The 55,769-nt window shown below is 67.6% G+C and carries 52 protein-coding genes and 1 pseudogene (1 of these 53 only partly in view); 31 read left to right on the top strand and 22 right to left on the bottom strand.

Going from position 1 to position 55,769, the window contains the following annotated elements; all coding sequences use genetic code 11:
• Position 1: 1 nt before the first annotated feature.
• Complete coding sequence (locus tag CFB39_RS27195; protein ID WP_089432910.1) at positions 2-721, top strand: autoinducer binding domain-containing protein; 720 nt, start codon at positions 2-4, stop codon at positions 719-721.
• Between the two features lie 46 nt (positions 722-767).
• On the opposite strand, the gene CFB39_RS27190 is transcribed toward CFB39_RS27195, so the two are convergent.
• From CFB39_RS27190 to CFB39_RS27165, 5 genes are all read right to left on the bottom strand, one after another.
• Positions 768-1,475 (bottom strand): MgtC/SapB family protein, encoded by a 708-nt coding sequence (locus CFB39_RS27190; protein ID WP_089475152.1) that lies wholly within the window; start codon positions 1,473-1,475, stop codon positions 768-770.
• A 305-nt stretch (positions 1,476-1,780) separates the two neighbouring features.
• Positions 1,781-3,325 (bottom strand): TolC family protein, encoded by a 1,545-nt coding sequence (locus tag CFB39_RS27180; protein WP_089475151.1) that lies wholly within the window; start codon positions 3,323-3,325, stop codon positions 1,781-1,783.
• On the bottom strand, positions 3,312-5,531 hold the full coding sequence (locus tag CFB39_RS27175) for an FUSC family protein (protein WP_179257734.1): 2,220 nt from the start codon (positions 5,529-5,531) through the stop codon (positions 3,312-3,314). The genes CFB39_RS27180 and CFB39_RS27175 overlap by 14 nt, the downstream gene beginning before the upstream one ends.
• The gene (mdtN, locus tag CFB39_RS27170) at positions 5,512-6,561 is read right to left on the bottom strand and encodes a multidrug transporter subunit MdtN (RefSeq protein WP_089475150.1); all 1,050 of its coding nucleotides are present in this window, start codon (positions 6,559-6,561) and stop codon (positions 5,512-5,514) included. Before mdtN ends, CFB39_RS27175 begins: the two co-directional genes overlap by 20 nt.
• The gene (locus tag CFB39_RS27165) at positions 6,558-6,851 is read right to left on the bottom strand and encodes a hypothetical protein (RefSeq protein WP_011354664.1); all 294 of its coding nucleotides are present in this window, start codon (positions 6,849-6,851) and stop codon (positions 6,558-6,560) included. Before CFB39_RS27165 ends, mdtN begins: the two co-directional genes overlap by 4 nt.
• A gap of 841 nt (positions 6,852-7,692) precedes the next feature.
• Here CFB39_RS27165 and CFB39_RS27160 point away from each other — a divergent pair.
• A complete protein-coding gene (locus CFB39_RS27160; protein ID WP_089475149.1) occupies positions 7,693-8,841 on the top strand; it encodes a metallophosphoesterase in 1,149 nt (382 codons plus the stop codon).
• 83 nt (positions 8,842-8,924) lie between these two features.
• On the opposite strand, the pseudogene CFB39_RS27155 reads toward CFB39_RS27160, so the two are convergent.
• Positions 8,925-9,095: pseudogene (locus tag CFB39_RS27155) on the bottom strand (nitroreductase family protein); the annotation flags it as partial.
• A gap of 105 nt (positions 9,096-9,200) precedes the next feature.
• Between CFB39_RS27155 and CFB39_RS27150 the strand changes: the two are divergent.
• The 4 genes from CFB39_RS27150 to CFB39_RS27135 all read left to right on the top strand — a co-directional run bounded on the left by CFB39_RS27150 (position 9,201) and on the right by CFB39_RS27135 (position 12,339).
• Complete coding sequence (locus CFB39_RS27150) at positions 9,201-9,806, top strand: alpha-ketoglutarate-dependent dioxygenase AlkB (RefSeq protein ID WP_256991459.1); 606 nt, start codon at positions 9,201-9,203, stop codon at positions 9,804-9,806.
• A 339-nt stretch (positions 9,807-10,145) separates the two neighbouring features.
• The gene (locus CFB39_RS27145; protein ID WP_089429068.1) at positions 10,146-10,352 is read left to right on the top strand and encodes a hypothetical protein; all 207 of its coding nucleotides are present in this window, start codon (positions 10,146-10,148) and stop codon (positions 10,350-10,352) included.
• A gap of 297 nt (positions 10,353-10,649) precedes the next feature.
• Positions 10,650-11,186 (top strand): type 6 secretion system effector deamidase TecA, encoded by a 537-nt coding sequence (gene tecA / locus CFB39_RS27140; RefSeq protein ID WP_226202780.1) that lies wholly within the window; start codon positions 10,650-10,652, stop codon positions 11,184-11,186.
• Positions 11,187-11,445: 259 nt separating this feature from the next.
• Complete coding sequence (locus tag CFB39_RS27135; RefSeq protein ID WP_089475147.1) at positions 11,446-12,339, top strand: IclR family transcriptional regulator; 894 nt, start codon at positions 11,446-11,448, stop codon at positions 12,337-12,339.
• A gap of 104 nt (positions 12,340-12,443) precedes the next feature.
• Here the strand turns inward: CFB39_RS27135 and CFB39_RS27130 are convergent, their stop codons facing one another.
• Positions 12,444-13,523, bottom strand: a complete 1,080-nt coding sequence (locus tag CFB39_RS27130; protein WP_089427168.1) for a porin — start codon at positions 13,521-13,523, stop codon at positions 12,444-12,446.
• A 444-nt stretch (positions 13,524-13,967) separates the two neighbouring features.
• Here CFB39_RS27130 and CFB39_RS27125 point away from each other — a divergent pair, with 444 nt between their 5' ends.
• From CFB39_RS27125 to CFB39_RS27055, 15 genes are all read left to right on the top strand, one after another.
• A complete protein-coding gene (locus tag CFB39_RS27125; protein ID WP_011354710.1) occupies positions 13,968-14,285 on the top strand; it encodes a non-heme iron oxygenase ferredoxin subunit in 318 nt (105 codons plus the stop codon).
• 1 nt (position 14,286) lies between these two features.
• Positions 14,287-14,598: a recombinase-like helix-turn-helix domain-containing protein gene (locus CFB39_RS27120; protein ID WP_069251900.1), complete on the top strand. Its 312-nt coding sequence runs from the start codon at positions 14,287-14,289 to the stop codon at positions 14,596-14,598.
• Between the two features lie 52 nt (positions 14,599-14,650).
• Positions 14,651-15,727, top strand: coding sequence for an aromatic ring-hydroxylating dioxygenase subunit alpha (locus CFB39_RS27115; protein ID WP_089475146.1), 1,077 nt, complete (start codon positions 14,651-14,653; stop codon positions 15,725-15,727).
• Entirely contained in the window at positions 15,720-16,490 is a 771-nt protein-coding gene (locus CFB39_RS27110; RefSeq protein WP_089475145.1) for an SDR family oxidoreductase, read from the top strand. Before CFB39_RS27115 ends, CFB39_RS27110 begins: the two co-directional genes overlap by 8 nt.
• A gap of 37 nt (positions 16,491-16,527) precedes the next feature.
• Positions 16,528-17,055 carry a cupin domain-containing protein gene (locus tag CFB39_RS27105; protein WP_039344094.1) on the top strand — a complete coding sequence of 176 codons (528 nt, stop codon included), beginning with the start codon at positions 16,528-16,530 and terminating at the stop codon, positions 17,053-17,055.
• A gap of 18 nt (positions 17,056-17,073) precedes the next feature.
• Positions 17,074-17,970 (top strand): alpha/beta fold hydrolase, encoded by an 897-nt coding sequence (locus CFB39_RS27100; protein ID WP_089475144.1) that lies wholly within the window; start codon positions 17,074-17,076, stop codon positions 17,968-17,970.
• 79 nt (positions 17,971-18,049) lie between these two features.
• Entirely contained in the window at positions 18,050-18,907 is an 858-nt protein-coding gene (locus CFB39_RS27095; protein ID WP_089427173.1) for an IclR family transcriptional regulator, read from the top strand.
• Positions 18,904-19,701, top strand: coding sequence for an SDR family oxidoreductase (locus CFB39_RS27090; RefSeq protein WP_089475143.1), 798 nt, complete (start codon positions 18,904-18,906; stop codon positions 19,699-19,701). Before CFB39_RS27095 ends, CFB39_RS27090 begins: the two co-directional genes overlap by 4 nt.
• Positions 19,694-21,361: a thiamine pyrophosphate-binding protein gene (locus CFB39_RS27085; RefSeq protein ID WP_089475142.1), complete on the top strand. Its 1,668-nt coding sequence runs from the start codon at positions 19,694-19,696 to the stop codon at positions 21,359-21,361. Before CFB39_RS27090 ends, CFB39_RS27085 begins: the two co-directional genes overlap by 8 nt.
• Positions 21,354-22,181, top strand: a complete 828-nt coding sequence (locus tag CFB39_RS27080; RefSeq protein WP_089458498.1) for an aspartate dehydrogenase — start codon at positions 21,354-21,356, stop codon at positions 22,179-22,181. The genes CFB39_RS27085 and CFB39_RS27080 overlap by 8 nt, the downstream gene beginning before the upstream one ends.
• 72 nt (positions 22,182-22,253) lie before the next feature.
• Positions 22,254-23,744 carry an aldehyde dehydrogenase gene (locus tag CFB39_RS27075; protein WP_089475141.1) on the top strand — a complete coding sequence of 497 codons (1,491 nt, stop codon included), beginning with the start codon at positions 22,254-22,256 and terminating at the stop codon, positions 23,742-23,744.
• Positions 23,745-23,762: 18 nt separating this feature from the next.
• A complete protein-coding gene (locus tag CFB39_RS27070) occupies positions 23,763-24,725 on the top strand; it encodes a VOC family protein (RefSeq protein WP_089458496.1) in 963 nt (320 codons plus the stop codon).
• The gene (locus tag CFB39_RS27065; protein WP_089475140.1) at positions 24,722-25,966 is read left to right on the top strand and encodes an NAD(P)/FAD-dependent oxidoreductase; all 1,245 of its coding nucleotides are present in this window, start codon (positions 24,722-24,724) and stop codon (positions 25,964-25,966) included. The genes CFB39_RS27070 and CFB39_RS27065 overlap by 4 nt, the downstream gene beginning before the upstream one ends.
• Before the next feature lie 30 nt (positions 25,967-25,996).
• Complete coding sequence (locus CFB39_RS27060) at positions 25,997-27,397, top strand: MFS transporter (RefSeq protein WP_089475139.1); 1,401 nt, start codon at positions 25,997-25,999, stop codon at positions 27,395-27,397.
• A 179-nt stretch (positions 27,398-27,576) separates the two neighbouring features.
• Complete coding sequence (locus tag CFB39_RS27055; RefSeq protein WP_089475138.1) at positions 27,577-28,125, top strand: GNAT family N-acetyltransferase; 549 nt, start codon at positions 27,577-27,579, stop codon at positions 28,123-28,125.
• Positions 28,126-28,250: 125 nt separating this feature from the next.
• Here CFB39_RS27055 and CFB39_RS27050 read toward each other — a convergent pair whose 3' ends face one another.
• Together CFB39_RS27050 and CFB39_RS27045 are read right to left on the bottom strand one after the other, a co-directional pair.
• The gene (locus CFB39_RS27050; RefSeq protein ID WP_089475137.1) at positions 28,251-29,177 is read right to left on the bottom strand and encodes an ADP-ribosylglycohydrolase family protein; all 927 of its coding nucleotides are present in this window, start codon (positions 29,175-29,177) and stop codon (positions 28,251-28,253) included.
• A 169-nt stretch (positions 29,178-29,346) separates the two neighbouring features.
• Positions 29,347-30,249, bottom strand: coding sequence for a hypothetical protein (locus CFB39_RS27045; protein ID WP_089475136.1), 903 nt, complete (start codon positions 30,247-30,249; stop codon positions 29,347-29,349).
• 333 nt (positions 30,250-30,582) lie between these two features.
• Between CFB39_RS27045 and CFB39_RS27040 the strand changes: the two genes are divergently transcribed.
• Both CFB39_RS27040 and CFB39_RS27035 read left to right on the top strand, forming a co-directional pair.
• Positions 30,583-30,996 carry a PPC domain-containing DNA-binding protein gene (locus tag CFB39_RS27040; protein ID WP_089475135.1) on the top strand — a complete coding sequence of 138 codons (414 nt, stop codon included), beginning with the start codon at positions 30,583-30,585 and terminating at the stop codon, positions 30,994-30,996.
• Positions 30,997-31,072: 76 nt separating this feature from the next.
• Positions 31,073-31,582: a DUF4274 domain-containing protein gene (locus CFB39_RS27035; RefSeq protein WP_089475134.1), complete on the top strand. Its 510-nt coding sequence runs from the start codon at positions 31,073-31,075 to the stop codon at positions 31,580-31,582.
• Positions 31,583-31,701: 119 nt separating this feature from the next.
• On the opposite strand, the gene acnB is transcribed toward CFB39_RS27035, so the two are convergent.
• Complete coding sequence (acnB, locus tag CFB39_RS27030; protein ID WP_089427183.1) at positions 31,702-34,287, bottom strand: bifunctional aconitate hydratase 2/2-methylisocitrate dehydratase; 2,586 nt, start codon at positions 34,285-34,287, stop codon at positions 31,702-31,704.
• A 591-nt stretch (positions 34,288-34,878) separates the two neighbouring features.
• On the opposite strand from acnB, the gene CFB39_RS27025 reads away from it, so the two are divergent.
• Positions 34,879-35,634, top strand: a complete 756-nt coding sequence (locus CFB39_RS27025) for a BPL-N domain-containing protein (protein WP_089475683.1) — start codon at positions 34,879-34,881, stop codon at positions 35,632-35,634.
• Between the two features lie 9 nt (positions 35,635-35,643).
• On the opposite strand, the gene CFB39_RS27020 is transcribed toward CFB39_RS27025, so the two are convergent.
• The 3 genes from CFB39_RS27020 to CFB39_RS27010 form a co-directional block, all read right to left on the bottom strand.
• On the bottom strand, positions 35,644-36,117 hold the full coding sequence (locus CFB39_RS27020) for a nuclear transport factor 2 family protein (RefSeq protein WP_089427185.1): 474 nt from the start codon (positions 36,115-36,117) through the stop codon (positions 35,644-35,646).
• A gap of 289 nt (positions 36,118-36,406) precedes the next feature.
• Positions 36,407-36,655 carry an adhesin gene (locus tag CFB39_RS27015; RefSeq protein ID WP_089427186.1) on the bottom strand — a complete coding sequence of 83 codons (249 nt, stop codon included), beginning with the start codon at positions 36,653-36,655 and terminating at the stop codon, positions 36,407-36,409.
• Positions 36,656-37,281: 626 nt separating this feature from the next.
• Positions 37,282-37,716 (bottom strand): universal stress protein, encoded by a 435-nt coding sequence (locus tag CFB39_RS27010; protein WP_089475133.1) that lies wholly within the window; start codon positions 37,714-37,716, stop codon positions 37,282-37,284.
• Between the two features lie 367 nt (positions 37,717-38,083).
• Here CFB39_RS27010 and CFB39_RS27005 point away from each other — a divergent pair, with 367 nt between their 5' ends.
• The 6 genes from CFB39_RS27005 (at position 38,084) to CFB39_RS26980 (ending at position 42,975) form a co-directional block, all read left to right on the top strand.
• Positions 38,084-39,568, top strand: coding sequence for an amidase (locus tag CFB39_RS27005; RefSeq protein WP_089475132.1), 1,485 nt, complete (start codon positions 38,084-38,086; stop codon positions 39,566-39,568).
• A gap of 280 nt (positions 39,569-39,848) precedes the next feature.
• Positions 39,849-40,535, top strand: coding sequence for a hypothetical protein (locus tag CFB39_RS27000; RefSeq protein ID WP_089432892.1), 687 nt, complete (start codon positions 39,849-39,851; stop codon positions 40,533-40,535).
• A gap of 121 nt (positions 40,536-40,656) precedes the next feature.
• Complete coding sequence (locus tag CFB39_RS26995; protein WP_089475131.1) at positions 40,657-41,487, top strand: arylamine N-acetyltransferase; 831 nt, start codon at positions 40,657-40,659, stop codon at positions 41,485-41,487.
• A gap of 91 nt (positions 41,488-41,578) precedes the next feature.
• The gene (locus CFB39_RS26990; RefSeq protein WP_089475130.1) at positions 41,579-41,755 is read left to right on the top strand and encodes a ribbon-helix-helix domain-containing protein; all 177 of its coding nucleotides are present in this window, start codon (positions 41,579-41,581) and stop codon (positions 41,753-41,755) included.
• Between the two features lies 1 nt (position 41,756).
• A complete protein-coding gene (locus tag CFB39_RS26985) occupies positions 41,757-42,107 on the top strand; it encodes a glyoxalase/bleomycin resistance/extradiol dioxygenase family protein (RefSeq protein ID WP_089475129.1) in 351 nt (116 codons plus the stop codon).
• Positions 42,108-42,114: 7 nt separating this feature from the next.
• Positions 42,115-42,975: a class I SAM-dependent methyltransferase gene (locus CFB39_RS26980; protein WP_089475128.1), complete on the top strand. Its 861-nt coding sequence runs from the start codon at positions 42,115-42,117 to the stop codon at positions 42,973-42,975.
• A gap of 40 nt (positions 42,976-43,015) precedes the next feature.
• Here CFB39_RS26980 and CFB39_RS26975 read toward each other — a convergent pair whose 3' ends face one another.
• The 4 genes from CFB39_RS26975 to CFB39_RS26960 form a co-directional block, all read right to left on the bottom strand.
• Entirely contained in the window at positions 43,016-47,857 is a 4,842-nt protein-coding gene (locus CFB39_RS26975; protein WP_089475127.1) for an NAD-glutamate dehydrogenase, read from the bottom strand.
• 192 nt (positions 47,858-48,049) lie between these two features.
• A complete protein-coding gene (locus tag CFB39_RS26970; RefSeq protein ID WP_039344138.1) occupies positions 48,050-48,238 on the bottom strand; it encodes a 4-oxalocrotonate tautomerase in 189 nt (62 codons plus the stop codon).
• Positions 48,239-48,290: 52 nt separating this feature from the next.
• Complete coding sequence (locus tag CFB39_RS26965) at positions 48,291-49,067, bottom strand: class II aldolase/adducin family protein (RefSeq protein ID WP_089475126.1); 777 nt, start codon at positions 49,065-49,067, stop codon at positions 48,291-48,293.
• Positions 49,042-49,935, bottom strand: coding sequence for an urea transporter (locus CFB39_RS26960; protein ID WP_089475125.1), 894 nt, complete (start codon positions 49,933-49,935; stop codon positions 49,042-49,044). Before CFB39_RS26960 ends, CFB39_RS26965 begins: the two co-directional genes overlap by 26 nt.
• Positions 49,936-50,191: 256 nt before the next feature.
• Between CFB39_RS26960 and CFB39_RS26955 the strand changes: the two genes are divergently transcribed.
• A complete protein-coding gene (locus CFB39_RS26955) occupies positions 50,192-50,758 on the top strand; it encodes a putative glycolipid-binding domain-containing protein (protein WP_089475124.1) in 567 nt (188 codons plus the stop codon).
• On the opposite strand, the gene CFB39_RS26950 is transcribed toward CFB39_RS26955, so the two are convergent.
• The 5 genes from CFB39_RS26950 to CFB39_RS26930 all read right to left on the bottom strand — a co-directional run.
• Complete coding sequence (locus tag CFB39_RS26950) at positions 50,707-51,630, bottom strand: alpha/beta fold hydrolase (RefSeq protein WP_089475123.1); 924 nt, start codon at positions 51,628-51,630, stop codon at positions 50,707-50,709. The two genes, CFB39_RS26955 and CFB39_RS26950, sit on opposite strands and share 52 nt — an antisense overlap.
• A 4-nt stretch (positions 51,631-51,634) precedes the next feature.
• The gene (locus CFB39_RS26945) at positions 51,635-52,540 is read right to left on the bottom strand and encodes a metal-dependent hydrolase (protein ID WP_089475122.1); all 906 of its coding nucleotides are present in this window, start codon (positions 52,538-52,540) and stop codon (positions 51,635-51,637) included.
• Entirely contained in the window at positions 52,537-53,469 is a 933-nt protein-coding gene (locus tag CFB39_RS26940) for an SDR family oxidoreductase (protein WP_089475121.1), read from the bottom strand. The genes CFB39_RS26945 and CFB39_RS26940 overlap by 4 nt, the downstream gene beginning before the upstream one ends.
• A 21-nt stretch (positions 53,470-53,490) precedes the next feature.
• Entirely contained in the window at positions 53,491-55,080 is a 1,590-nt protein-coding gene (locus CFB39_RS26935; RefSeq protein WP_089475120.1) for an NAD(P)/FAD-dependent oxidoreductase, read from the bottom strand.
• A gap of 246 nt (positions 55,081-55,326) precedes the next feature.
• On the bottom strand, positions 55,327-55,769 hold the 3' portion of the coding sequence (locus tag CFB39_RS26930; RefSeq protein WP_089475682.1) for a lysoplasmalogenase. The gene runs 229 nt beyond the window's last position; 443 of the gene's 672 nt are visible here — the last part of the coding sequence; its start codon lies beyond the right edge, outside the window — the gene reads right to left on this strand; the stop codon is at positions 55,327-55,329.

The raw sequence follows: 55,769 nt of genomic DNA, 5'->3' as shown, positions 1-55,769 counted from the left end.
AATGGAACTGCGCTGGCAGGATGCCTATCAACAATTCAGCGCCGCGGAAGACGAGCAGCAGCTCTTCCAGCGGATCGCCGCCTATTCCAAGCGGCTGGGATTCGAATACTGCTGTTACGGCATTCGCGTCCCGCTGCCCGTATCGAAGCCCGCGGTCGCGATCTTCGATACCTATCCGGACGGCTGGATGGCGCACTACCAGGCGCAGAACTACATCGAGATCGACTCGACGGTTCGCGACGGCGCGCTCAGCACCAACATGATCGTCTGGCCGGACGTCGACCGGATCGAACCGTGCCCGCTGTGGCAGGACGCCCGTGATTTCGGGTTGTCGGTGGGCGTCGCGCAGTCGAGCTGGGCGCCCCGCGGTGCGTTCGGCCTGCTGAGCATCGCCCGCCATGCCGACCGGCTGACGCCGGCCGAGATCAACATGCTGACGTTGCAGACCAACTGGCTCGCGAACCTGTCGCATTCGCTGATGAGCCGCTTCATGGTGCCGAAGCTGGCGCCGGCGGCGGCCGTCACGCTGACCGCGCGCGAGCGCGAGGTGCTGTGCTGGACGGCCGAGGGCAAGACCGCGTGCGAAATCGGGCAGATCCTCAGCATCTCGGAGCGGACGGTCAACTTCCACGTCAACAACATCCTCGAAAAGCTGGGCGCGACGAACAAGGTCCAGGCCGTCGTCAAGGCCATCTCGGCCGGGCTGATCGAGACGCCCTGACAGGGCGTGAAGGCGGCAGCGCAATATGCAGCTGCCGCCGGGCCGCTCACTCCATCATCGGCTCCGCTTCCTTCGCGGTCCAGCTCACGCTGGAAATGCTCTTCTCCATGCTCATCCGGCTCGCGATCTGCTCGAGCTTCTGCTGATCCTTCGGATGCAGCTTCAGTGTCGCAGTCACCTTCAGCCGGTCCGGCTGGTCGGGCACGTCCTCGCTCGTAAGGCTCTGGAACGACAGCGGCTTCGCATACATCGCGTTCGACAGCAGCGTGCGGATGTGCACTTCGTCGGAGGCCAGGCAGATCACGGTGATCTGGTATTCGCGCACGAGATCGGCGTTCGATACCGGCGTCGCGTTGATCGCCTGGCTGACGCTGCGCAACAGCGTATTGGTGACCAGCACGACGCCGGTGCCGGCGAGCGCCGGCACGTAATGACCGGAACCGGACAGCACGCCGACGGCGGCCGAGCACCACAGCGTCGCGGCGGTGTTGATGCCCTGGATCGAACCCTTGTCGCGCATGATCACACCGCCGCCGAGGAAGCCGACGCCCGACACGACGTAGGCGGCGATCTGCGTGACGCCCGCGACGCCGTTGCCGGTCAGCACGCCGAGCGTGACGAACAGGCACGCACCGCTCGCGACGAGCGTGATCGTGCGCAGGCCGGCCGTGCGCTGGCGCATCTGGCGCTCGAGGCCGATGGCGACGCCGCAGGCGAACGCGGTGAAAAGACGAAGTGCGAAATCGAAAGTCATGGTTGTCCTGCCGTGCAAGAAGCGCGTGCCGTTTCGCGTCGCTGCGGCGCAAGGCCGAAGGCGGCACGAAGATAGCCGTCATCGCGCGGTACTGTACCGCGCGAATGCGTCATTCAGTGTGAAACGGGAGGCGTGCGGCTCGCGGAACGCGAGCCGGGCAGGAGAACTGCGTCGGACAGGCGTTCAGGCGGCAAGCGGCGCACGCAACGGAGTGCTGCAACTGTCCACGATGGTTCCTGAAGGAAGAATGGGCGGCATTCTAGTGGGCGGCGAGCGCAGGCGTCAACCGCCTCGCGGCGGCTGCGCTACTGCGCCGAGCCGATCGTTCCCGTCGCGAGCGCGAGTGCGGCGGCGGCCGACAGTGCACCGGCATAGCTGTCGACCTCCGCGTTGCGGGCGGCGAGCAACTGGCTTTGCGCGATCGTCGCATCGGTGACCGAACCGACGCCGTTCCGGTACGCGGTCAGCGCCGCGTCGTAACTCGTCTGCGCGGCATCGACGAGCGCCTTCGCGGCGTCGTGCGACGCCAGGCTCGTCTGTACCGCGTTCTGCGCGGCGACCACCTGGCGGACCGCTTCCTCCTTGGTCCGCGTGAGGCGCGCGGAGGCGCTTTCCGCGTCGTTGCGCGCCTGCATCAGCACGGCCGAGCGCAGCCCGCCGTCGTACAGCGGAATCGTCACGCCGAGGAACACGCCGCCGCCGTAGCGGCTGCCGTTCAGATTGACGGTCGGCGCCTGGTCGCCGATCGCGGGCAGCGCGGAGATGGACGTGCCGCCGCTCGCGTACGACGTCGACGCGGACAGGAAAATCTTCGGCATGAACGCGGCTTCCGCGGCCTTGATCTTCGCGCGATTGGCCTTTTCGAGCGCGAACGCGCCCTGCAGGTCGGGGCGGCGCGCGATCGCATCCGACACGATCGCGTCGACCGACGAGCCGAGCGAGGGCGGCAGCGGCCGCTTCGGCAGCGCGGCGACGGTTGGCTTCGACAGCGGCGAGATGCCGAGCGCGGAGACGAGGGCGAGGTAGCCGTCGCTCTCCGTGCCGTTGGCCTGCACGAGCGCGAGGTTGGCCTGTGCGCGGTTCTGCGTCGCCTGTGCGAGTTCGACGACCGTGCCGACGCCGTGCTTGAGCCGCGCGCGGGACGCCGCGAGGATCGCGTCCGCGTTCGCGAGGCCCTGCTGGGCGCTGAGCGCGCGCGAGCGTGCGGCTTCGTAGCGGTAGTACGCGACGGTCACGTCGTGGATCACCTGCTGGTGAACGGCCGTGAACGCGACGTTCGACGCGATCGACGCCTGTTCGGCCGCTTCGACGCGCGCCGCGCGGCCGCCGAAATCGAACAGCAGCCATTGCAGCGACAGCGCCGAGATGGTGCCGTGCACGGTGGAGTTGCTCGACGAGTCGCCGAGGAACGACGACGTCGACCCGTGGTTTGCCTGGTAGCCGCCCATGGCCGTCGCGGACAGCTTCGGCAGGTAGGCCGTCTTGGCCAGGCCGACCGCGAGCGCGGCGTTGCGCGCGTCGTTCCACGCGATACGGGTCAACGGGTTCGCAGATTCGGCGAGATCGATCAGCTCGGGCAGCGTGTAAGCGTGCGCGGCATCGAGCGCGGCCGGCGGCGAGACCGACGCGAGCGCCGGCGAGGCGGGCAGCGTGTAGTCGTGCGAACCTGGCGCGGACGCGCGCGGCGGGCCAGGCACGATGTCGCCTGCGGCGGACGTTTGCGGCTGCCACGGGCGGTCGGACGCCTCCGGCGCCAGATCGATCGACGACGTCGCGCACCCGGCCAGCGCGACGGCGGTCGCGACGGCGGCGGCGGCGATCGAGGCGGCCGGCGGTTCAGGTAGGCGCATGGGGAACGGGCTCCTTCGGTGTGGCTTGACGGGCGGCATCGGCGATGTGCGCGAGCCGCGTGTCGATCAGGTTCAGCAGCGCGTCGCGCGCGGGGTCGGCGGGGGCTGCGCGCGGCGGCATGGCCGGCGGCGCGGAGGGCTCTTGATCGGGCGCGGCGTCGTCGTCGCGCGGTTCGGTCACGCGGGCGAGCTGCGCACCGATCGCCGCGTCGCCGGGCTTGCGTTCGGCGAGCAGGAACAGCGGCCCTTCGAGCGCGCCGAGCTCCGCGAGCGCGCGCCGTCGGGTGGCCAGCCACGACGCGGCCGGCCGTACCCACGACGGTTCGTAGTGGACCAGCCCGAGCTCCTGCGTGATCGCGCCGTGGCGGGCGAACGCCTCGGCCGCGAGCGCGCGCCGCTCGGCCGGCTGCGCGACCTGCACGAGGCGCCGCCACTGTTCGATCAGCGCGGTGAGCCCGGCGTCGATCTGCTTGCCGATGCTGACAGGCCAGATGCGCGTGAACACGAGATACACGACGACGTTGCCGAGCAGGATGCCGATCGTGCGATCGCGCGCGATCGTCAGGTCGAAGCCGGGGCCGGCGCCCTGGATCACGCACAGGAAAAACGCGAACGCGATCTGGAAGCCGGCATACGCGATGCGCGGCGAGCCGAATGCGACCCACGCGGCGAGCCACCCGCCGGCGAACACCAGCGCCATCAGGTGGCCGACCGACGATAGCGACGGCACGACGAAGACGAGTGCCGCCGTGCCGAGCAGCGCGCCGACGATGCAGCCGAAGATCCGCAGCGTAAGCTTCTCGACCGTCTCGGCCGTCGAGCCGAGCGACACGATGTAGCAGGTGACGACGCAGGTATGGATGCCCGACCAGTCGAGCTGTGAGTACAGCAGGTAGCAGAAGATCGCCGCGGCGGTGGTCTTCAGCGCGTAGCGGATGTGGTCGGGATTGGTGCGCGCGTCGGGCAGGAAGAAGCCGCCGCGCGGGGCGGCTGCGGGGGCGTCGGGGGCAGTTGCCGAAGCCGTCGAAGCCGTCGAAGCCGTCGAAGCCGTCGAAGCCGACGAAGCCGACGAAGCCGACGAAGCCGACGAAGCCGACGAAGCCGACGAAGCCGACGAAGCCGACGAAGCCGACGAAGCCGACGAAGCCGACGAAGCCGACGAAGCCGACGAAGCCGACGAAGCCGACGAAGCCGACGAAGCCGACGAAGCCGACGAAGCGACATCGGTCGTTGCGGCCGGTTCCGCGAAATGCGTGATCGCCGCATGGAGATCCGTCGCAGCAACTCGTGCGAGCGGCGGCAGCGTGCCGGTCGGCGGTAGCGCGAGCGTCACGTCGACCGGGTAGCCGCCCTGGTCGAGGATGTCGGCCATCTCGTCGAGCGTCGCGGCGATCGGGGCGGCGTATGCGTCGGGCAGCCGTGCATCCGGTTCGCGATCGGCCAGTGCGACGCCGACGAGCAGCGCGGTGCTCGATGCCACGGCCTGCCGCAACGCCGCGAAGTCGGCGGCGGACGACGAACCTTCGAGTTTCGACAGCTTGAGCCACGTGAGCAGCTGCTTGTCGCCTTCGTGCAGGCTGGCATTGAATGCGTCGCGCGCGGCATCGTCACCGCGCAGCCGCTGCGCGGCGAGCCGCAAGCGCTTCGCGAGTTGCGCGTGCGCGAGCTTGCGCGGCGACGGCGCGATCAACAGGTTGACGACGATCGCGACCCCGACGGGAATCGCGATCGTCAGCCAGATGTACAGCAGCGCGCGCGTTGCAGCTTCGCCGAACGGCGCGAGGCCGAGCTGGTCGAGCCCGAAGCCGACGATCATCGCGAGGATCGCGCCGACCGGGCGCAGCTTGCTGGCTGACGTCAGATAGAGGAGGCCGACCGACAGCACGGCCATGCACGCGACTCGCAGGATCGAATAGTCGATGCTGAAGATCGCGATGCCGAGCACGAGCCCGATCACGATCGTGACGATCACCAGCAGCGCGGCCGCGAGCACGACGCTCGTCACGCGGTCGGCCCGGATCATGAAGAACACGACGTACGCGGACAGCGCGGCTTCGGGCGTGCCGTAGGCGGCCGTCACGAGCGCGGTCAGCGCGCAGATCAGCGCAACCCGCACGGCAATCGACGTGCGCCCGGGAAACGGCGCGAGCAGTCGCAGGACTTCGCGCGGGCCCGGCGACCGAACCTCAGCGGCAGGCAGTGCCATGCCGGACCTCGACGATCGCGCTGGCGCCGACGCGCACGAGCTTGCCGTCGGGTTCGTCGAGCTTCACGCGCACCGGGAAGCGCTGCGCGACGTGCACCCAGTTCACCGAGTTCTGCACGATCGGCAGCGTGCGCGGCAGGTTGATGCGGGCGCTGTCGGCAATGCCTGCGCCGACGCCGACGACCTTGCCGGTCAGCGGGCGGCTGCGGTCGATCATCGAATAGACGGTTGCGCAGTCGCCGACCTCGATGCGGCTCAGCGACGTTTCGCGGAAGTTGCCGACGGCGAACCATTCGCTCGCGTCGATCAGCGTGAAGATCGACTGGTTCGGCGCAAGGGTTTCGCCGGCGAGCACGCTCAAGCCCGTGACGAGCCCATCGTGCGGCGCACGCACGACGGTGTCTTCGAGCGCATGCTGCGCGCGGGCCAGCGCGGCCTCGCGCGCATGCAGCGTCGCGATCGCGTCGGCGTCGTCGCCGATCGTCTGCGCGGACGCGCGCTGCTGTTCCTGTGCCTGCGCGAGCGACACGGCCGCGTCGCGCTGGCGGACCTTCGCCTGGTCGAACTGCTGCGCGCTGACGTAGCCCTGCGCGGCGAGCGGCGCGAGCCGGTTCACGTCGCGCGTGGCAAGGTCGTTGTTCTGGGTCGCGCGCTTGACCTGCTCGGCGGCCACGGCCGCGTTCGAGCGCTCGCCGATCAGCGAACGGCGGCGCGTGTCGAGCGATGCGCGCGCGAGTTCGAGGTCGGCCTGCGCCTGCGCAACCGTCAGCCGGTACGGCACCGGGTCGATGACGTACAGCAGGTCGCCTTTCGCGACGCGCTGGTTTTCATGTACCGCGAGCTGCACGATGCGGCCGCCGACCGGCGACGCGACGTGCACGACGTCCGCGTCGATCGACGCGTCGTCGGTGGACGGGTAGGCCGTCGTGCGGTAGTACGCGTACACGAGTGCCGCGATGCCGAGCGCGACGATCGCCAGGGCGATCACGCGGCCTTTGACGGAGGGGCGGGCGATACCGGCGGCCTTCATGCGAACGGCCCCGTGCCGGTGAGCCACACGATCACCGCGACCACGAGCCCGATCGCGGTGCAGACGGCCAGCTGGTAGGGCACCGTCGCGGCCCAGCCGGTCGCGACGAATACGCGGTGCGCGACGATCGCGCCAATGACGCCGACGATCGCGCTGACGAGCCAAAGCGGGAAATACGCGCCGAACAGGACGTACGACGGTGCGCCGCGCGATGCGCAGCCCGCGAGCGGCAGGGCTGGCGCCAGGACGGCGGCGACGCGCAAGGGCGCGCGCGGCGTTGTTTTTCTCATGGTGTGACGAGCTCGACGTTGGGGGTGGATGCCGGGCGCGGCGCAATGCGAATCGTCGCCGCGACGACGATTCCGGGATATGGGGCCGATAATAGATCAGCGCGATGCGGACCGCCAGCCACCCGCCCCGTGCACCGTGGGGGGGATTACCGGTCGGGGGGGCGTGTCCGCCCGTTCGGCACCGCGTTTCTGCAATGATGGTCGGACCGTCGCGATTCTGCCAGCGCACGCTCGCGTAGGGTTGCTAACGGACTGTAAAGAATCGTCAGACGAACGAAGGGCGGCCGATTTGTCGTGTCGACAGCGCGGAATCGGGACGGAAAAGGCCGATTGCCGTTCGAACGCTGGGGAATGTGGTCGATTCGGCGGATCGGGGGGCGATGTTGACGGGTGGGTCGACCGGATTGCGTGTAAAGCGCGGCAGCGTGTCGTGATCGGCGACGCAGATCCGCGACGGGCGTTCGGCCTGAGCGGTCTGCTAGTTTGCCCGCCCGCGAGAGCGGCGACACGCAGTGCCTTCGGGCAAGACGCTGACGTTCGCATCGATCATCCGGCCGCCTTTCTCGAAGTGGCTGACCGGGATGGGCAAGCGCAGCGTGCGCTGCATGTCGGTAACGACGGGCTTCGGGAAAGCGTCAACGTCGCTCGCGTCGGGCGGGCCGATGAAGACGCGGTCGAGCGGTGCGCCGAGCGGCGTCGAAGCCCGGCCGGCGACCGGTCGTCACAGCCGCGATCTGTGTACCATCGTACGTATGGCGCGACGCGCGGCACGGAGCCTCACGGCCTCGTGCAACATGCAACGCGGAAGCGGTATCGGTATCGCAACGAAGGTGAGTGTTCCATGCGAAGTTTCTTTGTCCGGTTCATTGCAATCGGCATGCTGTTCCATCTGTACGTCGGGATTCGGATCATTCCCGATGCATTCACGTCGCCGGTCGCGCGCACGATCGCGGCGCTCGTGCTGGCGAGCTTCGTCGTGCTGATCCCGGTCGGCATGTTCTCGCGCCGCTTCGACGAAGGTTGGGCCGCGACGCTGGCCGGCTGGGCCGGCTCGCTCGTGATGGGCTTCTTCTCGTCGCTGCTCCTGCTGACGTTCCTTCGCGAATTCGTGCTGCTCGGCGTGTCCGGATGGCGCCATCTCGGGCACGACGGCGCGTGGCCCGGCGCGGCGACCGACACGGCGATCGGCGTGCTGGCCGGCGCTGTGTTCGTGACCGTGATCGGGTTCGTCGGTGCGCGCCGCACGGCGGCGGTCAAGCGCGTGTCGATCCCGGTCGCGGGGCTGCCGGCCGGGCTCGACGGGCTGACGATCGTGCAGCTGTCCGATATTCACGTCGGGCCGACGATCAAGCGGCCCTACGTCGAACGGATCGTGCGCGCGGTCAACGCGCTCGATGCCGACCTCGTCGTCGTGACGGGCGATGTAGTCGACGGCTCGGTCAAGCGCCTGCGCGACCACACGGCGCCGCTCGGCCGCATGCAGTCGCGGCACGGCAGCTTCCTGGTGACGGGCAACCACGAGTATTACGCGGGCGCGCATGCGTGGATCGACGAGTTCCGCCGCATCGGGATCACGGTGCTGCTCAACGAGCACGTGCTCATCGAACATGACGGGGCGCACGCGGTGCTCGCGGGCGTCACCGATTTCACGGCGGGCGGGTTCGATCCCGCCCATCGCAGCGACCCCGTGCAGGCGCTGGCGGGTGCGCCCGGCGATGTCGGCACGAAGATCCTGCTCGCGCACCAGCCGCGCAGCGCGGAAGCGGCCAACCGCGCCGGCTTTACCGTGCAGTTGTCGGGGCATACGCACGGCGGCCAGTTTCTGCCATGGCCACCGTTCGTGCGGCTGCAGCAGCCGGTGATCGGCGGGCTCAGCCGCATCGGCGATCTGTGGCTCTATACGAGCCGCGGCACCGGATACTGGGGGCCGCCGAACCGTTTCGGCGTGCCGTCCGAGATCACGCTGATCCGGCTGACGCGCGGCGGGTAGGGCACGCTCCCTCGTTTGGACAAGGCCGGCGCAAGCCCGACATCGACGGGCGCCGGCGCCGGCCATCGGCCGTCACTCGATGCGGCGATGTCGTCGAAATCGAAGCGCGGGCTGTGCGGGAACAAGCCGGCCGGATCGCCATAGCCGAGATTCACGAGGAAGTTGCGTTTGATCGCGGTGCCCGCGAAGAACGCGGCATCGACTTTCGCGCCGTCGAAGCCGGACATCGGGCCTGCGTCGACGCCGAGCGCGCGCGGCCACCTTGCAGCCGCGAATGACAGCGCATGGCAGTGTGCGACGCCGTTGGCTAGTATGCAGGCATGCACCGTTCGCTCGGTTCTTCGCCCGTTTCTCCCGACATGTCGACACCCGATTTCTTCGCTGACACGCCCGCACCCGATGTGGACTGGTACCCGGACTGGCTGGCGCCGTCCGATGCCGATCGCGCGCTGGCCGCGTTGATCAACGAGGTCGCGTGGCAGCAGGACACGATCCGCACGCCGCGCGGGCGCATTCCGTTGCCGCGGCTGACCGCATGGCAGGGCGAGCCGGACGCCGTCTACGTGTATTCGGGGATCCGCAACGTGCCGGCGCCGTGGACGCCGGCCGTGCTCGACCTGAAGCGCGCGGTCGAGGCGACCTGCGGCGCGCGCTTCAACAGCGTGCTGCTCAACCGCTACCGCAACGGGCAGGACAGCCTCGGCTGGCACGCGGACAACGAGCCCGAGCTGGGCGATGCGCCGGTGATCGCATCGGTGAGCCTCGGGGCGATGCGCGTGTTCGACCTTCGGCATCGCAAGACCGGTGTCACGCATGCGTATCGCCTCGGGCACGGCAGCCTGCTCGTGATGCGGGGCCGCACACAGGCCGAATGGCAGCATCGCGTACCGAAGGCGCCGGGCGTGCAGGGCGAGCGCGTGAACCTGACGTTTCGGCGCGTGATGCCGACGGGTACGGGCAGGTAACCCCGCCCATCACCGACGTGACTGGATCGCCGGGCAATGCGCGCCCCGTTTTTGCTATTCATGGGCGATCGATACAGGCAAGCGGTCGCGTGTGCGGCACGTTGCCGCACGAGCGCTGAACCATGCGCGCTGAAACGGCGCTGAGGCCCGTGCCATATGGGGTTCAGGAAATTTGATCGACCGCCCGGTTCCGATAGATGAGTGAAACCTCTGATGGTGCGTCGCAACAATCCTTGACTAGACTGTCGAATGGCAAAAGCGCGTCGCATCCCGGCGCGATCCTTTCGACATGCCCCAAGCGTTGCCGATGCGGTGCGCAAGGGGGCAGGAGCAAAACGCGTGACCGTATTCGACCCTTCCTTCGAACCCTCGCTGCACGTCTTCGAACAAGACGGCGGATGGCAATGGGCGCTGACGGTGAAGCGGGCGACCGGCGTTGGCGTGAAAGTCGTTGCGTTCAGCCGGGACGGCTTTCGCGGCGAAGCCGAGGCCTACGCCGCCGGCCAGCTTGCCCGCGCCGCGTATGACGCCGCCGTGACGGCCTGACGCCGTCGCGTCGATCCCGCCGCCCGAGGATCGTCTTCATCGCTTGCCGCCCGCCGCCGGGTGGTTTTTCCCGATCGTTTTCAGTTTTCCGTCGCCTGTCGCGCTTTGCGCGACAGCGCGTGCGGCGCGCTTGCGCGCCCGTCCGCCCGAGCTCGCCGCGCCAAATGGTCCGTACCATTCGACACGTGTGTGCCATACGCCGCGCTTAACGTCCCTGCACTGCGTCCGTCGCGCCGGCGATGCGGCTCTTCGCGCCGTGATTCGAAGCGCGGACGTGGTTCGATATCGTAATAACATATGACGTTATTGCGTTGGCGGGACGATGACGTCCTGCTTCTTCACCAGGAGCCACCCATGCAACTCTCCCAGCTAGGCGGACATGTCGCCCAGTCCGGTTTCGCCGAACGGCAGAAGCACGCCCAGGCGCTGATGTTCGGCATGGCCGACATCAACGAGTATGTTTCCGGCGGCGTCTGCTACGACGCCGCGGCTTATGTCCGGTACCTGCTGCGCAGCGATGCGATGATCGCGCCCGGCGCGCTGCTCGACACGATCGGCCAGCACTGGCGAACCCGTTTCAACTTCGAGACCGGCGGTGAATGGGACGGGCGCGCGAGCATTCCGGCGGGAACCGCGGTCGGCTTCTCGCGCGGCGGCACGGTCTTTCATGCGGCGATCGCCGTCGGCGGCAGCCGGATCCGGGCGATTAACGGCGGCCGCCTGGGCAGCGGATGGATGTATGCAGTCGACCTGGCGCGCGTGCTCGAGCCGGATGCGGCCGGCGGCTTCACATACGATCGAGCAAACATCCGGGTTCACCTGTCGCGCCTGTAGGCCGCCCGGCCTTGCCTGCCGCGCCTGCTGCCGCGCACGCGGCTGCCTTCCCGCGCTGCCGGCCGCGCCGGCATGGCGTGGCGCTGTCCATCGCTGCTATCCTCTCGACCGTGATTGACTCTCCACGGCGTCGCGACCCGCATGCTGCGGTGCGGCGATGCACGCGGTGTGAACCCCGTGCGCGCTGAGGTAGCATGACTGAATATCCACGACGATCCGTGACCTGTTACGTGACTGATTTCCTACCGTCCATGTCCACATGGTCAAGACAACGATGAGCGACGCACCTGAAACCGCGGCGCCCGGCGACGACGAACCGTCCGGCGGCGCGTCGTCCTATCTGGTGCCGGGGCTCGAACGCGGGCTGCGGATCCTCGCCGAATTCTCCGCGCGCGAGCCGGTGCTCGGCGCGCCCGAACTGTCGAAGCGCATCGGCATTCCGCGCACGACCACGTTCCGCCTGCTGCAGACGCTCGAAGCGCTCGGTTTCCTTGAGCGCGTGAACGGCGATCGTTATTTTCGGCTCGGCGTCGGCGTGCTGCGGCTCGGCTTCGAATACCTGAATTCGCTCGAACTGACCGATCTCGGCGCGCCCGTGCTCGAACGGCTGCGCGACGCGACCAGCCTGTCGACGCATCTGCTGATCCGCGACCAGCGCGACGTCGTGTTCGTCGCGAAGGCGCAGAGCAACGCGTCGATGTTCGGTTCGGTGAAGGTGCACGTCGGCACGCGCCTGCCCGCGCATGCGACCGTGCACGGCCACGTGCTGATGGGCGACCTGACGCGCGACGCACTGCGCCAGCTCTATCCGGAAAAGCGGCTCGAGCAGTTTACCGAGCGCACGCCGGGTACCGTCGACGAACTTTACGAGCGCGTGCGCCATTACGCGCGGCTCGGCTACGCGGTGAGCGAGGCGGCGTTCGAGAGCGGCATTTCGGCCGTGACCGCGCCCGTACGCGATCATTCGGGCTCGATCGTCGCGGCGATCACCGCGACCGTGCCGCGCTCGGAAATCGGCGAGGCCCGCGAGAAGGAACGGCTCGTCGAAGCCGTGTGCGGCGCGGCGGTCGACCTGTCACAGCGGCTGAACTATCGTCCGCTCGAAAGCGATCCGACCTTCGCGCACGCGCGCCACAAGGTCGCGATGTTCTGAGTGTTCCGATGCGCGGCCGGCGGCCGTATAAATGCCATATGCGAATGACAAAAGCGGCCCGCGGGCCGCTTTTGTCGTTTCAGGCGACGCACGCCCGACGTCGTTCAGAACGAGTGGTGGATCCCGGTGAGCACGATCACCTGGTTCGCCGTGCTCGACACACCTGCCGTGAAGAAAGCGGCCTTTGCACCGCCCGAACCGTGCTCGTACAACACGTTCGCGTAAAGCTGCGTGCGCTTCGACAGCGCATAGATGTCGCCGAGCTCGACCTGCGTCCAGCGGCGGCCGGCCAGCGTCGTGGTCGCCGCGCCGCCCGCGATCGTGTTGAACGCGCTGCTGCGGTAGTTCACACCGGCGTCGTAGCTCTGGAACGTGTCCGAAAAGCCGTTCGACTGCATCTTCGTGCGCGTGTACAGGCCATGCACGAGGAAGTCGCCGAACTGGTAGGACGCGCCCGCCCCGATGTTCTCGACCTTGCTCGCGGTGTAGCCGTTCGCGGTGTTCTGCCCCTGGAACGACGTGATGCCGGTCGTGCTGATCAGGATCGCGCGGTCGTGCTCGTTCGAGTACACGGCCGACGCCTTGAACGGCCCGTTCGCATAGTTCAGCGCGACGCCGACCGACTTGCCGGTCGAGAAGTTCGTCGTGTTGCCGAGCGCCATCGTCGCCGCGGCCGAGAAGCCCGCGAAGGTCGGTGAGCGGTACTTGACCGAGTTGTTGTACGGCACGTTGCCGGTCGCGGCGAGCCCGTCGATGTTGCCGGGGTGGAACGCGTACCAGCTCATCGCGAGGTAGGCCGTGCTGAGCGGATCGAGATAATCGAACGACAGCGGCGTCTGACGGCCGAGCGTCAGCGTGCCGTAGCGCTCCGAGCCGAGGCCGACGAAGGCCGCGCGGTTCCAGATCGTGTTCGCGGTCGCGAACTGGCCGTTGTTCGTATAGAAGCCGTTTTCGAGCTGGAAGATCGCCGACAGGCCGTCGCCGAGGTCTTCCTTGCCCTTCAGGCCCCACCGATCGGGCTGCGTATTGCCCTGGATCATCGCCCACTTCGCATGGCCGCCGACGTTGTTCACGTACGCGACGCCCGCATCCATGCTGCCGTACAGCGTCACGCTGCTCTGTGCCCACGCGCCCGACACGGCGCCCACTCCGATCACTGCTGCTGCTACCGCATGCTTGACCATTTGATCTCCTGAATCTCCAACCTGATGAATACGTGCCGTGGCGGCATGCGCGGGAACGGCCGGCCGTCGCGCCTTTTCGCCATCGGGTGGGCATTCGTATGTTCCATATAAGGAACAGTGTGCCTCTGATGGAATGGAGTATAGGGGTGTCTCGCACCGTATCAAAAATAATTTTTTCGGGACGGATGGGTTTCCGGCCGACGCCCGGCGTCGGTGCACGAAACCCGCGTAAACCCGGTAAAGCCCCGTCATATAACAAAAAATTTCATTTGGTGAGGTGGGCGCATGTGATTGCCGACCCGGCGGTCAGTGTTTTCCCTAGGGCGTGCAGCTTTTTGTTTTACTCGTGGAAAGTCGCTCCTATAATCACCATCCATAAACTGCTGTTCCGGGTATGGAACAAATCGGAACAAACCGAGAGTCGATCAGAAGGAAGGGTGTGAGATGTCTGAACAATGGGTTTGCGCCGGGCACGCCGGCGCGCTGTCGGAAGACACGCCGATCGAGTTCAAGCGGACCGACGGCGTCGAAATCGGGATCTACCGCGTCGGCGACGACGTGTATGCGCTCGAGAACGTGTGCCCGCATGCATACGCGCTGCTGACGCAGGGGTTCGTCGACGAAGGCACGGTCGAATGCCCGCTGCACGAGGCCGTGTTCGACATCAAGACGGGCGAATGCCTGAAGGGTCCGGGCGGACGCGCACTGAAGCAGTACGCGGTGCGGCTCGCCGGCGAGGAAATCCAGATCAAGGTGGAGTGACATGAAAGAAGCGACCGTGAATTTCAATCCCTTCCTGAAGCCGTGGGTGGCGCCGCAGCCGAACAACGTCGCGGGCAAGGGGCAGATCGAGATCCCCGGCCAGGTCGAGAACCAGGTCTGGCAGAACCGCAAGGCCGCCCCGACCCAGTATGAAAACGACCTCGGCGATGCGCTCGAACGCGTGTTCGAAGCCGGCGCGACCGAGCTGGACGAGGTCGTCGCGGGCCTGAACCGCATCGGCTTCCGCGCGCCGGACGGCACGGTTTGGACACCTGAGCGCTTCCGCGCCGAAATGGCCTCGCTCGCGGAATGACCGCGTAAGCGCCGACCGCCGACCCGACGACAACCGCATCCGGAGCACACTGATGACGTCCCCCGAACAACACGCAGCACAACACGACCCGGTCCGTGCCTATCTCGACCGCGGCATCAAGAACTACTGGTATCCCGTCGCGCCGAGCTGGCAGGTGTCGAATGCACCGGTCGGCCTCACGCGCCTGTCCGAGCAGATCGTGCTGTGGCGCGATCACGACGGCAAGGTCCATGCGCTCGAGGATCGCTGCCCGCACCGCGGCGCACGCCTGTCGCTCGGCTGGAACCTGGGCGGCAACATCGCGTGCTGGTATCACGGCATCGAAGTCGACGGCGGCGGCACGGTCAACCGCGTGCCGGCCGTATCGAACTGTCCGCTCGAAGGCACGAAGTGCGTGAAGTCGTATCCGGTCGAGGAGAAGGCCGGCGCGATCTTCCTGTGGTTCGGCGACGAAGCGCACGGCGAGCCGGCGCCGCTGAACCTGCCCGAGGAACTGGTCGACGACGCGTACGGCCACTTCCTGTGCGTGTCGAACTGGAAGTGCAATTACCAGTACGCGATCGACAACGTGATGGACCCGATGCACGGCGCGTACCTGCATGCCACCTCGCACTCGATGGCCGAAGGCGACAAGCAGGCCGACATGCGCGTGCGCAAGACGGAAACGGGCCTGATGTTCGAGAAGATCGGCCAGCGCGACGTGAACTTCGACTGGGTCGAGCTTGGTGAAACGGGCTGCCTGTGGATGCGCCTCGCGATCCCGTACAAGCAGAAGTTCGGCCCGGGCGGCAACTTCGGGATCATCGGCTTCGCGACGCCGGTCGACGGCGACAACTGCCAGGTCTACTTCTGGCGCACCCGCAAGGTCAGCGGCTGGCAGCGCGACGTGTGGCGCTTCATGTACCGCAACCGCCTCGAGGGCCTGCACTGGGACGTGCTCGAGCAGGACCGCTACGTCCTCGAAAGCCTCGCGCCGAATGCGCGCGATCACGAATACCTGTACCAGCACGACGTCGGCATGACGCGCGTGCGCCGGATGCTGCGCACCCGTGCGCAGGAGCATCTTGCGGCGCTCGACGCACATCGCGCGGCGCAGGCGCAGGCCGCCTCGGAGCCGGCAAATGGCTGAGCGCGCTCCGGTCGTGTCGCTCACGGGGCGCCGCGTGCTCGTGACGGGTGGCGCGCGCGGGCTCGGCGCGGCGTTCGTGAAGGCGCTCGTCGAAGCGGGCGCGCAGGTCGCGTTCGGCGACGTGCTGGCCGACGAAGGCCGCGCGCTGGCCGCGCAACTCGCCGAAGCCGGCCATGTCGTGCATTGCTTCGCGCTCGATCTCGCCGATCCGGCGAGCGTCACCGCGTTCGTCGCGCAGGGCGCGGCGGCGCTCGGCGGCGTCGATGCGCTGATCAACAACGCGGCGATCACGAACTCGGGCGGCAAGCTGTCGACCGAGCTCGACGTGTCGACGTGGGACGCCGTGATGAACGTGAACGTGCGCGGCGTGTGGCTCGTCAGCAATGCGGCGCTGCCGTATCTCGCGCAGTCGGGCCGCGGCGCGATCGTGAACCTCGCGTCGGACACAGCACTGTGGGGCGCGCCGAAGCTGCTCGCGTACGTCGCGAGCAAGGGCGCGGTGATCGCGATGACGCATGCGCAGGCACGCGAGTTCGGCGCGCACGGCGTGACGGTCAATGCGATCGCGCCGGGGCTGACCGAAGTCGAGGCGACCGCCTACGTGCCGGCCGAGCGCCACGCGTTCTACCTGCAGGGCCGCGCGCTGACGCGTGCGCAGGTGCCCGACGACGTGACGGGCCCCGTGCTGTTCCTGCTGTCGGACGGCGCGCGCTTCGTGACGGGTCAACTGCTGCCGGTGAACGGCGGCTTCGTGATGAATTGATTGAATTGAAGTTTTCACTCTGATGAAGGAGAGGACGATGGCGGACGCCGATCTCGAACGCAAGTCGTGGGACCAGCCGGAAGGCGCAAGCTTCAACGACTGGATGGAAGGGCGCGTGGCGCGCTACGCAACCCGTCGCTACGACTGGGACGCACTGAAGTTCCAGGCCGACTACGACCCGAAGTACCGCCGTGCGCAGATGCGCTACGTCGGCACGGGCGGCACGGGCGTCGCGAAGGACGTCAACACGGTGCCGGCCGGCGGCTTCACGTTCTCGACGATGGTCATCCCGGCCGGCAACATCGGCCCGAGCCACATCCACATGGACGTCGAGGAAATCTTCTTCGTGCTGCGCGGCAAGATGAAGGTGATCTGCGAGCGTGACGGCGAGACGTGGGAAGCGATCCTCGGCGAGCGCGACCTGATCTCGGTGCCGCCGGGCGTGTATCGCACGGAAATCAACATCGGCGAGGAAGATGCGCTGATGTGCGTGATGCTCGGTTCGCCGAAGCCGGTCACGCCGACCTATCCGCCCGATTCGCCGCTCGCGAAGATCAAGCGCTGAGACGGAGCAGGTGAAGCAATGAGTGTCATCGACAAACGTGAACGCGACCGCACCGCGGCGTTCGCCGCGCTGCTCGGGCAGTTTCCGGAACAGCGTTGCGCGGCCGGCGCGGCGGGCACGATCGGTTATCGCGAGGCCGGCGCGCAGCATGCAGGCCGTGCGCTGCCCGTCGTGCTGCTGCACGGCATCGGCTCGGGCGCCGCATCGTGGGTCCGCCAGCTCGACACGCTCGGCGCATCGCGGCGCGTGCTCGCGTGGGATGCGCCCGGTTACGGCGTGTCGACGCCGGTGCACGGCGCGTCGCCGGCAGCCGCCGATTACGCGGCATCGCTGAACGCGTGGCTCGAGGCACTCGGCATCGAACGCTGCGTGCTGGTCGGTCATTCGCTCGGCGCGATCATCGCGGGCGGTCTCGTCCGCGTGATGCCCGCGCGGATCGCCGGCCTGCTGCTGGTGTCGCCCGCGGGCGGCTACGGCAGCGCACCGGCTGAAACGCGCGAATCGCGCCGCGACGCGCGGCTCGCGATGCTCGCCGAACTCGGCCCGGCCGGGCTCGCCGAGCAGCGCAGCGGCAACATGCTGTCCGGTTTCGCGAACGAGGATGCGCGTGCGTGGGTGCGGTGGAACATGGCGCGCATCGTGCCGGCCGGCTACGCGCAGGCCACGCATCTGCTTGCGAACGCCGATCTCGCGACCGATCTCGCCGGCTTTCGCGGCCGCACGGCCGTGGCCGTCGGCGCGAACGACGCGATCACGCCGCCTGCTGCATGCGAGCGGATCGCCGCGGCCGCGCACGTCGGGCTGCAGGTGATTCCGCAAGCAGGCCATGCCGGCTACGTGGAAGCACCGGCCGTCTATTCCGCACTGATCGACACGTTCTGCCGTCAGTGCGACCAACAGCGGGGACTCGTATGAACTACCCCCACGCTCACGTTCGTTCGCTGCCCCCCGAGGGGGCGGATGCCTCCCTTGGGGCGGCCCGGCGGGAGGCATCATGAACGAACCGCTGCAACAACCCGAACTCGAAAGCGGCAAGGCCGAAGCCAGCTACGTGGTCCCCGGCCTCGAACGCGGGTTGCGGATTCTCGCCGAGTTCTCGCCGCGCGAGCCCGTGCTCGGCGCGCCCGAATTGTCGAAGCGGCTCGGCATTCCGCGCACGACGGTATTCCGTCTGCTGCAGACGCTCGAATCGCTCGGCTTCCTCGAGCGTGCGGACAAGGATCGCAACTACAAGCTCGGCATCGCCGTGCTGCGGCTCGGCTTCGAATACCTGAGCTCGCTGGAGCTGACCGATCTCGGCCTGCCCGTGATCGAAAGCCTGCGCGATGCGACCGGCTTCACGACGCACATCGTGATCCGCGATGGTCGTGACGTGGTGTTCGTCGCGAAGGCGCAGAGCCAGGCGCCGGTGTTCAGCTCGATCCGCGTGAACGTCGGCACGCGCTTGCCCGCGCATGCGACGACGCACGGCCACGTGCTGATGGGCGACCTGTCGCTGAAGGAGCTGCATGCGCTGTATCCGGAAGGCGCGCTGAACCGGATGACGAACGCGACGCCGGAAACGGTCGACGCGCTGTACGAAGTGATCCGCGAGGATGCGCTGCGCGGCTACGGCGTCAGCAATTCGTCGTTCGAGCGCGGCATCTCGGTGGTCACCGCGCCGGTGCGCAACGAGACGCAGAAGATCGTCGCGTGCATCACCGTGACGGTGCCGAGGCCGGAAATCGACGCGGCGCTGATCGCGGACGGCCTGATCGACAAGGTGCAGCGCGCGGCGGCGGAACTGTCGCGGCGGCTCAATTACCGCTCGGATGACGAGCACACGTTTCTCAAGGCATTAGGACTCCGATGATCCAGATCGATCTGACCGGGCAGGTGGCGGTGGTGACGGGCGGTTCGTCCGGCATCGGCCTCGCGACCGCCGAACGGTTCCTGCAGGCGGGCGCGTCAGTCGCGATTTGCGGCCGCGACAGCGAGCGCCTCGCCCGCGCCGAAGCGATGCTCGTTGAAAAGTATCCGGGCGCGCAACTGCTCGCCGCGCGCTGCAACGTGCTCGACGAAGCCGATGTGGCCGCGTTTGCGCAAGCCGTATCGGCGCGCTTCGGCCGTGCCGACATGCTGGTCAACAACGCTGGCCAGGGCCGCGTGTCGACCTTCGCCGACACGACCGACGACGCGTGGCGCGAAGAACTCGAACTGAAGTATTTCAGCATCATCCGCCCGACGCGCGCGTTCCTGCCGCTGCTGCGCGACGCGCAGGCGCCGACGATCACCTGCGTGAACTCGCTGCTCGCGCTGCAGCCGGAGCCGCACATGGTCGCGACGTCGTCGGCGCGCGCGGGCGTGCTGAGCCTCGTGAAGTCGCTCGCGACCGAACTCGCGCCGCAGCGTATCCGCGTGAACTCGATCCTGATCGGCATCGTCGAATCGGGCCAGTGGCGCCGCCGTTACGAAACGCAGGCGCAGTCCGGTGAAAGCTGGGAGGACTGGACGGGCGCGCTCGCCCGCACGAAGAACATTCCGCTGAACCGCTTCGGCAAGCCTGACGAGGCCGCCTGGGCACTCTTTTATCTCGCAACGCATCTGTCGTCGTACACGACGGGCAGCCATATCGACGTTTCTGGAGGCTTTGCACGCCATGTCTAAAAAAACCACGGTTGGCGAGCTGATTGCCGCCTTTCTCGAGCAGTGCGGCGTGAAGACCGCATTCGGTGTCATCTCGATTCACAACATGCCGATCCTCGACGCGATCAACTCGCGCGGCAACATCCGGTATGTCGGTGCACGCGGTGAAGCCGGTGCGTTGAACATGGCCGACGGCCTGGCCCGCGTGTCGGGCGGCCTCGGCGTCGCGTTCACGAGCACGGGCACGGCGGCGGGCAACGCGGCCGGCGCGATGGTCGAGGCGCTGACGGCCGGCACCGCGCTGCTGCACGTCACGGGGCAGATCGAGACGCCGTACCTCGACCAGGATCTCGCGTACATCCATGAAGCGCCGGACCAGTTGTCGATGCTGCATTCGATCTCGAAGGCCGCGTTCCGCGTGCGCACCGTCGAAACCGTGCTGCCGACGATCCGCGAAGCCGTGCGCATTGCGCAGACCGCGCCGACGGGCCCCGTGTCGGTCGAGATTCCGATCGACATCCAGGCCGCTGAAATCGAATGGCCGGAAGACCTCGCGCCGGCACACGTCGCGGTGCGCGAGCACGACACCGCTCGCGTCGCGAAGCTCGCCGATGCCCTCGCGGCCAAGCGCCGCCCGCTGCTGTGGCTCGGCGGCGGCGCGCGCCACGCACGCGAGGAAGTCGAGCGCCTCGTGAAGCTCGGCTTCGGCGTCGTGACGAGCGTGCAGGGCCGCGGCGTGCTGCCCGAAGATCACCCGGCGACGCTCGGCGCGTTCAACGTGCACGCGTCCGTCGAAGCGTTCTACAAGACCTGCGATGCGCTCGTCGTCGTCGGCTCGCGCCTGCGCGGCAACGAAACGCTGAAGTACAAGCTCGCGCTGCCGCAGCCGCTGTTCCGCATCGACGCCGACGCGCTCGCCGACAACCGCGGCTATCGCAACGAACTGTTCGTGCACGGCGATTCGAAGCGTGTGCTGGCCGAGCTGGCCGACCAGCTCGAAGGCCGCCTGTCGGTCGATCCGCAGTTCGCGGCCGATCTCGCGGCCGCCCGCGAGCAGGCGGTGGCCGACGTGTCGAAGGGCCTCGGGCCGTACAAGCAGCTCGTCGATACGCTGCAGGGCGCGGTCGGTCGCGACTACAACTGGGTGCGCGACGTGACGATCTCGAACAGCACGTGGGGCAACCGCCTGCTGAAGATCTTCGAGCCGCGCTCGGGCGTGCATGCGCTCGGCGGCGGCATCGGCCAGGGCATCCAGATGGGCATCGGCGCGGCGCTGGCGGATGCGGCGGCGAAGACGGTCTGCCTCGTCGGCGACGGTGGCCTGATGGTCAACGTCGGCGAGCTCGTCACGGCCGTGCAGGAAAACGCGAACGTGATGATCGTGCTGATGAACGACCAGTGCTACGGCGTGATCCGCAACATCCAGGACGCGCACTACGGTGGTCGCCGCTGTTTCGTGCAGCTGCACCAGCCCGATTTCGCGCAGTTCTGCGCGAGCTTCGGCCTCACGCACTACCGGATCACGTCGCTCGACGACGCGGAAGCGATCGTGCGCGAAGGGATGGCGAAGGCAGGCCCGGTGATGGTCGAGGTCGACATGCTGTCGGTCGGCGCGTTCGCATCGAACTTCGCAGGCCCGCCGGTCAAGAAGGAAGAGCCGTCGGAGCGCCAATATGCTTAACGGGCAAAAGCGGGCTCACGCCCCTGTCGACGTCGCGATGATCGGCTTCGGTGCGATCGGCGCGGCCGTGTACCACGCGGTCGAGCACGATGCGTCGCTGCGCGTCGCGCACGTGATCGTGCCGGAACACCAGCGCGCGGCGGTGCAGGGCGTGCTGGGCGGCGCGGTGGAGGTCGTGTCGTCGGTCGACGCACTGGCCCGCCGCCCCGAGTTCGCGCTCGAATGCGCGGGCCACAGCGCGCTCGTCGATCACGTCGTGCCGCTGCTGAAAGCCGGCACCGATTGCGCGGTCGCGTCGATCGGCGCGCTGTCCGATCTCGCGCTGCTCGACGTGCTCGCACAGGCGGCCGACGAGGGCGACGCGACGGTCACGCTGCTGTCCGGCGCGATCGGCGGGATCGACGCGCTGGCGTCCGCGAAGCAGGGCGGCCTCGACGAAGTGCTGTACGTGGGCCGCAAGCCGCCGCTCGGCTGGCTCGGCACGCCCGCCGAGGAGTTGTGCGACCTGCGCGCGATGACCGGGGAAAAGGTGATCTTCGAAGGCAGCGCGCGCGATGCCGCGCGCCTGTATCCGAAGAACGCGAACGTCGCGGCCACCGTCGCGCTTGCGGGCCTCGGCCTCGACGCGACGCACGTGCGCCTGATCGCCGATCCGGCGGTCGAGCGCAACGTGCACCGCATCACCGCGCGCGGCGCATTCGGCGAGATGTCGCTGGAAATGAGCGGCAAGCCGCTGCCCGACAACCCGAAGACGTCCGCGCTGACGGCGTACAGCGCGATCCGCGCGCTGCGCAACCGCGCGGCCCGCTGCGTGATCTGACCGGGCCATTGAATGCCTGCCCGCGCCACGGCGAGGGCGGACGTGCAGAGACAGATTTGTGGGACTTGTGACATGACTCCTTTCGATACGAGCCTCGTACCCGACGGCAACATCCTGATCGGCGGCGAATGGCGGCGCGGCCGTGGCGCGCCTTACGCGAGCATCTATCCGGCCGACCAGTCGCTGAACATGGAAGTGTCGACCGCGAATGCGGACGACGCGGCCGAAGCCGCCGTGGCCGCCGACGCCGCATGGCGCCGCGCCGACTGGGCCGGGCTGAAGCCGCACCAGCGCGCGCAGGTGCTGTACCGCATCGCCGATCTGATCATGCAGCGCCACGAGGCCCTCGCGAACCTGCAGCGCCGCGACAACGGCAAGCCGATCGGCGAGACGCGCGTGCTGGTGGCGAGCGCCGCGAACACGTTCCGCTATTTCGCGGCGTGCCTCGAAACGCTCGACGAGGAACTGACGCCGTCGCGCGGCGACTACCTGACGATGAGCGTGTACGAGCCCATCGGCGTGATCGCGGCGATCACGCCGTGGAATTCGCCGATCGCGTCCGATGCGCAGAAGCTCGCGCCGGCGCTGGCGGGCGGCAACGCGGTGGTGCTGAAGCCGGCCGAAGTCACGCCGCTCGTGTCGCTCGCGCTGGCGCGCATCTGCGAGGAAGCGGGCGTGCCGAAGGGCGTGCTGAGCGTGCTGCCGGGCAAGGGTTCGGTGATCGGCGACGTGCTCGTGCGTCATCCGCTGGTGAAGAAGGTGTCGTTCACCGGCGGCACCGAAGTGGGCCGCGGCATCGCGCGCATCGCGGCCGAGAAGCTGATGCCCGTGTCGCTCGAACTCGGCGGCAAGTCGCCGACCATCGTGTGCGACGACGCCGATCTCGACCACGCGGTCAACGGCGTGCTGTACGGCATCTTCAGCTCGTCGGGCGAAGCGTGCATCGCGGGTTCGCGGTTGTTCGTGCAACGTTCGGTGTACGACGAATTCATGAAGCGCCTGGTCGCGGGCGCACGCAAGCTGCGCGTGGGCGACCCGACGCGGCCCGACACGCAGATGGGGCCGCTGATCACCGCGAAGCATCGAGAATCGGTGGAGCGCTACGTGGCGCTCGGTCTCGAGGAAGGCGGCCGCCTGCTGTGCGGCGGCGAGCGGCCTGCGGGCGACGGGCGCGAGCACGGCTTCTTCTATCAGCCGACGATTCTCGAAGGTTTGCCGAACAGCGCGCGCATCTGCCAGGAAGAAATCTTCGGCCCGGTGCTCGTCGCGATGCCGTTCGACGACGAAGCGTCGCTGATCGCGCAGGCGAACGACAGCGTGTTCGGCCTGGCGGCCGGCATCTGGACGCGCGACTACAAGCGCGCATGGCGCATCGCACGCGCGCTGGAGACGGGCACCGTCTGGATCAACACGTACAAGCTGTTTTCGATCTCCACGCCGTTCTCGGGCTGGAAGGAGAGCGGGATGGGGCGCGAGAAGGGGCGTCTCGGCATCCGCGAGTACATGCAGCAGAAGAGCCTCTACTGGGGCTTGAACGACGCGCCGCTGCCGTGGGCGAACTGAGCGAAGGGGAATGACGCAATGAGCATTTTGGGAATCGAGCAGATCACGTACGGCGTCGACGACCTCGCGACCTGCCGGCGCTTTTTCGCCGACTGGGGGATGAAGGAAGTCTCGCACGACGACACGCGCGCACGCTTCGAGACGCTGAACGGCTGCACCGTGCTGGCCGTCAAGGCCGACGATCCGTCGCTGCCGCCCGCGTTCGAAGCGGGGCCGACGCTGCGGGAAGTCACGTGGGGCGTCGCGACGCGGCAGGAACTCGACGCGCTGCGCACGAAGCTCGCCGGCCAGCCCGGTTATTACGCGCAGGACGACGCGGTCGGCTGCATCGACCCGAACGGGATGGCGATCCGCATCGAAGTCACGCGCAAGCGCGCACTCGACATCACGGGCTCGCCGTCGAACGTGTGGGGCCAGACGCTGCGCGTCGACCAGCCGAGCCCGATCTATGCGCGCGCGGAGCCTGTCGAGGTCGGGCACGTGGTGTTCTTCACGAACTGCCTCGACGCGCAGGAAAAGTTCTATCACGAGCTGCTCGGCTTCGAGACGTCCGACCGTTACCCGGGCCGCGGCGCGTTCATGCGCTGCGCGCCGCACGGCGGCCACCACGACCTGTTCCTGCTCGCGCTGCCGAACGGCAAACGTGGCCTGAACCACGTCGCCTTCACCGTGCGCGACATCCACGAGGTGTTCGGCGGCGGCATGCACATCGACCGCTGCGGCTGGGAAACGCAACTCGGCCCGGGCCGCCACCCGGTGTCGTCCGCGTACTTCTGGTACTTCCAGAACCCGGCCGGCGCGCTGATCGAGTACTACGCGGATGAAGACGTGCTGACGCCCGAATGGCAGCCGCGAGAATTCGAGCCGGGCCCGACGGTGTTCGCCGAATGGGCGGTCGACGGCGGCCTCGACGGCAACACGCGCCGGCAGAAGAACGCGAAGGCGCCGGAAGGCAAGTTCATGACGGAGCGGAAATCATGAGCGAAGGGAACGCACAGGAGCATGCCGCGCCCGGCACGGTCGTCGTGATCGGCGGCGGCCAGGCTGCCGGCTGGGTGTTGAAGACGCTGCGCGCGGAAGGCTTTGCGGGCCGCCTCGTGATGATCGCGGATGAACCGCATCTGCCGTACGAGCGGCCGCCGTTGTCGAAGGCCGTGCTGGCCGGCGACGCCGACATCGAAACCGTGCGCGTCGTCCGTCCGGACGAATTCGACGCGCTGAACGTGGAAGCATGGCAGCCGGAGCGCGCCGCATCGATCGACCGCGCACGCCGCGTCGTGACAACCGAAAGCGGCCGCGAGATCGAGTACGACCGCCTCGTGATTGCGACCGGCGGCACGTCGCGCCGCTTGCCGGACGCACTCGTGAGGACCCCGAATCTGCATTACCTGCGCACGCTCGACGAAGCGGCCGCGCTCGGCGAGAAGCTGCGTGCGAGCCGGCGCGTGCTCGTGATCGGCGGCGGCTGGATCGGCCTCGAAGTCGCGGCGACCGCGCGCAAGCTCGGCGTCGAGGCGGTGGTCGTCGAAGGCGCGCCGCGGCTGTGCGGCCGCTCGGTGCCGCAGATCGTGTCGGATTTCCTGCTCGACCTGCACCGCGCGAACGGTGTCGACGTCCGCCTCGGCGCGGCGCTCGCGTCGCTCGACGCGCAGCCGGACGACGCGTCGAAGGTGCGCGCGACGCTCGCCGACGGCACGACGATCGACGCCGATTTCGCGGTGGCCGGCATCGGCCTCGCGCTGAACGCGTCGCTCGCGAGCGACGCGGGGCTGGCGATCGACGACGGCATCGTCGTCGACGAATTCGGCGCGACCAGCGACCCGGCGATCTTCGCGTGCGGCGACGTCGCGAACCATCACAACGGCTGGCTGAAGCGGCGCGTGCGGCTCGAATCGTGGGCCAACGCGCAGAACCAGGCGATCGCGGCGGCGAAGGCCGTGCTCGGCGTGCGCGCCCCGTACGCGGAGATTCCGTGGTTCTGGTCCGATCAGTACGACGTGAACCTGCAGATCCTCGGTGATCTGCCGGCCGATGCGCAGCTCGTCGTGCGCGGCGATCTTGCCGCGCGCCGCGCGACGCTGTTTTTCGTAGGCGAAGGACATGTGAGAGGTGTCATCGCCGTCAACAACGCGCGTGAGCTGAAGCTCGCGCGCAAGTGGATGAACCAGGGCCGGGCAGTGGATACGGAAGCCCTGGCAGACACGAGCAGGACACTGGCCTGACCGGGCGACGAGACACAGGAGACTCCCCGCATGAGCACTTTCGACAACGTCGTGGCCGGTCGCGCCACGATGGAAGCTGCCGCCTCCACGCCCGGCGCGATCATCGCGCGGCTCGAGCGGCTTCCCGCCAACGCGATGCAGATCCGCGCGCGCGTGCTGATCGGCACCGCGACGTTCTTCGACGGCTTCGACGTGATCACGATCGCGGCGACGCTGCCGCTGCTGATTCACAAATGGGGGCTGTCGCCGACACAGATCGGCATGCTGATCGCGTCCGGCGCGATCGGCCAGCTGATCGGCGCCTTCCTGTTTCCCGCGCTGGCGGAGAAGCACGGTCGCGTGAAGGCGATCGCGTGGAGCTCGGCGGTGATCGGCATCACGAGCATCGCGTGCGGCTTCGCGCCGACCTTCGAGATCTTCGTGCTGCTGCGGATTTTGCAGGGTCTGGGCCTGGGCGGCGAGTTGCCGGTTGCCGCGACGTACATCAACGAGATCACGCGCGCCCATGGCCGCGGCCGCTTCGTGCTGCTGTACGAGATCGTGTTCCCGATCGGCCTGCTCGTGTCGATGGCGCTCGGTGCGTGGCTGGTGCCGCGCTTCGGCTGGGAAATCATGTACTTCGTCGGCGGGCTGCCGCTGATCCTGTCGCTGGTGCTCACGCGCCTCGTGCCCGAATCGCCGCGCTGGCTCGCGTCGCGCGGGCGGCTCCCGGAAGCCGGGCGGGCGGTCGGCGTGTTCGAAGCGTCGGTGCGCGGCGAACTGCCGCCGGTCACGCAGGCAGCGGCGTTCGACGAGATGGTGCGCCAGCATCCGAAGCGCAAGATGAGCGACCTGTTCAGCGCCGCGTATCGCAAGCGCACGCTCGCGGTGGCGACGTTGTGGGCGACCTGCGGGTTCATCCAGTACGGGCTGTCGACGTGGCTGCCGACGATCTACAAGAACTTCTATCACGCGCCGCTGCAGCTCGCGCTGAACCTCGCGGTGATCGGCTCGGTGATGGGCGTGCTTGGGTCGCTGGCGTCGGCGCTGCTCGTCGACAAGCTCGGCCGCAAGCCGGTGATCGTGTGGTCGTTCGTGCTGTGCGCGCTGTCGCTGGCGTTCGCGGGCTTCTATCACGCGTCGTCGGTGTATGTCGTGTCGATCTTCTGCTCGCTGTCGCTCGGGTTGATGGCGTCGGGGTTCATTACCGCGTACGTCTATACGCCGGAGCAGTATCCGACGAGCATCCGCGCGTCGGGCTGCGGGCTCGGCAGCGCATGGCTGAAGATCGCGTCGTTCGTCGCGCCGATGGTGGTGCCGCACGCGATCATCGGCGGGAATCTCGCGCCGGCGTTCTACCTGATCGGCATCGTGCCGCTGATCGCGGCGGTGACCGTGCACTTCGTCGGGATTGAGACGAAGGGTAAGGTGCTGGAGGCGCTCGAAGCGTAAGGGTGGCGGCGGTAACGGATGAGGTGGAGAGGCCCGGGCGATGCCCGGGCCTTTTTATCTGGCGGCGATCGGGGTGCCGCGCCGCGCCGCGCCGGGGCGGGGCGTGTGAACGCATGCAATGGCCGACTAGCGGCTCGCGTGTTCTAATTCACGATCCCGTTTTTCGACCGACCGTCGCCATGTCTTTGTTCGAACCCGTCACGCTGAATACCTCCCGCCTCATCCTGCGGCCGCTTCGCGACGCCGACGCGCCGACTTTCTTCGAGATCTGGTCCGATGCGGAAGCGATGCGCTATTTCTCGTTCTCGCCGATGACGCAGATCGAGCAGGCCGAGGCGCGCGTCGCGCGCAACGTGCAGACGTCCGCGAGCGGGGAGAGCCTGACCTGCGTGCTCGAACTGCGGGAAACCGGCGAAGCGCTCGGCGAATGCGCGCTGTTCCATGCGAACGCGCAATGCCGGCGCGCCGAGATCGGCTTCAGCCTGCGGCGAAAGTACTGGCGCGGCGGATATATGCGCGAGGCGGCGTCGGCCATGATCGATCATGCCTTCGGCACACTGCGGCTGAACCGGCTCGAAGCCGATATCGACCCGCGCAACGTCGCGTCCGCGGGGCTGCTCGAACGGCTGGGCTTCGTGCGGGAAGGGCTGCTGCGCGAACGCTGGATCGTCGGCGACGAAGTGTCGGACAGCGCGCTGTACGGGTTGCTCGCGAGCGACCGGCGCTGATGCGGCGCCTGCAGCAGCGGATCATTGCGCGGCAGGAACGATCGCGCACGCGTTGATGCAACGACGCGCGGCAATCGGATTCGGCCCGCCAGGTTCGACCCGGCGGCCGGCCGATGAGGTTGTATTCACAACTTCGCGAGCCAGCCCTCGACCTTGTCTTTCCCGCGCAGCGTTGCAACCCATCGATCGGGCAACGCCTGTTCGCCGTACAGCACGCCGGCGAGGCCGCCGGCGATGGCCGCAGTCGTATCCGTGTCGTTGCCGAGCGCGATCGCGCGCTTCACGCAGTCCTCGTAGCTGCCCGTGGACAGCAGACAATGGATCGCCGACCAGAAACTGTCGACCACATAACCCGATCCTTGCGGCGCGTCGAAGCGGCCGTCGAGCACGATCTTCAGTTCGATTTCGTCGGCCGTGCCTTCGTAGCGCGCGAGCAGTTCGTCCTCTGCTGTGCGCACCGCATCGGGTGCGAGCTGGCCATCGACGATTCTCAGCGCCGTCAGGCAATAGAGCGCGCAGCAAAGCTGCGAACGCACGTGGCCATGCGTGACGACACTCTGCTTGTACGCGAGCCGGATCGCGTCGTCATACGACGCGGCGACCATCACGACGGGGAAGCAGCGCATCAGCGAGCCGTTGCCGTTGTCGCGCTCGTCGCGGGGCCCGGCCACTGCGGGCGCGGCGCCGGCCGCCAGCGCATGGAACGCGCGTTGCGTCTGCAGGCCGACGTCGAATACGCGGCCGTCCGGCGTGAATGCGCCGCGATGAAACCAGTCCAGCAGGTTGCCGGCGAACGTATCGAGATTCAGGTCGTGCTCGCGCAGCAGTGCGTCGAGCAGCGCGAGCGCCTGCGCACCGTCGTCGCTCCAGGTGCCGGGCGGTACGCCGTCGTGCGCGCGAGCGAAGCGCGGCGGCGGGGTCATGTCGATCGCAGCAGGCGGCGGAATCGAAGCGGCGTCGTGGAATTCGTACGGCACGCCGAGCGCGTCGCCGATCAGCAGGCCAAGCAGGCCGCCGCGCAGGCGGGATCGTCGGTTCGGAATCGGTGTCATCGAAAGGTGTTCGGGTTGGGACGGCTTGCGTCGCGGAAGACCGTGCGCAAGACCTTGAGTTGAGCCCCGTAATTATGCAGTCGCCGGCAAGTGACGTACTTTTCCGGCTGTTCGCCGGGCGCCTTCGCGCGGTGGCGGCCGCAGTCGCTGTTGAAACGACCCACGATGATTACGTCAATGCCCGCCCGGCCACCACGTCGACAGGCATTTCACGCTCCAGCGCCCTGGCGGCGAGTTCCCCGACCCAGTTTGCATCGGAGGGATCGACGACGCCATATTGGGCCGGCGGAAAAAAAGCAAAGAGGTGAGCCACCGCAGTCAGGCGTTCGCATTCGGCGTGAGACAGCAGACAGGACGTCACGGTCAATGGCGCGGCCGGTCCACTCCATCTCAATCCGATGCGGATATGGGTGCGTGGCGCAAATGCTATTGCCAATTCTCGCCTCGGGATCAACCATCTCGTCTCCAAGGGGAACGTTGGCGGCCCGTACCAATTGTCAGCCGCAATCAGATCAGCCAGCACCAGCCAATGACCGATGGACGTTCGGGCCAGGATCCACTGTCTCACTCGGGCCTTGCTGGATTTGAGCTCGCCGTCGATCCATTCCTCGACGTAGAGGGGTTCCGGATCGTAGTCGTCCGACCACACGATGATTGCGGAACATAGCGTATGGCGCTCCAGTTCGACATGCCCGTTGGACGGCATTTCGCGCCAGTACCGCTGTCGGGTACCGTACGTCGCGACGCACCAGTTCAGGCCGATCCACGCTGCGATGAAGAGCGCCGTGACCCATATGATGGTGAAGGCTGTTCCGTCAACCGCACGATCCAGATCAAAGGCCGGATCGACCATTCCGCGGTATGCAAGCAGACCCAGCAAGTACGCGAGCATCGGGATCACAGGCCCGAATATGACCGGCAACGCCAGAATGGCGAGCCAGTTTCGGACATGCACGGTCCCCGCCGACATGGCGCGCGCACGCTCCTCATCGCTCATCGCCGCGACTTCCCGCGCGGCAATGTCGTCGCTCGGGGTGTGGAACCGCTCGTAATCATTCTCGTATTGGGACATTCGACGGGCGTTTGGTGAAGGGGGGCGAGAAAGCAGGGGTTGCCTCGAGAAACGGATTCTTGCATACGTCAGGGTCTGCTTACATGCGGAACGCATGTGCGGTCCGTATGCAAGCAGACCCTGGCCGATGTGCCGCGGCCGGTGCGAAATCCTGCCGCAGGGGCCCGTGTGCGCAGGCGTGCTGGCTGCGCGGTTCGCGAGCGAGTGTTGGGCCGTGTGACGCTTGCGCCGCGCCGGCAGGCGCGCGGGATTCTCGAGCGTGGATGACTTGCCGGATTCACGGGGCGAACGTACGCTTGGTCGATATCACGGTCCATCCACAGGTTCTCGACCATGCAAGCTCATCCTCTGCGTCTTTCCCCCGGCGACGATTTGCGCGGCGCGATCGAGCACGCGTTGCGCGGCCACGCATCGCATGCGGCCTTCGTGATCCAGGGCATCGGCAGCCTGAGCGTCGCGCAGTTGCGTTTCGCCGGCGCGGACCAGCCGGCCGAACTGCGCGGCGACCTCGAAATCCTGACGCTGGCCGGCTCGGTCTCGCCGGACGGCGCGCATCTGCACATGTCGATCTCCGATGCGGCCGGCCGCGTGACGGGCGGCCACGTCGCGAGCGGCTGCGTGGTGCGTACGACGGCCGAGATTCTGCTCGTGCTGCTGCCCGCGCATCGTTTCTCGCGCGAAGCCGATGCGGGCACCGGCTTCAACGAACTGGTGATCCGGAGCGCGCCAGGCGGTGAGGGCGCGTGAATGCTGCGAAGCGGCGCTAGAATCGCCGGTCATTCGACGCATTTCCACCATTCACACTTCCGCGAGGCCGCCATCCATGGATGATTCCGAAATCGAACACAAGGTGTGGGAAATCGTGCGCACCTGGCTCGAGGGCGCGACGCCCGGGCAATGGCACCGGTTCGCCGCGCGCTCCAATTACGACGACAACGGCCGCGCGTTGCGCTGGCTGCTCGACAACCGCAACATCGATCACGCCACCGCGCTGCTGATCTACTGGAATCTCGGCGCCGCTTGGTTCGTGCAGTACGCGAACGAAAGCGACCTGGGAGACGCGTCGTATCAACTGGACAGGTTCCGGCTGGCGCGTGAGGTCGAGCGGCGTTATGCCGACGGCTATTACGCCGATCACGGGATCTGGTTCGATCCATACGACTTCGAAGGCGCGGGCCCGAACGACTATCCGGACGTGCCGGTCGTGCGGCCGGTGCCGGCGCTGATGCTGCAGCCGACGAGCGGCCGCGAGTATGTCGATCTCGACGAGGAAGGGTACGACGAAGGCTTGCCGTTCGACGTCGTCGATCGGATTTCCGCGCTTTACGACTGACGAGGCCGGCACGGCCACCCGGCGCCGCATAAAAAAATGGCGCCGCGGGCATTCAGCCTGCGACGCCATTGCGTGGTGTGCTGCGACGTCAACCGCCCGTCGCAGCCCGTTCCGCGTGCTTACATCTGCACGGTGTCGGCCACTTCCTTGAAGTCTTCGATCTGGTCGAAGTTCATGTACTTGTAGATCTGGTCGCCGTTCGCGTTGAGCACGCCCATGTCGGCCATGTACTCTTCCTTGGTCGGGATCTTGCCCAGGCGCGAGCAGATCGCCGCCAGTTCCGCCGAGCCGAGATACACGTTCGTGTTCTTGCCGAGACGGTTCGGGAAGTTGCGGGTCGACGTCGACATGACCGTCGCGCCTTCGCGCACCTGAGCCTGGTTACCCATGCACAGCGAGCAGCCCGGCATTTCGGTACGCGCACCGGCCGTGCCGAACACGCCGTAGTGGCCTTCTTCGGTCAGCTGCTTCTGGTCCATCTTGGTCGGCGGCGCGACCCACAGCTTGACCGGGATGTCGCGCTTGCCTTCGAGCAGCTTCGACGCGGCACGGAAGTGACCGATGTTGGTCATGCACGAGCCGATGAACACTTCGTCGATCTTCGCGCCTGCGACGTCCGACAGCGTCTTCACGTCGTCCGGGTCGTTCGGGCACGCGACGATCGGCTCGTGGATGTCGGCGAGGTCGATCTCGATGACGGCCGCGTACTCGGCGTCGGCATCCGGCGACAGCAGTTGCGGGTCGGCCAGCCATTGTTCCATTGCCTGGATACGGCGCTGCAGGCTGCGCGGATCCTGGTAGCCCTGCGCGATCATCCACTTCAGCAGCGTGATGTTGCTGTTCAGGTACTCGATGATCGGTTCCTTGTTCAGGTGCACCGAGCAACCAGCTGCCGAACGCTCGGCCGACGCATCCGACAGCTCGAACGCTTGCTCGACCTTCAGGTCGGGCAGGCCTTCGATTTCGAGGATGCGGCCCGAGAAGATGTTCTTCTTGCCTTGCTTGGCGACCGTCAGCATGCCTTGCTTGATCGCGTACAGCGGAATCGCGTTGACGAGGTCACGCAGCGTGACGCCCGGCTGCATCTTGCCCTTGAAGCGGACCAGCACCGATTCCGGCATGTCCAGCGGCATCGTGCCGGTGGCGGCCGCGAACGCGACCAGGCCCGAACCTGCCGGGAAGCTGATGCCGATCGGGAAGCGCGTGTGCGAATCGCCGCCGGTGCCGACGGTGTCGGGCAGCAGCATGCGGTTCAGCCACGAGTGGATCACGCCGTCGCCCGGGCGCAGCGCGATACCGCCGCGCGTGCTGATGAAGTTCGGCAGCGTCTGATGCGTCTTCACGTCGACCGGCTTCGGATAAGCGGCGGTGTGGCAGAACGACTGCATCACGAGGTCGGCCGAGAAGCCGAGGCACGCGAGATCCTTCAGTTCGTCGCGGGTCATCGGGCCCGTGGTGTCCTGCGAGCCGACCGAGGTCATCTTCGGTTCGCAGTACGTGCCCGGGCGCACGCCCTGGCCTTCCGGCAGACCGCATGCACGGCCGACCATCTTCTGCGCGAGCGAGAAGCCCTTGCCGCTGTCGGCCGGCTGGTGCGGCAGGCGGAACAGCGTCGACGGTGCGAGGCCGAGCGCTTCACGTGCCTTCGCGGTCAGGCCGCGGCCGATGATCAGCGGAATGCGGCCGCCGGCGCGCACTTCGTCGAACAGCACGTCGGACTTGACCTGGAATTCGGCGATGACCTTGCCGTCCTTCAGCGCCTTGCCTTCGTACGGGCGCAGTTCGACCACGTCGCCCATTTCCATCTGCGACACGTCGAGTTCGATCGGCAGCGCGCCGGCGTCTTCCATCGTGTTGTAGAAGATCGGGGCGATCTTGCCGCCGAGGCACACGCCGCCGAAGCGCTTGTTCGGCACGAACGGGATGTCTTCGCCGGTGAACCACAGCACCGAGTTGGTGGCCGACTTGCGCGAGGAGCCGGTGCCGACCACGTCACCCACGTAGGCGACCAGGTGACCCTTTTCCTTCAGCGATTCGATGAACTTGACCGGGCCGCGCTTGCCGTCTTCTTCCGGCGTGATGCCCGGGCGTGCGTTCTTCAGCATCGCCAGCGCGTGCATCGGGATGTCCGGGCGGGTGGTGGCGTCGGGGGCCGGTGACAGGTCGTCGGTGTTGGTTTCGCCCGTCACCTTGAACACGGTGATGGTCAGGCTTTGCGGCACTTCCGGACGGCTCGTGAACCATTCGGCGTCGGCCCAGCTCTGCAGCACGGCCTTCGCGTGCGCGTTGCCCTTGTCGGCGAGTTCCTTGACGTCATGGAACTGGTCGAACATCAGCAGGGTTTTCTTCAGTGCGTCAGCGGCCACGGCAGCGACGGCTTCATCGGACAGCAGCTCGATCAGCGGCTGGATGTTGTAGCCGCCCAGCATCGTGCCGAGCAGTTCGGTCGCGCGTTCGCGCGAGATCAGCGGGCAGGCGGTCTCGCCCTTGGCCACGGCGGCCAGGAAGCCGGCCTTCACGCGGGCGGCTTCGTCGACGCCGGCAGGCACGCGATGGGTGATCAGGTCGAGCAGCGTCTGCTCTTCGCCGGCGGGCGGGTTCGTCAGCAGTTCCACCAGTTCGGCGGTCTGCTGAGCCGTCAGCGGCAGGGGAGGAATACCGAGCGCGGCGCGGGCGGCCACGTGAGCACGAAAGTTTTCAAGCATGGGGAGACCTGCTGATATTGCGTTTGAGGGGAAGGCCTTGCCGGCACTCCGGGGCTGTTCCAGACACTGCTTTGCAGCGGGATTCTAATCTCAATGATCTTTAACGTCAAATGTCTTATGTCTTATATAAGAGTTGACGTTGGCGCGCGGGAAAGCGAGGCGGCGCGGGGGAGTCGGGCGTTTCGGACGTGTGGCGGAGGCGCGGATGGGCGTGCGTGCGAGGTGTCGCGGGTGGTTCCGGTTGCCGCCGGGACGCGTGGAGGGCTGTGGGGCGGTGGTGGGCCCGACTGCGCCCCGGGATCGTCCGTTCGCATCAGGTGCTTCCGTCGCCGGCTTTGGCTGCAGTCATGTGAACCGGCGCGAACCGTTCGAGGCCGCGACCGGCGAGGTGTGCTACCGGTAACGAAGCGCCAGGAACCCGGTTGGCGGTGGCGCATATATCTGCACAAGCGCGCAAGAAACGTTACACACCGGCCGCTTTCGCGCGCCTACGCTCTATTGCACGCGACTTTCAATCGGGTTTCAAAAGGCGGGGCGAGCATCGCTTCGTCATGAACGACCATGCGCCCTCAAATCCTGTCGATCAAGAACATGCGATTCAGAGAATCGATTTTCGTGGTGTTGTCGCTCGTTGCGTCGTCGGTCGCTCATGCGGCCGCGACTGACGACGACACGCATCGCTCCGCCAGCCGTCCTGTCGCATTGGTCTATCGTGGCCCGGCCGCGTGCGATGGCTGCCCGGAGACGATTGCGCAGCGCCTGCGGGAATCGGACCACCAGTTCCGGGTGATCTACGTCGGGCCCGCGGAGAAACTCAAGATCACGCCCGCCGTCCTGGCCGGCGCCGCGCTCTATGTCCAGCCGGGCGGCGGGCAGGATATTCCCGGCGCGGCGGCCAGCATCGGGAAAAATTCGATCAAGGCCGTGCGGCATTACGTAAAGAACGGCGGGCGCTACCTGGGTATCTGCATGGGCGCCTACCTCGCGGGCGACCCGGGTTTCGGGCTGGTCGCCGGCGAGTTCGACTCCGAGGTCGGCCGGCCGGGCTCGAGGCTGCACGGGATCGCGGACACGGTGACGCCGGTGGTCTGGCGCGGGAAAAAACGCTGGATCTATTTCCAGGACGGCGCGATGCTCCCGGCCGCCCCCGGCGCGGTCGTGCTGGCGACTTATCCGAACCGCGACATCGCGGCGGCGACCTATCGCTACGGCAAGGGGCGCGTCGGGCTCGTCGGCCCGCATCCCGAAGCCGACGAAAGCTGGTATCGCCAGAACGGCCTGAAGAATCCGGACGGCATTCGGCCGGACCTGGCTCACGACCTGATCAACGCGACGATGAAGCCTTGACGGTGAGTGCTATTTCCGCCTGGCGCGATATGCGTCGAGGTTCTTCCGTGCCTGCGCGCGGATCGCGCGTTGCACGAAAGGCGTCCAGCCGAGCAGGGCGCCTTTCAGCCCAAGCGCCTGACGCGCCCAGCGCCACAGGTCGAAGCTGTCGCGATGCTCGACGATGCGTCCGTCGCGAAACCGGAACCGCGCGTCGATCCGGTTGACCACCATCCGGCCGGTCGCGGTGAAGCGGTACTGGGCGATCCACTCGGCGCGCCCGGCCTGTTGATCCGCGGCGACTTCGCCGAACGTCAATGAAAAGTCCTGCGCCCGCGCGACCAGCATGCGCCACATGTCGCGTGCGAGGTCGCCGCGCAGCTCGCCGAATGCGGGATCGCTGAACACGATGTCATCGGCATAGCAGGCGAGCATCCCGTCGATGTCGCGCTGCTGGAACGCCGTGTAGAAGCGCTGGATCAACTCGGTGTGTGCGTGGCTCATCGTTGGGTGGGGTGTCGTTGGAGATGAAGCGGGGGCTCGACGCGGCGGCCGGGAATGCGGCCGGTTGAACGTCTGGTGAGTGCCATACGGCAAGGACGCTCCGATCGACTCGATGTCGACACATCTTCCCCGCCGCGATGCAGGTTACGCGCGGACGTTCGGTGTGACCACCGTCCCAGCCGTGACATGCGTCGCGACATCGATCGACAAGCGGGAATGGATGCGGGCGTGTGTGGCTCTGCCTCGGCCGTCGTAACCCGAACGCGGCCTGCGCGTCACCGGACGCCCATCAGCGGTTCGCCAGCGCGACGTCCTGGTTGCTGCGCCCCGTCACCAGGCAGCCCGACATGAATGCCTCGCTCTGGCTGCTGGCAGCGGCCTCGCCGAAACCGCGGCCGAGCGCATCGACCTTCACTTGCGCGGCGCCTTGTTCGCACGCGAGCGGACTGGTGTCGCGGCCCTGCGCGTGCAGGATCGCGCGATCGCCAATGAGATACGCCAGCAGCGCGAAAACAGCGATATGTACGGCTCGTCTCATGGTTCGTCTCCTCGTGGCTCAAGCGTAACGCGGACCCGTTCGACGAAGCACTTGGGGGTTCCCCCGGTAAACGTCTGCTGAAATAACGGCGCGGCGGGTGATCCTGTCCCGTTTTCGCGGTTTGCGGGAGGAGGGAACGCGCGGTTTCTATGCGCGTGGCAGGCGCAACCAGACGCACGGCGACACATGCGTGCGACGGTTTTTTGCGCGACAGGCGCGCGATTCACGGGAGTTTGACGAATGTCAGGTTACGGACGGAAGGGGGCGGTCGCGCAGCCGTTCAAAGCGATAGCATGAATGCATGATTTGACGGAACGCGATCGCGGAGGCATGCATCGGTTCCGGCAAGCAGGTGCGTGTTGAACATCGCTGTCGAATTAGTGAGGAATCCAAATGCTTAACGTCTCTTCCGTCCTGATCAGCCTCGCTCCGCTGTGGGCCATCCTGCTCGTTGCGTCTTCGGCCGCGGCCTATTTCGTGTTCTGGCGCAAGGTCATCGACTAAGCGCTGCGTGAACGCCGATGCAACACGGTTGAGCGGTAACGCGCACACGTGTCGCACCGCTCGTTGCAAACCCGGGGCCCGTCAGCGAACGGGCCTTCGACGCGTCGCCGCGCGTCATCCCGTCATTGCACGGCCGTCACCGGCACATTCGAAATCCGCACCAGCCGGCTCATCACGCTGCGGCGGAACACCGACATCAGCGCATGCAACGGGTCATGCCGCGGCGCGACGACCACGATCTCGTCGCAGCCCGTCTCGGCCGCCACGGACGCGATCGTATCGGCCACCGGGCCGACCTTCATCACGACGCTGTACTGGACGCCGGCTTCCCGCAGGATTCGCTCGGCCATGGCCAGATCGTCGGACGCGAACTTCTCCTCGATCGAACGCAGCCGCGACAGCGGATAGTAGGCCTCCAGCCGCGTCGATTCGAGCGGCGCCTGGACGTTGATCAGCACGATTTCCGACGCGCATCGTTCGCGATACAGGAACGTCGCGTGGCGAACCGCCTGAAGCGAGCGGGGAGAGTGGCCGACCGGAACCAGCAGCTTGAGCATGGACGTTGTCCAGGAAACGAGATGATTCCAGCGTAGCGTGCCGCCGAACCGAACGATCTAAAGAGAACGGACGACCGCGTAAAAATGTCGTCAACACGTGCCGCGTCGTGCTGCGCCTAATAGAAATATAAGAAATTTAAGTTTATGCGCATAAACGATTTCATCGACCTGAGCAGCGCGCGCGAAGCGTGGCCCGCCGCCTCGATTCAGTCGGAACCGCAATGAATCGCGGCGGAAAATATCGGAGGTCGCCGATCCGGCGTCGCGTAGAGTAGTGCATCGGCCGCGGCGCGGCCGCTCCCGGCCGGTTCGGGCGCGACCGTCGCCATGCGGTCCGCCATTCCATTCCGATTCCAGGAGACTCCGCATGCCGCACGGCGCCCCGCAGCTTCTCGCTCCCGCTTCCATCCCCGTCGACCCGATCGTGCGCCTGTCGGCGGGCGAGCTCGCGTCGGCGATCCGCGGCAAGGCCGTGTCGTGCGTCGAGACGATGCGCGCGTACCTCGATCACGTCGAGCGCGTGAACGGCGCGGTCAACGCGATCGTCGCGCTGCGCGATCGCGACGCGCTGCTCGCCGAAGCCGCGGAAAAGGATGCCGCACTGGCGCGCGGCGAGTACCACGGCTGGATGCACGGGATGCCGCAGGCGCCGAAGGATCTCGCGATGACGAAGGGGCTGCGGACGACCTACGGCTCGCCGATCTTCCGCGAGAACGTGCCGCAGGCCGATTCCGTGGGCGTCGCGCGGATGCGCGCGGCCGGCGCGATCTTCATCGGCAAGACCAACACGCCCGAATTCGGGCTCGGCTCGCACACGTTCAACGAGGTCTACGGCGCGACGCGCAACCCGTACGACCTGACCAGGAGTGCAGGCGGCAGCAGCGGCGGCACGGCGGCGGCGCTCGCGTCGCGGATGCTGCCGGTGGCGGACGGCAGCGATTTCGGCGGCTCGCTGCGCAATCCGGCCGCGTTCTGCAACATCTACGGCTTCCGCCCGTCGCAGGGCCGCGTGCCGCGCTGGCCGGGCGTCGACGTGTTCGTGCAGCAGCTCGGCATCGAAGGGCCGATGGGCCGTACCGTCGGCGACGTCGCGCAACTGCTCGCGATCCAGGCCGGCTACGACCGCAACGATCCGCTGTCGCTCGCGGACGATCCGGCCGTGTTCGCGCAGCCGCTCGACGCCGACCTGCGCGGCAAGCGCATCGCGTGGGTCGGCGACTGGAACGGCTATCTCGCGACCGAGGCGGGCGTGCTCGCGCTGTGCGAGCAGGGGCTGGCGACGCTGCGCGAGATCGGCTGCGACGTCGATGCCGCGTTGCCGGCGTTCGCGCCCGACCGGATCTGGCGCCTGTGGCTCACGCACCGACACCTGCTGTCCGGCGGCGGGCTGCTTGCGCACTATCGCGACCCGGCGCGGCGCGCGCTGCTGAAGCCCGAGGCGATCTACGAGGTCGAGGGGCTGCTCGCGATGCAGGGCGCGGCCGTGTTCGACGCGAGCGTCGAGCGCACCGCGTGGCATCAGGCCGTGCTCAGCTTCTTCGACCGCTACGACTTCATCGCGGCGCCGACCGCGCAGGTGTTCCCGTTCGACGTCGAACAGCGCTGGCCGAAGGAGATCGCGGGCCGAGTGATGGATACCTACCACCGCTGGATGGAAACGGTCGTGCCGTGGACGCTGGCCGGCTGCCCGGTGATCAGCGTGCCGGTCGGCTTCAACGACGCGGGGCTGCCGATGGGGATGCAGCTGATCGGGCGTCCGCGCGCCGATCTCGCCGTGTTGCAGCTTGCACGCGGCTACGAGCAGGCGGCTGACTGGGTCGGCGGGCGGTTGCCGGCGTGGATGGCTGCGTAGCGCGGCGCTGGCCGAAAGCCGAAGGCGGGTGGCCGACCACCGGCCGCCTCACTTTGCCAACCTCTGCTGCCATCGCCATTCATGCGGCACGCGAACGAATTCCAGCCCTCGCGCGAAATCGCACGCAATCGCGGAAGAATTCCCTCGAGCACGTACGTGACGCGCGCAATTGCAAGCGGCCGGGCACCGTGATTTCGTTTCGATGTGTTTCAGTCGTTGCGGGGGCGCGCGGCGCGCTTCGACAATATCGGGCTCAACCATTCGGGCACGAGGACAACACATGAAGCAGATTCGCGCGACGGGCCGGCACCTGGCCTCGGCATGCATCGCGTTCGGCATTCTCGCAAGCGGCACCGCGCACGCGCAGCTCGACTTGCAGTCGATCGGCGCGTCGCTGCTCGGCGGCGGGCAGCAGCAGGCGGCGCCCACGCAGGGCGGCGTCGCGCAATTGCTGCAGGCCTATGTCGGTGCGAACCAGCAGGTGCTGACCGGCCAGTCGTCGCTCGCGTCGGCGATGGGCCTGACCGGCGCGGCCGGGCAGGCGCAGCAGGCCGCGAGCCAGCTCGCCGGCGGCAATGCGCTGACGCCGGCCGCGCTGTCGCAGATGGGCGGCGCGCAGCAATCGGTATCGCAGGCGCTCGGCCAGGCCTTCGCGAGCGGCGGTGCGACGCACGGCCCGATCGACAAGCAGGCATTCAGCAACGGCCTCGCGTCGCTCGGGCAGGGGCTCACGCAGTATTCGCAACTGCAGTCGGGGCTCGGCAATCTCGGTTCGACGAGCGCGGCGTCGCTGTTGCAGTCGGGCCTGAATCCGCAGAACATGCAGGCTGCGTCGTATATCGCGCAAAGCGCGCCGGGCCAGTTGCAGTCGCTCGCGACGACGCTCAGCCAGGCCGTGCAGTTCGCGACGAGCCAGGGCATTTCGGTGCCGTCGGTCGCATCGTCCGCGCTGAAGCTGCTGCCGTAACGTTGCGCGGGGCCGTGCGCGATGCGGTGCCGGCATCGCGCGCGACACGAAGATGACCGCGCCCAACATGGGGATTGCGCACGATGCTATCGTGGCGTGTCCCTTTTTTCGGTGCAGGTTCATGACAGACTCGTTTGACCTCTCGCGCTATTTCTCCCGCATCGGCTACGACGGCCCGGTCGAGCCGACGCTCGACGTGCTGCGCCGGCTGCATCTGCTGCATCCGCAGGCGATTCCGTTCGAAAACCTCAATCCGCTGACCGGCGCGCGCGTCGCGCTCGACCTGCCGTCGATCGTCGACAAGGTGCTCGCGCATCGCCGCGGCGGCTACTGCTTCGAACTCAACAAGCTGTTCTACACCGCGCTCACGGCGATCGGCTTTCGCGTGACGCCGATGATCGCGCGCGTGCGCTGGATGCTGCCGCCGGAAGTCGCCACCGCGCATACGCACATGCTGCTGCGCATCGATCTCGACGGCGCGGCCTGGCTCGCGGACATCGGCTTCGGCAGCGCGACGCTCACCGCGCCGCTGCGTTTCGTGCCGGACGAGCGGCAGCTGACGCCGCACGGCGCGTTCCGCGTCGTCGCCGCGCCGGTCGACGGTGAGTTCGACATGCAGATCGAGACGCCCGACGGCTGGCAGACCACCTATCGCTTCCAGCCGAAGCGGGTCGAGTGGATCGATTACGACGCCGCGAACTGGTTCACGTCGACGTATCCCGAATCGATCTTCCTGCATAACCTGATCGCCTGCCGCGTGCTGCCCGACGGCCGTGCCGCGCTGCGCAACACCACGCTGACGATCCGTGACGCGGCGGGCGTCGGGCGCACCGTCACGTTCGACGATGCGGCCGCTTGGGGCGCGTGCCTGCGCGACACGATCGGCATCGACACGACGGGATTCGATCTCGACGCGCTGTTTGTGCGACTGGCGGCGCGCGCCGCCGCGTAACCCGCATTCACGACCGATCGCCAACGGCGGCCCGCACCCACGGGTCGCGCCTGCGATTGACTTTTGCTAGATTGCTAGCATACTAGCCACCATGACCGATGAAGAAGTGAAGCAGTTCAACGTGTACCTGCCGCTCGGCCTGATCCGGCAGGTCAAGCATCGCGCCATCGAAACGGAGCAATCGCTGTCCGCGCTGGTGGCCGACGCATTGCGCGCGTACCTGGCCGCGCCGCCGCCGGGCGCGGGGCCGTCCACCAAGGAGGAGTGACATGTCATCCGAGCGAATCGAAGCCGTGTACCTGACGACGCACAACTGGGGCAAGTCGGCGAAGTTCTTCCAGGCGCTGGGCTTCAAGCTGGAGTTCGAAACCGATCACCACTCTGGCCAGTTGCGCAGCGGCGACGGTCCCTTTCTGTTCATCGCCGAAGTGCCGCCGAGTGAGACGCCGGACCTGCAGGTCGTGCTCAAGGTGGCGGATGAGCAGGCGGTGCAGCCGCAGCCGATCGTCGACGTCGTCACGCCGTTCGAAGATACCCACTGGGGCACGCGCGACATGACCGTGCGCGATCCGGACGGCCGCGTATGGCGTCTGCAGGCGCCGGGCAAGCAGGGCGCGTGAGGCGATCATGACCGAACCCCGCGAAAGCGCCCCCGACAGCACCGCTGCGCGCGTTGCACTGTGGCGCGCACTGCACGTCGAACTCGACGCGCCACCGCACGTGCTCGCCGACGAAGTCGGGCTGCAATTGCTCGCACCGGAACCCGGCTGGCAGCAGCGCGGCGACATGGATCCGCAATTCACGCGCCCGTTCCGCGCGTCGATCGTCGCGCGGGCGCGCTTCATCGAGGATCTCGTCGTCGAACAGGCCGCGCGCGGCGTGAGCCAGTACGTGATCCTCGGCGCGGGTCTCGACAGTTTCGTGCAGCGCCGGCCCGACATGGCGTCGCGCGTGACCGTCTTCGAAGTCGACCCGCCCGCGCCGCAGGCCTGGAAGCAGCGCCGCCTGGTCGAGCTCGGTTTCGGCGTGCCCGACTGGCTGCGTTTCGTGCCGGTCGATTTCGAGGCGAAACAGTCGTGGCGTGCTGCGCTGGTCGGCGCGGGCTTCGATGCCGGCAAGCCGGCGGTCGTGGTGTCGACCGGCGTCAGCATGTACCTGACGCACGAAGCGAATGCGGCCGCGTTGCGTGAAGTCGCGTCGCTCGCGCCGGGCTCGACGCTCGCGATGACGTTCCTGTTGCCGCTGGAGCATGCGGAACCGGACGTGCGCCCCGGGCTGGAAATGGCCGCGAAGGGCGCGCGCGCCAGCGGCACGCCGTTCATCAGCTTCTTCATGCCGGCGCAGATCCAGGCGCTCGCGCGTGAGGCCGGTTTCGCAGAGGCCGCGCACGTATCGGCCGCCGAACTGACGCGCCGTTACTTCGCCGATCGCACCGACGGCCTCCGGCCGCCGAACAACGCGGAAGAGCTGCTGGTCGCGACGGTCTGAGGTGTTGCGACCATAGCGACCACGGCAACCGCAGCGACCATCACGCCCGTTCGAGCACGGCCATTTCCCGCACGACCACGAGCAGCACCGCGAGGCTCGCGCCGCCAGACGCGCGCAGGTCCGCGAGCAGGTGCTCGTAGCGCACGAGCGCGGCTTCGCGGCGCGCGCGCCATGCGCCGACGATCGTCTCCGGCGTAGTCGAATCCGGCGATTCCGCGAGTGCGCTCGACGCCAGCGTGCGCTTGAGGCGCGCGACTTCCGCGAGCGCGGCCGCGCGCGCCAGCATGTCCCAGTGTGTCGGCGTCGGCAGCGTCGCCGCGCGCTCGCCGATCCAGCTGTAGTTAAGCAGCGTGCCGAGCGAGAAATAGACGCCCGCGACGAGTTCGAGACTGCGGTTGCTGGTCGCGGCCACTTCGGCGATGTCGAGCAGCGCGGCCGAGATGTCGCCGCTTGCGACGCGCACCGCGAGCGCGCTGTCGACACCGGCTTCGACCAGCACGCGCTGCCGCTCGGACAGCGCCTCGAGATCGTCGGCCGGCAGCAGCGACGGCAGTTGCGGCGCGAGCCGCTCCGCCGCGTCGCGGCAGCGCGCGATCAGCTCGGTGACGCCACCATCGGCCACCGCGCCGGACTGCAGATGCCGCAGGAACCACAGCGCCGCGCGTTCCAGCAGCCGCGCGACGTCGACGAACATGCGCGCCTGCACGTCGTCGGCGACGCGGTTGTCGAGCGCGTCGATATCACGCCACACCGCATCGAGGTCGAACACGTCGCGCGCCATGATGCACGCCCGCACGATGTCGCCGGGTTTCGCGTCGGTCTCCTCCATCAGCCGGTGCACGAACGCGCAGCCGACGCGGTTCACGAGCGCGTTGGTCAGGTGCGTCGCGAGGATCTCGCGGCGCAGCGGATGGCGGCGCATCGGTTCGCTGAAGCGCTGCTGCAGCGGCTTCGGGAAGTAGTCGACGAGCATCGCGGCCACCAGCGGATCCTCGGGCACGTCGGATTCGAGCAGCGCGTCGTACAGCCACATCTTGCTGTACGCGAGCAGCACCGCGCGTTCCGGCGACGTGAGGCCGAGCTTCGCGGCCTGCCGTTCGGCGACTTCGTCGTCGGTCGGCAGGAATTCGATCACGCGGTTCAGGCGGCCCGCGCGTTCGAGCCAGCGCATCAGGCGCGCTTCGGCATCGAGCAGCTCGACCGCGTAGCGGCCGGCGATCGACAACGCCTGCGTCTGGTAGTAGTTGTCGCGCAGCACGAGCAGCCCGACTTCGTCGGTCATCTCCGCGAGCAGCGCGTTGCGCTGCTTCTCGGTCATCTCGCCGTCGGACACGACGAGCCCGAGCAGGATCTTGATGTTGACTTCGTGATCCGAACAATCGACGCCGGCCGAGTTGTCGATCGCATCGGTGTTGATGCGGCCGCCGCGCTGCGCGAACTCGATCCGGCCGAACTGCGTGCAGCCGAGGTTGCCGCCTTCGCCGACCACCTTGCAGCGCAGGTCCGCGCCGTTCACGCGCACCGCGTCGTTCGCGCGGTCGCCGACCTGCAGGTGGGTTTCGCGCGCGGCCTTCACGTAGGTGCCGATTCCGCCGTTGTACAGCAGGTCGACCGGCGCCTGCAGGATCGCGCGGATCAGCTCGGCCGGCGGCAGCGCATGCGCGTCGATGCCGAGCGCGGCCTGCACGGCCGGCGACAGCGGGATCGTCTTCGCGGTGCGCGGGTAGACGCCGCCGCCCGACGAGATCGATGCCGGATCGTAGTCGGCCCAGCTCGAGCGTTCGAGCGCGAACATGCGCGCGCGCTCGGCGAAGCTCGTCGCGGGATCGGGGTTCGGATCGAGGAACACGTGCCGGTGATCGAACGCGGCGACCAGCCGGATATGCGGCGACAGCAGCATCCCGTTGCCGAACACGTCGCCGGACATGTCGCCGACGCCGACCACCGTGAAATCGGTCGTCTGCGTATCGATGCCCATCTCGCGGAAGTGCCGCTTCACCGATTCCCACGCGCCGCGCGCGGTGATCGCCATCTTCTTGTGGTCGTAGCCGACCGAGCCGCCGGATGCAAACGCGTCGTCGAGCCAGAAGCCGTATTCGTGCGAGATCGCGTTCGCGTAGTCGGAGAAGGTGGCCGTGCCCTTGTCGGCGGCGACGACCAGATACGGGTCATCCGGATCGTGACGCACGACGTCGGGCGGCGGCACGATCGCGTTGCCGACGAGGTTGTCGGTCAGGTCGAGCAGGCCGCGCAGGAAGGTCTGGTAGCACGCGATGCCTTCGCGCATCCACGCTTCGCGATCGCTCGGCGGCGGCGGGTTCTTCACGACGAAGCCGCCTTTCGAGCCGACCGGCACGATCACGACGTTCTTCACCATCTGCGCCTTCATCAGCCCGAGCACTTCGGTGCGGAAATCCTCGCGTCGATCCGACCAGCGCAGGCCGCCGCGCGCGACGCGCCCGCCGCGCAGGTGCACGCCCTCGACACGCGGCGAATACACCCAGATCTCGAACATCGGCTTCGGTTCGGGCAGGCCCGGCACTTTCGCCGGATTGAACTTGAACGACAGGTACGGCTTCGGTTCGCCGTTCGCGTCGGCGAGGAAGTAGTTCGTGCGCTCGGTCGCGTTGATCACGCCGAGGAACTGGCGCAGGATGCGGTCCTCGTCGAGGTTCGGCACCTGGTCGAGCGCGCCTTCGATCGCCTTCAGCCGCCGCTCGGCCTGCACGTCGCGCGTGTCGCCGGTGGCCGGGTCGAAACGCAGCAGGAACAGCTCGACGAGCTGCCGCGCGATCGCCGGGTTGCCGGTCAGCGCGCGCTCGATATACGCGTCGCTGAAGGTCGAGCCGACTTGCCGCAGGTACTTCGCATACGCGCGCAGGATCGTCACTTCGCGTGCGCTCAGGTGGGCGCGCAGCACGAGGCGGTTGAAATCGTCGTTCTCGATCCGGCCGCTCCAGATCTGGTCGAACGCATCCTCGAACAGGCCCTTCACGCGCTCGATGTCGAATTCGGTGTCGTCGGCGAGCTCGAGGCCGAAGTCGTGTACCCATGCATGCGCGGCGTCCTGCGTCTGGATCCGGTACGGCCGCTCCTCGTCGACGCGCACGCCGAGATGCTCGAGCATCGGCAGGCTGCGCGACAGCGCGATCGGGTCGCCCGCGCGATAGACCTTGAAGCGGAACGCGCGCGCGTCGGCCTCGATCGGCCGGTACAGGTTCATCGCGAGCTGCCCCGAATCCTTCACGCGCTCGATCAGCTCGATGTCGCGCACGGCCGTGCGCGCCGGATAGTCGTCGCGATAGCCGGCCGGGAACGAATCGGCATAGCGCTGCAGCAGGCGGTTGCCTTGCTCTTCGCCGAAGGCGTCGAGCAGCGCGTCGGCGAGGTCGTCCTGCCAGCGGCGCGTGACCTGCACGAGCCGCGTTTCGAGCTCGCGCGTGTCGACGTCGGGCATCGTGCCCGGTTCCGCGTGCACGACGAAATGAATGCGCGCGATCGCCGATTCCGACAGCAGCGGCGTGAACTCGACGTTCACGCCGTTGTACGCGTCGATGAGCAGCTTCGCGATGCGCCGGCGCAGGTCGGTGTTGTACTTGTCGCGCGGCACGAACACGAGGCACGACACGAAGCGGTCGAAGCGGTCGCGCCGCACGAACAGGCGCGTGCGCTGATGTTCCTGCAGCCGCAGGATGCCGAGCGCGATGTCGTAGAGCTGGTCTTCGTCGGCCTGGAACAGCTCGTCGCGCGGGTAGGTTTCGAGCACCGTCACGAGCGACTTGCCGAGGTGCCCCTTCGGCAGGAAGCCCGCGCGCCGCACGATGTTCGCGCATTTGCGGCGCACGATCGGGATCTCGGCGCTCGACACCATGTAGGCGGTCGACGTGTAGAGCCCGATGAAGCGGCGCTCGCCCGCGACCTTGCCGTCGGGGCCGACGAGCTTCACGCCGACGTAGTCGAGATAGCCGGGCCGGTGCACGGTCGCGCGCGAGTTCGCCTTGGTCAGGAAGATCGGCCAGGCGCCGGTGATGATGTCGGCGGCGGCCTGCGGCAGCGGCGTGACGTCGGGCGCGCCCGACGTGCGCAGCGATTCGCGCAGGATGCCGAAGCCGGTGCCTTCGATGCCGCGCAGCCCGAAGCCCGTGCCGTCCGATACCAGCGCGTAGTCGCGCTGGCCGAGGAACGTGAAGTGATCGGCGGCCATCCATTCGAGGAAGGCGCGCGCCTCGATGTCTTCCGCGGTCGATTCGCGCGCCTTCATTTCCTTGATCGTCGCGCGCGCGATCTCGACGATCTTCGGCCAGTCTTCCACCGACGCGCGCACGTCGCCGAGCACGTGCGCGATGTCGTTGCGCAACGTGTTGAGCAGCGCGGCATCGCCGCAGCGATCGACTTCGAAATGGATGAACGACGCGAGCTGCGACTGGCCGTCGCCGGGTGTCGCGCCGCCCGCGTCGACGCGCTCGATGCCGCCGTCGCGCCCGCGCCAGATGCGGAATACCGGGTGCAACGCCGAATGCAGCGCGAGCCCGAGGCGGTTGACGGCCATCGACACCGAGTCGACGAGGAACGGCATGTCGTCGTTGACGATCTCGATGACCGTGTGATCGGAATGCCAGCCGTGCTGTTCGAGGATCGGGTTGTACACGCGCAGCCGCTCGCTGCCGGGCACGAATTTCTGGGCGGTCTGCCAGTGCGCCATCGCGGCGCCGTAGAGATCGGCGATGCTGCGGCTTTGCAGATCGTCGGCATCGACGAAATCGTAGTAGTGACGCAGGAAGGGTTCGACGATCCGGAACGTGGCTTCGGGCAGGCGCCCGCGCGCGAATTCGACGACGTCCGAGAGCAGGTGTGCGACGACTTCCTCGTTCTTCGCTTCCATGGCGGTCTCCTCGTCGGGTGGCCATCGGCTGCTGCGTCTGTCCGGCATTATGCGCCGATTGCGTGACAAAGCGATGTGCGGGCGCACAACGAGGGGCGGCTGGAGGAGGCCGCGTGCAGCGCCCGTCGCGGGCGCTGCAGCGTGTGTATCAGGGCGGGGCAGGCAGCGCCGAAGCGACGCCGCTTTTGACGCTCAGCGCTCGTCGCTCCACAGCTTGCCAGCGGTCGCCCAGTTCTCCTTCTTCACGTCGGTGAGGATGATGTCGACCGAGCCCGGCTCGCAGCCGAGCGTCTCGCACGTGACGCGCGTGATGGCTTCGACGAATGCGCGCTTCTGGTCGACGGTGCGGCCTTCGAAGAGCTGGATATTGAAAGTCGGCATGACGGAGTGCTCCGATTGGTTGGGATGAATGAAGCGTTGGGCGCCGGCGGCGTCAGTCGCGATACGTCGGATCGATCCGGTCGAGCCGGCGCAGCAGCGCCGGCCATTCCAGTTCGCCTTCGATCGCGCCGCCGTCGCGCAGCTGTTCGGCGGTTCGGTCGGCGACGGCCGGGTCGGGCAGCACGAGCGGCCCGCCGCCGGCCTGCGCGCGCACCTGGATATCGCACGCCTTGATCAGCGTGTCCATCAGCACATAGGCTTCGGCCACGGTGCGGCCGACCGTCAGCGTGCCGTGGTTGCGCAGCAGCATCGCGGATTTCGCGCCGAGGCTCGCGGTCAGCCGCGCGCCTTCGGCCGGCGAGAACGCGAGCGCCTCGTAGTCGTGGTACGCGAGGTCGCCATGAAACCGCAGCGCGTGCTGCGACACGGGCAGCAGCCCGTCGCGCTGGATCGACACGGCGATGCCGGCCGTATTGTGCAGATGCATCACGCACACCGCGTCGGCGCGCGCGGCATGCACGGCCGCGTGCAGCGCGAAGCCCGTCACGTTGACCGCATGCTCGCTGTCGCCGATCCGGTTGCCGGCCAGGTCGATCTTCACGAGATTCGACGCGCGGACTTCGTCGAACGTGAGGCCGAACGGGTTGATCAGGAAGTGGCCGGGCTCGCCGGGCACGGTCGCGGACAGGTGCGTGTAGATCAGGTCGTCCCAGCCGTTCAGCGCGACGAGCCGGTACGCGGCGGCGAGGTCGACGCGCATCCGGCGTTCGGCGTCCGAGATCGGGCCGCCGGGTTTCACGGCATCAGGACGGTGTGCGAATGACGACATCGGGTTCTCCGAAGGTGAAGCGGCGCGTGACGATCACCGTGACCCACGACGCGAGCGCGAACGGGGCCGTGAATGCGGGAATGCCGGCGCGCGTCGCGAGCCACTGGATCAGCGCGGCGAGTGCGGCGGCCGCGAGCGCCGCGCGCGGGCCGCGCGGCATCAGCGCGAGTGCGGCGAGCGCGCCGTTGAAGCCGAGCAGGCCGTCGGCGAACGAAGCGCCGCTGGCGCCGAGCGCGACCAGCAGCACGGTCGACACCAGTGCGCCGCCGAGTGCGAATGCGGCCGCGCGGCGGGACGCGACGGCAAGGCCGGTGACGATCAGCGCGCCGGCCCATGCGCCTTGCGCGAAAGTGGTCTGCGCGATGCCCGAGAGCAGCGCGTCGGCCGCGGATGAAAACGTCAGCGCGGGGCCGGCCGTCGCGCCGCCTGCCTGCTGCAATGCGACAAACGGAAACCATAGCGCGGTAACGACGAGGCACGGGCTCGAATACGGACACTGCCGCCAGCGCGCCAGCGGCACGCGCATCGCGCGCTGCACGAGTGCCGCGCCGATCGAGGCCAGCGGCACCAGTACGATGGCCGCGAATTGATGGGGCGCGAACAGCACGGCGATCAGCGCGGCGAGCGCGCCGTTGAAGCCGTGCAGCCCCTGTTCGACGTCGCGGCGCTCGGCGCCCGTCAGCACGGCCGTCATGCTGGCGGCGGCCGAGCCGACCAGCGCCGCGCTCGCGAGCCGCAGGTCGGTCAGCGCCAGAGCCGCGAGCAGCAGCGCGCCGGTGAGCGCATTCGCCTGCAGCACGATCTGCCCGATGCCGCGCAGCAGGATACGCAGGTCGATCGACGGCGGGACGGGGCGGGCGGTAGGCATGATGGCGGCGGAACAGGACGAGCCGCGAGCATAGGACACAATCCGATGCACCGGAATAGGGAATTCTGGATAGTCAGGATTTGTGGTTGATGCCCCGAAACGGTGAATCCGGATATCGATTCGCGCCCGAACGCAGCGCCGTTGGCACGTTCGGCCGAGCGGCCCGCTCGGGACTCGAATCCTGGCGGTGACCGGCACTTTCGTCGGGCGATTCGTGCGACGATGCCTCGCATCGGGAATACCGGGAGGCGGAGAGATGCGTGATGTGCGTTGGGCGTCGCTCGAAGGCGACGGGGTCGAACATCTGACGTTCGACCGGAGCGGCGGCGGGATCGTCGTCGAAAGCGCGGTGGTCGGCCAGCGGTATGGCCGTGCGTACGGGCTCGCGTATCGCGTCGAGTGCGACGCGCACTGGCGCGTGACCTATGCGGTGCTCAAGGTGATGGGCGGCGGCACGCTCGAATTGCGCGGCGACGGCGCCGGCCACTGGCGCGACGGCTCGGGCCGCGCACTGCCGGAACTCGACGGTTGCATCGACATCGACATCGCGGCGACGCCGTTCACGAATTCGCTGCCGATCGGCCGCCTCGGGCTCGCGCGCGGTGAGCGGCGGCCGATCGACGTCGCGTACATCTCGACGCCGGACCTGAAGGTCACGCCGGTCAAGCAGGCCTACGCGTGCCTCGAGCCGGGCCGGCGCTATCGCTACGAAGGAATCTTCCGCGACTTCACGGCCGAGATGGAGATCGACGACGACGGGCTCGTCATCGATTACGAGACGCTGTTCAGGCGCCTGCCGGCGCCGGTGCCCGCTGTGCGCTGAACCCGGGTCGCGACCGGGGCGAGCGCCGGCCGCTCCTGCGCGGACGCGAAGCGGTCGATCCGCGACGCGATCAGGTCGGGGTGGCGCAGCACGATCCAGTGCGTGCCGTCGATTTCCTCGCGCACGTGGTCGCCGAGCCAGCGGTCGAGGTCGACCGACATCTCGGGCGTCACGTAGCGGTCGCGCACCGGCACCAGGATCTGCACGGGCGCCTGCGCATACCGCTCGCGCGGCTTGCGGGCCCGTGCGATGAAGTTCGCGCGGTACAGCTGCAGCCCGTTCAGCGCGTTCTTCAGTTGCACGGGATCGCGCTCCGCCCGCACGCGCTCGGTGAGCTGCAGCCAGCGCGGCCACAGTGCCGCGCCGCCGAGCCGCCACACCAGCGACGGCACGAGCGGCAGGTGGAAGAACGCGATGTACCACGACTTCAGGCTTTGCTTGAGCCGCATCTTCGCGCGGAACACGTGATCGAGGCACGGGCCCGAGATCGACGTGTACGACGCGATCCGGCCGCGGAACGCGGGGTCGGTCACGGCCTCCCAGCACTGGATCGACCCCCAGTCGTGGCCGACGAGATGGAACGGCCGGCCGCCACAGGTCGCGTCGGCCACCGCCTTCAGGTCGGCGGCGAGCCGCTCGAGCGTGTAGTCGGCCCGGCGGCGCGGCGCATCGGACGCACCGGCGCCGCGCACGTCGTACGCGATCACGCGGTAGCGCTTCGCGAGCCGCGCCCGGATCGGCGCCCACACGGCCGCCGAATCGGGATACCCATGCACGAGGATCAGCGGCGGGGCGCGACGCGACCCGCTTAAGTAGACGGCGAGTTTCACGTCGCCGGACTGGACGGTCAGCATCTCGTGGGCGCGCGCCATGGCGTCATGCCTGCGGAACCGGGTGCAGCGGCACGCGGCGCGGGGCGGCTTGCGCGGCGTAGCGCGCGTTGGTCGCGTCGATGTTCTCGAGCAGCGTATCGAGCTCCTGCAGGTACTGATGGTTGTCGTGGTCCCACGGGTGGAAGCCCGGGCGGAAGTAGTCGAGCCATTCGCGCGCGATGCTCGGGAACACGCCGTGCCTGGGGCCGTACAGGTACTTCACGAGGCGCCACATGCCGCCGAACTTGCCGTGCTCGCGACGGTGCGCGCGCATCAGGCGCACGTGGAAGTCGAACACGATGGCCCAGAAGAACACGGTCGTCGTCAGCATCGTGCCGGTGCGCAGCAGGTAGCTGCCGAGGCCCGGCTTCATCACGGTGCGCCACACGTCGTACGACACCGCCTTGTGTTCGGTTTCCTCCATCGCGTGCCACATCCACATCTGCTGGTAGCCTTCGACCGAGCCGTCGATGCGGTGCTCGTGGCCCGACAGCAGCTGGTTCGCGAGGATCGCCGTGTAGTGCTCGAGCGCGATCGTGATCGCGAGCTGCATCGAATGCGGCAGCACCTTCTTGAACCAGCCGAGGATCGTCCACAGGCGCTTGTCGAGCTTGTGCGCGGGCAGGCCCGACGCCTGCAGCAGGTCGTTGTATTCGATGTGCTCGCGCGTGTGCATCGCTTCCTGGCCGATGAAACCGAGCACCTGCTTCTTCAGTTCGGGGTCCTCGATCTGGTCGCGATAGTTGCGCACCGAATCCATGAAGAAGCGTTCGCCGGCCGGGAACAGCAGCGACAGCGCGTTCATGAAGTGCGTGACCGGTACGCCCTGCACGTGCCAGTCGCGCGCGCGTTCGGGGGGCAGCGCGAAACGGATGTCGCGCCGCACGGGCATCATGTTCGGGGTCGTCATGATTGTTCTCCTCCCTGGTTGCCTGCATTGTTGTAGGTGGCGTGCAGCGGCGCGGCCGCCGGCGTGCCGCGCGCGGCGCGGCGGGCCTTCGCGGCCTCGCGGCGCGTCGCGAGCACGACGAGCGCCTGGTACGCGGCGGGCAGGATGCGTGCCATCCAGTCCGCGCCCTTCGCGTCGCGGCCGATCAGCACGCGGCGCTTGTTCTTGCGCACGCCGGCGAGGATCGTGCGCGCGGCGTCGTCGGCGGTCGTGATGAAGAACTTCTCGAAGCTGTCCTTGCCTTGCTGTTCGCTCTCGACGATGAAGCCGACCATGTTCTTCGCGACGCGGCTCGATTGCGCGATGTTCGTGCGGATGCCGCCCGGATGCACGCAGGTCGCCGACACGCCGCACTTCATCATGTCGAGTTCCTGGCGCAGCGATTCGGTGAAGCCGCGCACCGCGAACTTGGTTGCGTTGTAGCCGCTCATGCCCGGCTGCGCGAAGATCCCGAAGATGCTCGACGTGTTGATCACGTGGCCGTCGCCCGAGGCCTTCAGGTGCGGCAGGAACGCCTTCGTGCCGTGCACGACGCCCCAGAAGTTGATGTTCACGATCCACTCGAGATCGCTGTATTCCATCCCTTCGATCGTGCTCGACAGCGCGACGCCCGCGTTGTTGAAGATCAGGTTGACCTTGCCGTGTTCCTTCACGGTGTCGTCGGCCCACGCGAACATCGCGTCACGGTCGCCGACGTCCAGCACGCGCGTCGACACGCGCACGTTCGGCGCGATCGCGCGGACGATCCGTTCGGTTTCAGCGAGGCCGACGCCGTTCTTGTCGGCGAGCGCGACGTGGCAGCCGGCCTGCGCGAGCTGGATCGCGAGCGAGCGGCCCATGCCCGAGCCGGCACCCGTGATCGCGGCGACCTTGTTGGCGAAATCTCTCATGTCGGTGGCTCCTTGTCTGGCTCAGGCCGCTTCGGCGGACGGGGAAGTCGAAGCGGAAGCGGCGGGCGCGGCGGCGGGCCGCGCGGCCGTGTCGTGTTGCGGCGCGCGATACGCGTGGTAGTCGGCGATCGAGAAGTGCGCGGTCGCCTGGCGGAAGCGCCACGTGAAGCCCGGCCACAGCGTCGTGTTCTTGCCGGTGCGCGGATCGAGGTACCAGCTCTTGCAGCCGCCCGTCGACCAGATCGCCTTCTTGAGCTTGCCTTGCAGGTCGCTGTTGAACTGCGCCTCGACGAGCGGGCGCACCTCGAGCGCGTCTGCCCGTTCGCGGCGCATCGCCTGCAGTGCGCCGAGGATGTACTCGATCTGCGACTCGATCATGAACACCATCGAGTTGTGGCCGAGGCCCGTGTTCGGGCCGACGATCATGAAGAAGTTCGGGTAGCCGGGCAGCGTCGAGCCGAGATACGCGTGCGCGCCGTCGCGCCATGCGTCGACGATGTCGAGCCCGCCGCGGCCGATGATCGCGCCGCGCGGATACGGATCGGCCACCTGGAAGCCGGTGCCGTAGATCAGGCAGTCGACTTCATGACGCTTGCCGTCGGTCGTCACGACCGCGTCGGCTTCGATGTGGTCGATGCCGGTCGTGATCACGTCGACGTTCTTGCGCGACAGTGCCGGGTAGTAGTCATTCGAGATCAGCACGCGCTTGCAGCCGAGCGTGTAGTTCGGCGTGACGGTCTTGCGCAGCGCCGGATCGGGAATCTGCTTGCGGATGTGGCGCAGCGCGAGCTTCTGCACGTTCTTCATCAGCGACGGATGGATCGCGAAGCCGAGCACGCGCGATTCGAGCATCCAGTAGATGCTGCTGCGCACGACCTTCTGCGTGAACGGCAGCGTGCGGAACAGCCATTTCTCGAACCCGGTCAGGTTGCGGTCGGGCTTCGGCATGATCCACGGCGGCGTGCGCTGGAACAGCGCGAGCGCCTTCACGCGCGGCGCGATCTGCGGCACGAACTGGATCGCGCTCGCGCCGGTGCCGATCACCGCGACGCGCTTGCCTTCGAGCGCGTAGTCGTGATCCCACTGCTGCGAGTGGAACGCGCGGCCCTTGAAGTTCTCGACGCCGGGAATCGACGGCAGCGCGGCGCGCGACAGCCCGCCCATCCCCGATACCAGCACGCGCGCGGACAGCCGCTTGCCGTTCGCGAACGTGAGGCGCCAGCGTTGCGCGGCTTCGTCGTATTCGGCGCGCTGCAGCTCATGGTTCAGGCGCAGGTGCGGGCCGACGCCGAAGCGCTGCACGCAGTCTTCCAGATAGGCGCGGATTTCCGGCTGCGGCGCGAACATGCGCGTCCAGCGCGGGTTCGGCGCGAACGAGAACGAATAGACGTGCGATTGCACGTCGCATGCACACCCGGGGTAATGATTGTCGCGCCACGTGCCGCCGACCGACGCGGCCTTCTCGAGGACGACGAAGTCGGTCACGCCTGTTTGACGCAGGCGGATCGCCATCCCGAGGCCGGCGAAGCCGGTGCCGATGATGGCGATGTCGATGGTTTCGTCCAGGCCGTCGTGGCCGGGCGGACCGAAAGGCAACGTGCGAGCATTCATCCGGGTGTCTCCGATTTGGCTCATTTTAGAATGTTACATTGTTTGATGTAACGATAGTGGGTGAACCCGGAAACCGCAAGAGGCTAGAAGCGGCGCTCTAAGGGCCGGAAGCCAGGCGGGAAAAGGCTGAGCGGGGTTTGGAACGGGCCGGTTTCCGCATGGCGGGATACGCGGAAAGGGCCGTCGACAGGGCGTGAGAGGGTGCGGGCGAGACCGCCGGCGCGCGGCGGCCTGTTTGAAACGGTATCAGGGACGGATCGGTCGACCGGCTGTCTCATGGAAAACCCCGGCCACGATCGTGACCTGCGCGAGCGCGTAGAGGCCCCAGATCAGGTAATCGATGCCCGGAAAACCGCCGAGGAAGCGGCCGACGCCGATCAGCGTATCGGAGCCGACGAAGATCAGGCTGCCGATGGCCACCAGCGGGCCGCGCGTGCGGGCGGCGAGCGCGAAGCTCGCCATCGCGCACAGCACGAGCATGTAGACGGCGACCGGCGCCATCAACTCGCCGAGGTGCGGGAAGAACGCCACGTAGAACGCCGGCGCGGCGATCCACAGCCCGACGAGCGCGACGATGCGCCAGCCGTGCGGCCGCGCGCGCCAGCGCATGAAGATCGCGCAGTAGCCCAGGTGCGTGAGCAGGAACGCGCCGAGGCCGAGGACGAACGACAGCGGCCAGTCGGGCAGCG

This window comes from Burkholderia sp. AU6039, assembly GCF_002223365.1.
GTDB lineage: Bacteria > Pseudomonadota > Gammaproteobacteria > Burkholderiales > Burkholderiaceae > Burkholderia.
The sequence above is the reverse complement of the archived record's forward strand: the minus strand, read 5'-3'. Positions and strand labels throughout refer to the sequence as shown.

Excerpts from the sequence above, each read along its gene's own strand:
- CFB39_RS27180 (WP_089475151.1), bottom strand. The coding sequence starts at position 3,325 with ATGCGCCTACCTGAACCGCCGGCCGCCTCGATCGCCGCCGCCGCCGTC.
- CFB39_RS26960 (WP_089475125.1), bottom strand. The coding sequence starts at position 49,935 with ATGCCTACCGCCCGCCCCGTCCCGCCGTCGATCGACCTGCGTATCCTG.
- CFB39_RS27020 (WP_089427185.1), bottom strand. The coding sequence starts at position 36,117 with ATGAGCCACGCACACACCGAGTTGATCCAGCGCTTCTACACGGCGTTC.
- CFB39_RS27125 (WP_011354710.1), top strand. The coding sequence starts at position 13,968 with ATGTCTGAACAATGGGTTTGCGCCGGGCACGCCGGCGCGCTGTCGGAA.
- CFB39_RS27150 (WP_256991459.1), top strand. The coding sequence starts at position 9,201 with ATGTCGACACCCGATTTCTTCGCTGACACGCCCGCACCCGATGTGGAC.
- CFB39_RS26965 (WP_089475126.1), bottom strand. The coding sequence starts at position 49,067 with ATGTCGTCATTCGCACACCGTCCTGATGCCGTGAAACCCGGCGGCCCG.
- CFB39_RS27090 (WP_089475143.1), top strand. The coding sequence starts at position 18,904 with ATGATCCAGATCGATCTGACCGGGCAGGTGGCGGTGGTGACGGGCGGT.
- CFB39_RS27095 (WP_089427173.1), top strand. The coding sequence starts at position 18,050 with ATGAACGAACCGCTGCAACAACCCGAACTCGAAAGCGGCAAGGCCGAA.
- mdtN (WP_089475150.1), bottom strand. The coding sequence starts at position 6,561 with ATGAAGGCCGCCGGTATCGCCCGCCCCTCCGTCAAAGGCCGCGTGATC.
- CFB39_RS27005 (WP_089475132.1), top strand. The coding sequence starts at position 38,084 with ATGCCGCACGGCGCCCCGCAGCTTCTCGCTCCCGCTTCCATCCCCGTC.
- CFB39_RS26995 (WP_089475131.1), top strand. The coding sequence starts at position 40,657 with ATGACAGACTCGTTTGACCTCTCGCGCTATTTCTCCCGCATCGGCTAC.
- CFB39_RS26955 (WP_089475124.1), top strand. The coding sequence starts at position 50,192 with ATGCGTGATGTGCGTTGGGCGTCGCTCGAAGGCGACGGGGTCGAACAT.
- CFB39_RS27130 (WP_089427168.1), bottom strand. The coding sequence starts at position 13,523 with ATGGTCAAGCATGCGGTAGCAGCAGCAGTGATCGGAGTGGGCGCCGTG.
- CFB39_RS27025 (WP_089475683.1), top strand. The coding sequence starts at position 34,879 with ATGCGATTCAGAGAATCGATTTTCGTGGTGTTGTCGCTCGTTGCGTCG.
- CFB39_RS27035 (WP_089475134.1), top strand. The coding sequence starts at position 31,073 with ATGGATGATTCCGAAATCGAACACAAGGTGTGGGAAATCGTGCGCACC.
- acnB (WP_089427183.1), bottom strand. The coding sequence starts at position 34,287 with ATGCTTGAAAACTTTCGTGCTCACGTGGCCGCCCGCGCCGCGCTCGGT.
- CFB39_RS26985 (WP_089475129.1), top strand. The coding sequence starts at position 41,757 with ATGTCATCCGAGCGAATCGAAGCCGTGTACCTGACGACGCACAACTGG.
- CFB39_RS27190 (WP_089475152.1), bottom strand. The coding sequence starts at position 1,475 with ATGACTTTCGATTTCGCACTTCGTCTTTTCACCGCGTTCGCCTGCGGC.
- CFB39_RS27120 (WP_069251900.1), top strand. The coding sequence starts at position 14,287 with ATGAAAGAAGCGACCGTGAATTTCAATCCCTTCCTGAAGCCGTGGGTG.
- CFB39_RS27065 (WP_089475140.1), top strand. The coding sequence starts at position 24,722 with ATGAGCGAAGGGAACGCACAGGAGCATGCCGCGCCCGGCACGGTCGTC.
- CFB39_RS27070 (WP_089458496.1), top strand. The coding sequence starts at position 23,763 with ATGAGCATTTTGGGAATCGAGCAGATCACGTACGGCGTCGACGACCTC.
- CFB39_RS27165 (WP_011354664.1), bottom strand. The coding sequence starts at position 6,851 with ATGAGAAAAACAACGCCGCGCGCGCCCTTGCGCGTCGCCGCCGTCCTG.
- CFB39_RS27040 (WP_089475135.1), top strand. The coding sequence starts at position 30,583 with ATGCAAGCTCATCCTCTGCGTCTTTCCCCCGGCGACGATTTGCGCGGC.
- CFB39_RS26970 (WP_039344138.1), bottom strand. The coding sequence starts at position 48,238 with ATGCCGACTTTCAATATCCAGCTCTTCGAAGGCCGCACCGTCGACCAG.
- CFB39_RS26950 (WP_089475123.1), bottom strand. The coding sequence starts at position 51,630 with ATGGCGCGCGCCCACGAGATGCTGACCGTCCAGTCCGGCGACGTGAAA.
- CFB39_RS26940 (WP_089475121.1), bottom strand. The coding sequence starts at position 53,469 with ATGAGAGATTTCGCCAACAAGGTCGCCGCGATCACGGGTGCCGGCTCG.
- CFB39_RS27045 (WP_089475136.1), bottom strand. The coding sequence starts at position 30,249 with ATGTCCCAATACGAGAATGATTACGAGCGGTTCCACACCCCGAGCGAC.
- CFB39_RS27000 (WP_089432892.1), top strand. The coding sequence starts at position 39,849 with ATGAAGCAGATTCGCGCGACGGGCCGGCACCTGGCCTCGGCATGCATC.
- CFB39_RS26975 (WP_089475127.1), bottom strand. The coding sequence starts at position 47,857 with ATGGAAGCGAAGAACGAGGAAGTCGTCGCACACCTGCTCTCGGACGTC.
- tecA (WP_226202780.1), top strand. The coding sequence starts at position 10,650 with ATGACGTTATTGCGTTGGCGGGACGATGACGTCCTGCTTCTTCACCAG.
- CFB39_RS27055 (WP_089475138.1), top strand. The coding sequence starts at position 27,577 with ATGTCTTTGTTCGAACCCGTCACGCTGAATACCTCCCGCCTCATCCTG.
- CFB39_RS27080 (WP_089458498.1), top strand. The coding sequence starts at position 21,354 with ATGCTTAACGGGCAAAAGCGGGCTCACGCCCCTGTCGACGTCGCGATG.
- CFB39_RS27135 (WP_089475147.1), top strand. The coding sequence starts at position 11,446 with ATGGTCAAGACAACGATGAGCGACGCACCTGAAACCGCGGCGCCCGGC.
- CFB39_RS27100 (WP_089475144.1), top strand. The coding sequence starts at position 17,074 with ATGAGTGTCATCGACAAACGTGAACGCGACCGCACCGCGGCGTTCGCC.
- CFB39_RS27015 (WP_089427186.1), bottom strand. The coding sequence starts at position 36,655 with ATGAGACGAGCCGTACATATCGCTGTTTTCGCGCTGCTGGCGTATCTC.
- CFB39_RS26990 (WP_089475130.1), top strand. The coding sequence starts at position 41,579 with ATGACCGATGAAGAAGTGAAGCAGTTCAACGTGTACCTGCCGCTCGGC.
- CFB39_RS26945 (WP_089475122.1), bottom strand. The coding sequence starts at position 52,540 with ATGACGACCCCGAACATGATGCCCGTGCGGCGCGACATCCGTTTCGCG.
- CFB39_RS27075 (WP_089475141.1), top strand. The coding sequence starts at position 22,254 with ATGACTCCTTTCGATACGAGCCTCGTACCCGACGGCAACATCCTGATC.
- CFB39_RS27115 (WP_089475146.1), top strand. The coding sequence starts at position 14,651 with ATGACGTCCCCCGAACAACACGCAGCACAACACGACCCGGTCCGTGCC.
- CFB39_RS27060 (WP_089475139.1), top strand. The coding sequence starts at position 25,997 with ATGAGCACTTTCGACAACGTCGTGGCCGGTCGCGCCACGATGGAAGCT.
- CFB39_RS27175 (WP_179257734.1), bottom strand. The coding sequence starts at position 5,531 with ATGGCACTGCCTGCCGCTGAGGTTCGGTCGCCGGGCCCGCGCGAAGTC.
- CFB39_RS27105 (WP_039344094.1), top strand. The coding sequence starts at position 16,528 with ATGGCGGACGCCGATCTCGAACGCAAGTCGTGGGACCAGCCGGAAGGC.
- CFB39_RS27085 (WP_089475142.1), top strand. The coding sequence starts at position 19,694 with ATGTCTAAAAAAACCACGGTTGGCGAGCTGATTGCCGCCTTTCTCGAG.
- CFB39_RS27110 (WP_089475145.1), top strand. The coding sequence starts at position 15,720 with ATGGCTGAGCGCGCTCCGGTCGTGTCGCTCACGGGGCGCCGCGTGCTC.
- CFB39_RS27010 (WP_089475133.1), bottom strand. The coding sequence starts at position 37,716 with ATGCTCAAGCTGCTGGTTCCGGTCGGCCACTCTCCCCGCTCGCTTCAG.
- CFB39_RS26935 (WP_089475120.1), bottom strand. The coding sequence starts at position 55,080 with ATGAATGCTCGCACGTTGCCTTTCGGTCCGCCCGGCCACGACGGCCTG.
- CFB39_RS27050 (WP_089475137.1), bottom strand. The coding sequence starts at position 29,177 with ATGACACCGATTCCGAACCGACGATCCCGCCTGCGCGGCGGCCTGCTT.
- CFB39_RS26980 (WP_089475128.1), top strand. The coding sequence starts at position 42,115 with ATGACCGAACCCCGCGAAAGCGCCCCCGACAGCACCGCTGCGCGCGTT.
- CFB39_RS27195 (WP_089432910.1), top strand. The coding sequence starts at position 2 with ATGGAACTGCGCTGGCAGGATGCCTATCAACAATTCAGCGCCGCGGAA.
- CFB39_RS27160 (WP_089475149.1), top strand. The coding sequence starts at position 7,693 with ATGCGAAGTTTCTTTGTCCGGTTCATTGCAATCGGCATGCTGTTCCAT.